Origin of the sequence: Streptomyces nidicola (assembly GCF_050106155.1) — a bacterium.
Taxonomy (GTDB): Bacteria; Actinomycetota; Actinomycetes; order Streptomycetales; family Streptomycetaceae; genus Streptomyces.
The window spans coordinates 7,143,505-7,200,756 of sequence record NZ_JBNBPI010000001.1 but is presented as its reverse complement, the minus strand read 5'-3'; the positions used below and the strand labels follow the sequence as shown (position 1 = coordinate 7,200,756).

Annotated in this window: 49 protein-coding genes and 1 tRNA gene (2 of these 50 cut by a window edge); 28 read left to right on the top strand and 22 right to left on the bottom strand. The window is 71.3% G+C overall.

The annotated features are described in order from the left end of the window. Positions 1–1,043: the 5' portion of a site-2 protease family protein gene (locus ACOKM3_RS32525; RefSeq protein ID WP_426904827.1), read on the bottom strand. Its footprint begins 631 nt before the window's first position; the window shows 1,043 of its 1,674 coding nt (coding positions 1–1,043); the start codon lies at positions 1,041–1,043; the stop codon falls past the left edge of the window. A gap of 178 nt (positions 1,044–1,221) precedes the next feature. Here ACOKM3_RS32525 and ACOKM3_RS32520 point away from each other — a divergent pair, with 178 nt between their 5' ends. After that, complete coding sequence (locus tag ACOKM3_RS32520) at positions 1,222–2,121, top strand: RecB family exonuclease (protein WP_426904826.1); 900 nt, start codon at positions 1,222–1,224, stop codon at positions 2,119–2,121. Positions 2,122–2,170: 49 nt separating this feature from the next. Next, complete coding sequence (locus ACOKM3_RS32515; RefSeq protein ID WP_266721484.1) at positions 2,171–2,842, top strand: response regulator; 672 nt, start codon at positions 2,171–2,173, stop codon at positions 2,840–2,842. Positions 2,843–2,905: 63 nt separating this feature from the next. Here the strand turns inward: ACOKM3_RS32515 and ACOKM3_RS32510 are convergent, their stop codons facing one another. The 4 genes from ACOKM3_RS32510 to metH form a co-directional block, all read right to left on the bottom strand. Then, on the bottom strand, positions 2,906–4,483 hold the full coding sequence (locus tag ACOKM3_RS32510; RefSeq protein ID WP_426904825.1) for an ABC transporter substrate-binding protein: 1,578 nt from the start codon (positions 4,481–4,483) through the stop codon (positions 2,906–2,908). 70 nt (positions 4,484–4,553) lie between these two features. Continuing rightward, positions 4,554–6,161 (bottom strand): ABC transporter substrate-binding protein, encoded by a 1,608-nt coding sequence (locus ACOKM3_RS32505; RefSeq protein ID WP_426904824.1) that lies wholly within the window; start codon positions 6,159–6,161, stop codon positions 4,554–4,556. Positions 6,162–6,518: 357 nt separating this feature from the next. Then, positions 6,519–7,214 carry an HAD family hydrolase gene (locus tag ACOKM3_RS32500; protein WP_426904823.1) on the bottom strand — a complete coding sequence of 232 codons (696 nt, stop codon included), beginning with the start codon at positions 7,212–7,214 and terminating at the stop codon, positions 6,519–6,521. Positions 7,215–7,313: 99 nt separating this feature from the next. Continuing rightward, complete coding sequence (gene metH / locus ACOKM3_RS32495) at positions 7,314–10,826, bottom strand: methionine synthase (RefSeq protein WP_426904822.1); 3,513 nt, start codon at positions 10,824–10,826, stop codon at positions 7,314–7,316. Between the two features lie 292 nt (positions 10,827–11,118). Between metH and ACOKM3_RS32490 the strand changes: the two genes are divergently transcribed. The 4 genes from ACOKM3_RS32490 (at position 11,119) to ACOKM3_RS32475 (ending at position 16,270) form a co-directional block, all read left to right on the top strand. Continuing rightward, positions 11,119–11,910 (top strand): IclR family transcriptional regulator, encoded by a 792-nt coding sequence (locus tag ACOKM3_RS32490; protein ID WP_426904821.1) that lies wholly within the window; start codon positions 11,119–11,121, stop codon positions 11,908–11,910. A gap of 344 nt (positions 11,911–12,254) precedes the next feature. Further along, positions 12,255–13,049, top strand: a complete 795-nt coding sequence (locus ACOKM3_RS32485; RefSeq protein ID WP_426904820.1) for an MIP/aquaporin family protein — start codon at positions 12,255–12,257, stop codon at positions 13,047–13,049. A gap of 47 nt (positions 13,050–13,096) precedes the next feature. Beyond that, positions 13,097–14,644 carry a glycerol kinase GlpK gene (gene glpK, locus ACOKM3_RS32480; RefSeq protein WP_426904819.1) on the top strand — a complete coding sequence of 516 codons (1,548 nt, stop codon included), beginning with the start codon at positions 13,097–13,099 and terminating at the stop codon, positions 14,642–14,644. Between the two features lie 9 nt (positions 14,645–14,653). After that, complete coding sequence (locus ACOKM3_RS32475; protein WP_426904818.1) at positions 14,654–16,270, top strand: glycerol-3-phosphate dehydrogenase/oxidase; 1,617 nt, start codon at positions 14,654–14,656, stop codon at positions 16,268–16,270. 102 nt (positions 16,271–16,372) lie between these two features. Here ACOKM3_RS32475 and ACOKM3_RS32470 read toward each other — a convergent pair whose 3' ends face one another. The 5 genes from ACOKM3_RS32470 to ACOKM3_RS32450 form a co-directional block, all read right to left on the bottom strand. Continuing rightward, the gene (locus ACOKM3_RS32470) at positions 16,373–16,912 is read right to left on the bottom strand and encodes a MarR family winged helix-turn-helix transcriptional regulator (RefSeq protein WP_426904817.1); all 540 of its coding nucleotides are present in this window, start codon (positions 16,910–16,912) and stop codon (positions 16,373–16,375) included. Positions 16,913–17,013: 101 nt separating this feature from the next. Further along, a complete protein-coding gene (locus ACOKM3_RS32465) occupies positions 17,014–17,622 on the bottom strand; it encodes an SRPBCC family protein (protein ID WP_426904816.1) in 609 nt (202 codons plus the stop codon). Between the two features lie 27 nt (positions 17,623–17,649). Beyond that, positions 17,650–20,004, bottom strand: coding sequence for a xanthine dehydrogenase family protein molybdopterin-binding subunit (locus tag ACOKM3_RS32460; RefSeq protein WP_426904815.1), 2,355 nt, complete (start codon positions 20,002–20,004; stop codon positions 17,650–17,652). A gap of 5 nt (positions 20,005–20,009) precedes the next feature. Continuing rightward, positions 20,010–20,612 (bottom strand): (2Fe-2S)-binding protein, encoded by a 603-nt coding sequence (locus ACOKM3_RS32455; RefSeq protein WP_426904814.1) that lies wholly within the window; start codon positions 20,610–20,612, stop codon positions 20,010–20,012. Beyond that, the gene (locus ACOKM3_RS32450) at positions 20,609–21,469 is read right to left on the bottom strand and encodes an FAD binding domain-containing protein (RefSeq protein WP_426904813.1); all 861 of its coding nucleotides are present in this window, start codon (positions 21,467–21,469) and stop codon (positions 20,609–20,611) included. The genes ACOKM3_RS32455 and ACOKM3_RS32450 overlap by 4 nt, the downstream gene beginning before the upstream one ends. A gap of 226 nt (positions 21,470–21,695) precedes the next feature. Here ACOKM3_RS32450 and ACOKM3_RS32445 point away from each other — a divergent pair, with 226 nt between their 5' ends. Then, positions 21,696–22,784, top strand: coding sequence for a TetR/AcrR family transcriptional regulator (locus ACOKM3_RS32445; protein WP_426904812.1), 1,089 nt, complete (start codon positions 21,696–21,698; stop codon positions 22,782–22,784). An 89-nt stretch (positions 22,785–22,873) separates the two neighbouring features. On the opposite strand, the gene ACOKM3_RS32440 is transcribed toward ACOKM3_RS32445, so the two are convergent. Then, positions 22,874–24,256, bottom strand: a complete 1,383-nt coding sequence (locus ACOKM3_RS32440; protein ID WP_426904811.1) for an MFS transporter — start codon at positions 24,254–24,256, stop codon at positions 22,874–22,876. Between the two features lie 208 nt (positions 24,257–24,464). Here ACOKM3_RS32440 and ACOKM3_RS32435 point away from each other — a divergent pair, with 208 nt between their 5' ends. The 15 genes from ACOKM3_RS32435 (at position 24,465) to ACOKM3_RS32365 (ending at position 39,576) form a co-directional block, all read left to right on the top strand. Continuing rightward, positions 24,465–25,949, top strand: a complete 1,485-nt coding sequence (locus tag ACOKM3_RS32435; RefSeq protein ID WP_426904810.1) for an aldehyde dehydrogenase — start codon at positions 24,465–24,467, stop codon at positions 25,947–25,949. 23 nt (positions 25,950–25,972) lie between these two features. After that, entirely contained in the window at positions 25,973–26,935 is a 963-nt protein-coding gene (locus ACOKM3_RS32430; protein WP_426904809.1) for a VOC family protein, read from the top strand. After that, positions 26,932–27,726: an aspartate dehydrogenase domain-containing protein gene (locus tag ACOKM3_RS32425; RefSeq protein ID WP_426904808.1), complete on the top strand. Its 795-nt coding sequence runs from the start codon at positions 26,932–26,934 to the stop codon at positions 27,724–27,726. Before ACOKM3_RS32430 ends, ACOKM3_RS32425 begins: the two co-directional genes overlap by 4 nt. Beyond that, entirely contained in the window at positions 27,723–28,529 is an 807-nt protein-coding gene (locus ACOKM3_RS32420) for an alpha/beta fold hydrolase (RefSeq protein ID WP_426904807.1), read from the top strand. Before ACOKM3_RS32425 ends, ACOKM3_RS32420 begins: the two co-directional genes overlap by 4 nt. A 22-nt stretch (positions 28,530–28,551) precedes the next feature. Further along, entirely contained in the window at positions 28,552–29,073 is a 522-nt protein-coding gene (locus ACOKM3_RS32415; protein ID WP_426904806.1) for a cupin domain-containing protein, read from the top strand. Further along, a complete protein-coding gene (locus ACOKM3_RS32410) occupies positions 29,066–29,815 on the top strand; it encodes an SDR family oxidoreductase (RefSeq protein WP_426904805.1) in 750 nt (249 codons plus the stop codon). The genes ACOKM3_RS32415 and ACOKM3_RS32410 overlap by 8 nt, the downstream gene beginning before the upstream one ends. Positions 29,816–29,861: 46 nt before the next feature. Continuing rightward, positions 29,862–30,638 carry an SDR family oxidoreductase gene (locus ACOKM3_RS32405; RefSeq protein WP_426904804.1) on the top strand — a complete coding sequence of 259 codons (777 nt, stop codon included), beginning with the start codon at positions 29,862–29,864 and terminating at the stop codon, positions 30,636–30,638. 9 nt (positions 30,639–30,647) lie between these two features. Continuing rightward, entirely contained in the window at positions 30,648–32,276 is a 1,629-nt protein-coding gene (locus ACOKM3_RS32400; RefSeq protein ID WP_426904803.1) for a thiamine pyrophosphate-binding protein, read from the top strand. Positions 32,277–32,297: 21 nt separating this feature from the next. After that, complete coding sequence (locus tag ACOKM3_RS32395; protein ID WP_426904802.1) at positions 32,298–33,239, top strand: PDR/VanB family oxidoreductase; 942 nt, start codon at positions 32,298–32,300, stop codon at positions 33,237–33,239. A gap of 18 nt (positions 33,240–33,257) precedes the next feature. Beyond that, positions 33,258–33,491 (top strand): recombinase-like helix-turn-helix domain-containing protein, encoded by a 234-nt coding sequence (locus ACOKM3_RS32390; RefSeq protein WP_426904801.1) that lies wholly within the window; start codon positions 33,258–33,260, stop codon positions 33,489–33,491. Beyond that, entirely contained in the window at positions 33,488–34,507 is a 1,020-nt protein-coding gene (locus tag ACOKM3_RS32385) for a Rieske 2Fe-2S domain-containing protein (RefSeq protein ID WP_426904800.1), read from the top strand. The genes ACOKM3_RS32390 and ACOKM3_RS32385 overlap by 4 nt, the downstream gene beginning before the upstream one ends. After that, entirely contained in the window at positions 34,504–35,751 is a 1,248-nt protein-coding gene (locus tag ACOKM3_RS32380) for an MFS transporter (protein WP_426904798.1), read from the top strand. The genes ACOKM3_RS32385 and ACOKM3_RS32380 overlap by 4 nt, the downstream gene beginning before the upstream one ends. Positions 35,752–35,892: 141 nt before the next feature. Beyond that, positions 35,893–36,858, top strand: a complete 966-nt coding sequence (locus ACOKM3_RS32375; RefSeq protein ID WP_426904796.1) for a PAC2 family protein — start codon at positions 35,893–35,895, stop codon at positions 36,856–36,858. A gap of 296 nt (positions 36,859–37,154) precedes the next feature. Continuing rightward, positions 37,155–38,897 (top strand): S8 family peptidase, encoded by a 1,743-nt coding sequence (locus ACOKM3_RS32370; protein ID WP_426904794.1) that lies wholly within the window; start codon positions 37,155–37,157, stop codon positions 38,895–38,897. A gap of 40 nt (positions 38,898–38,937) precedes the next feature. After that, entirely contained in the window at positions 38,938–39,576 is a 639-nt protein-coding gene (locus ACOKM3_RS32365; protein ID WP_426904792.1) for a hypothetical protein, read from the top strand. A 78-nt stretch (positions 39,577–39,654) separates the two neighbouring features. Here ACOKM3_RS32365 and mshC read toward each other — a convergent pair whose 3' ends face one another. From mshC to ACOKM3_RS32345, 4 genes are all read right to left on the bottom strand, one after another. Beyond that, complete coding sequence (gene mshC / locus ACOKM3_RS32360; RefSeq protein ID WP_426904790.1) at positions 39,655–40,884, bottom strand: cysteine--1-D-myo-inosityl 2-amino-2-deoxy-alpha-D-glucopyranoside ligase; 1,230 nt, start codon at positions 40,882–40,884, stop codon at positions 39,655–39,657. A gap of 107 nt (positions 40,885–40,991) precedes the next feature. Beyond that, positions 40,992–41,822 (bottom strand): SCO1664 family protein, encoded by an 831-nt coding sequence (locus tag ACOKM3_RS32355; protein WP_426904788.1) that lies wholly within the window; start codon positions 41,820–41,822, stop codon positions 40,992–40,994. Further along, complete coding sequence (locus ACOKM3_RS32350; RefSeq protein ID WP_426904786.1) at positions 41,786–42,376, bottom strand: DUF3090 domain-containing protein; 591 nt, start codon at positions 42,374–42,376, stop codon at positions 41,786–41,788. Before ACOKM3_RS32350 ends, ACOKM3_RS32355 begins: the two co-directional genes overlap by 37 nt. A gap of 98 nt (positions 42,377–42,474) precedes the next feature. Beyond that, positions 42,475–43,161 (bottom strand): histidine phosphatase family protein, encoded by a 687-nt coding sequence (locus ACOKM3_RS32345; protein ID WP_426904784.1) that lies wholly within the window; start codon positions 43,159–43,161, stop codon positions 42,475–42,477. A 62-nt stretch (positions 43,162–43,223) separates the two neighbouring features. Between ACOKM3_RS32345 and corA the strand changes: the two genes are divergently transcribed. Next, complete coding sequence (gene corA / locus ACOKM3_RS32340) at positions 43,224–44,225, top strand: magnesium/cobalt transporter CorA (RefSeq protein ID WP_426904781.1); 1,002 nt, start codon at positions 43,224–43,226, stop codon at positions 44,223–44,225. A 72-nt stretch (positions 44,226–44,297) separates the two neighbouring features. On the opposite strand, the gene ACOKM3_RS32335 is transcribed toward corA, so the two are convergent. Then, complete coding sequence (locus ACOKM3_RS32335) at positions 44,298–45,086, bottom strand: ferritin-like domain-containing protein (RefSeq protein ID WP_426904779.1); 789 nt, start codon at positions 45,084–45,086, stop codon at positions 44,298–44,300. A gap of 238 nt (positions 45,087–45,324) precedes the next feature. After that, complete coding sequence (locus ACOKM3_RS32330) at positions 45,325–46,380, bottom strand: LLM class F420-dependent oxidoreductase (RefSeq protein ID WP_426904777.1); 1,056 nt, start codon at positions 46,378–46,380, stop codon at positions 45,325–45,327. Between the two features lie 144 nt (positions 46,381–46,524). On the opposite strand from ACOKM3_RS32330, the gene ACOKM3_RS32325 reads away from it, so the two are divergent. After that, positions 46,525–47,508 carry an aldo/keto reductase gene (locus ACOKM3_RS32325; protein ID WP_426904775.1) on the top strand — a complete coding sequence of 328 codons (984 nt, stop codon included), beginning with the start codon at positions 46,525–46,527 and terminating at the stop codon, positions 47,506–47,508. Next, on the top strand, positions 47,505–49,940 hold the full coding sequence (locus tag ACOKM3_RS32320; RefSeq protein WP_426904773.1) for a helix-hairpin-helix domain-containing protein: 2,436 nt from the start codon (positions 47,505–47,507) through the stop codon (positions 49,938–49,940). Before ACOKM3_RS32325 ends, ACOKM3_RS32320 begins: the two co-directional genes overlap by 4 nt. A 537-nt stretch (positions 49,941–50,477) precedes the next feature. Here ACOKM3_RS32320 and ACOKM3_RS32315 read toward each other — a convergent pair. Continuing rightward, positions 50,478–51,149, bottom strand: coding sequence for a hypothetical protein (locus tag ACOKM3_RS32315; protein ID WP_426904771.1), 672 nt, complete (start codon positions 51,147–51,149; stop codon positions 50,478–50,480). Positions 51,150–51,196: 47 nt separating this feature from the next. Between ACOKM3_RS32315 and ACOKM3_RS32310 the strand changes: the two genes are divergently transcribed. Next, positions 51,197–51,385 (top strand): DUF5703 family protein, encoded by a 189-nt coding sequence (locus tag ACOKM3_RS32310; protein ID WP_111666225.1) that lies wholly within the window; start codon positions 51,197–51,199, stop codon positions 51,383–51,385. Positions 51,386–51,511: 126 nt separating this feature from the next. Here the strand turns inward: ACOKM3_RS32310 and ACOKM3_RS32305 are convergent, their stop codons facing one another. From ACOKM3_RS32305 to ACOKM3_RS32295, 3 genes are all read right to left on the bottom strand, one after another. Further along, positions 51,512–52,237 (bottom strand): chaplin family protein, encoded by a 726-nt coding sequence (locus tag ACOKM3_RS32305; RefSeq protein WP_426904769.1) that lies wholly within the window; start codon positions 52,235–52,237, stop codon positions 51,512–51,514. A 127-nt stretch (positions 52,238–52,364) separates the two neighbouring features. Then, complete coding sequence (gene chpH / locus ACOKM3_RS32300; protein WP_426904767.1) at positions 52,365–52,598, bottom strand: chaplin ChpH; 234 nt, start codon at positions 52,596–52,598, stop codon at positions 52,365–52,367. Positions 52,599–52,749: 151 nt separating this feature from the next. Beyond that, positions 52,750–54,075, bottom strand: coding sequence for a M20/M25/M40 family metallo-hydrolase (locus ACOKM3_RS32295; protein ID WP_266721412.1), 1,326 nt, complete (start codon positions 54,073–54,075; stop codon positions 52,750–52,752). Positions 54,076–54,271: 196 nt separating this feature from the next. Between ACOKM3_RS32295 and ACOKM3_RS32290 the strand changes: the two genes are divergently transcribed. Beyond that, a tRNA-Leu gene (locus tag ACOKM3_RS32290) sits at positions 54,272–54,356 on the top strand. 80 nt (positions 54,357–54,436) lie between these two features. Beyond that, positions 54,437–56,341, top strand: a complete 1,905-nt coding sequence (locus tag ACOKM3_RS32285) for a serine/threonine protein kinase (RefSeq protein WP_426904765.1) — start codon at positions 54,437–54,439, stop codon at positions 56,339–56,341. Between the two features lie 45 nt (positions 56,342–56,386). Here the strand turns inward: ACOKM3_RS32285 and gnd are convergent, their stop codons facing one another. Beyond that, positions 56,387–57,252, bottom strand: the 3' portion of a protein-coding gene (gnd, locus tag ACOKM3_RS32280) for a phosphogluconate dehydrogenase (NAD(+)-dependent, decarboxylating) (RefSeq protein WP_327664141.1). The gene runs 10 nt beyond the window's last position; only the last 866 of its 876 coding nucleotides appear in the window; its start codon lies off the right edge, out of view; its stop codon occupies positions 56,387–56,389.

Sequence of the window (57,252 nt, the reverse complement as noted above, 5' to 3'; positions counted from 1 at the left end):
AGCTTCCAGACGATGGCGCGGAGCATCCGGCCGCCGTCGAGGGGCAGTCCCGGCAGGAGGTTGAACGCGGCGACGATCAGGTTGGAGATCATCAGGCCCGCGAGGAGCACGCCGGGGACGGTGCCGGGTTCGACGGCGCGCATCGCCGCGTAGAAGACGCCGGAGAGGACGAGGGAGAGCAGGGGGCCCACGAAGGCGAGCATGAATTCGCGGCCGGGGGTCTCGGACTCCTTCTCGATCTCGGAGACGCCGCCGAAGAACTGCAGCTGGATGCGGCGCACCGGGAGCTTGTAGCGCAGCGCGACGACGGTGTGGGCGAGTTCGTGGATGAGTACGGAGGCGTAGAAGGCGACGGCGAAGAAGAGGGAGACGAGGTAGCGGGCGGCGCCGAGTTCGGGCAGTACGCGGTCGAGTTGGCCGCCGAACACCCAGGTGATCAGCGCGGCCACGAGGAACCAGCTGGGGGCGACGTACACGGGGACGCCGAAGGGGCGGCCCATGAGGAGTCCGCCGCGTGGTTCGGGGCGCTTGGTGGGGCCCTTGATGGCGCCCTTGCGCTTGCCGGAGGTGGCGGCGGCGCGCTCGGGGTGGCGGTCGTAGGGGTGCGCGGGCGGCGTGCCCTGCGGTTGGGGCGTGGAGTCCGCGGCCGGGGTGGGGTCGGCCTGCGGGGTGCCCGGAGACTGTGAGGTGTCCGGGGACTGCTGGGTGCCGGGGGTCTGCGAGGTGTCCGGGGACTGCTGGGTGCCGGGGGTCTGCGAGGTGTCAGGAGTCCGCGCAGTGTCAGAGGTCTGCTGCGGCGCCGTGCCGTCCGGTTCCGCGTCGGCCGGCTGCTGCGCTGTTGCGTTCGACGGCTGCTCGGTGGTCGCGTCCCGCGGCTCCGTGCCGGTTCCGCGCTCCCCCTGGTCCTGCGGCGTTTCGGGTTCTCCCGGTTCCTGGGCCCCACGGGTTGCGCGGGCTTCGGTCGCGTCCGGCTCGACCGCGGCCGGAGGTCGGGGCGACGTCGCCTCCCCGGTGCCGGACTGCGGCTGGCCGCTCTCGTCCACGGTGATCCCTCGGTCCCCTCGTTCGAAGCGTTTCCCGCCGCCCGGCGGGACGTTCTGGCGTCGATGGTATGCGGACAGTGTCGGCGGGCCCCCGTCGACTCCCCCGCGCCACGCTACGCAAGACGCGGCCAGTGTGCAGGTGCCTGACTGTCAGTGCGGGCCCGTATCGTCGTACGGCATGGAGACCAGCACGGATCAGGCCCCCGCACGGCCCGCGGCCGCCCCGCCGGGGTCGCTCTCGCCGTCGCGCGCGAGCGATTTCATGCAGTGCCCGCTGCTGTACCGGTTCCGGGTGATCGACAAGCTGCCGGAGAAGCCGAGCGAGGCGGCGACGCGGGGCACGCTGGTCCATGCCGTCCTGGAGCGGCTCTTCGACGCGCCCGCGGAGGAGCGGACGGCGCCGCGGGCCGCGGCGCTGATCCCCGGCCAGTGGGAGCGCCTTCGGGAGTCGAAGCCGGAGCTGGCCGAGCTGTTCGCCGATGCCGGTGAGGGCGAGGAGGCCGCGGGCGAGCGGATGGCGCGCTGGCTCGGCGACGTGGAGCGCCTCGTGGAGCGGTGGTTCACGCTGGAGGATCCGACGCGGCTGGAGCCCGTGGAGCGGGAGCTGTTCGTGCAGGCCGAGCTGGAGTCGGGCCTGAAGCTGCGCGGGATCATCGACCGGGTGGACGTGGCGCCGACGGGCGAGGTGCGCATCGTCGACTACAAGACGGGCAAGGCGCCGCGCCCCCAGTACGCGGAGGGCGCGCTGTTCCAGATGAAGTTCTACGCACTGGTGGTGTGGCGCCTGAAGGGGGTCGTGCCGCGCCGCCTTCAGCTGGTGTATCTGGGCAGTGGGGACGTGGTGACGTACGACCCGGTGCCCGCGGATCTGGAGCGGGTGGAGCGCAAGCTGCTCGCGTTGTGGGAGGCGATCCAGCAGGCGACGGAGACGGGCGAGTGGCGGCCGCGGCCGACGAAGTTGTGCGGCTGGTGCGACCACCAGGCGGTGTGCCCGGAGTTCGGCGGCACTCCCCCGCCGTACCCGCTGCAGATCGTCTCGGCGCCCCGGGCCGGGGTGGAGGACCTCCCGCAGGCATAGCAGGGCAGAATGGGCCGCCGGGTCTATCGAAGGATCAAAGGAGAGTTTCGTGGCCATCCGCGTCCTACTGGTCGACGACCAGCCGCTGCTGCGTACGGGCTTTCGCATGATCCTGGAGGCCGAGCAGGACATCGCGGTGGTCGGCGAGGCCGGGGACGGTCTGCAGGCGCTCGACCAGGTGCGTGCCCTGCAGCCCGATGTGGTCCTGATGGACATCCGGATGCCGCGGATGGACGGTGTGGAGGCGACCCGGCAGATCTCGGGCCCCGGCAAGGACGGTCCGGCGAAGGTTCTGGTGCTGACCACGTTCGATCTCGACGAGTACGTGGTGGAGGCGTTGAAGGCGGGCGCGAGCGGCTTCCTGCTGAAGGACGCGCCCGCGGGCGAGCTGGTGCAGGCGATCCGGGTGGTGGCGGCCGGCGAGGCGATGCTGGCGCCGAGCATCACGCGCCGGCTGCTTGACAAGTACGCGGACCATCTCCCGTCCGGGGACGAGCCGGTCCCGGACACGCTGCACACGCTCACGGAGCGGGAGGTGGAGGTGTTGAAGCTGGTCGCGCGAGGCCTGTCGAACGCCGAGATCGCCGCCGACCTGTTCGTGAGCGAGACGACGGTGAAGACGCACGTCGGCCATGTGCTGACGAAGCTGGGCCTGCGCGACCGGGTGCAGGCGGCGGTGTACGCGTACGAGAGCGGTCTGGTCCGCCCGGGCGCGCAGTAGGCGGTAACGGCGAAGGCGGCGGTCACCAGCTCGGTGGCCGCCGCCTTCGTGTGCGTACGGGGCTCAGCCCTTGCTGATCTCCCAGAACCGGAAGACGGTCGAGGCGTCGAGGCAGTTCTCCAGGCCGTACACGTCGGACTTGGCGACGGCGTACTGCTTGGCCTGCCAGACCGGCAGGATGGGCAGCTCGTCGGCGACGATGTTCTGAAGCTGCTCGTAGCGCGGGGCCGCCGCGGAGCGGTCGCTCTGGGCGCCGGTCTCCGGGATGATCCGGTCGCTGATGGTGCTGTTGTCGTAGCGGTTGTCGAGGACGTTGCCCTTGCCGAAGAACGGCTGGGTGAAGTTGTCCGGGTCCGGGTAGTCGGGCACCCAGCCCTTGACGTAGACGCCGTACTTGCCGGACTTGATGTCCCGCTCGTACTGGGCGAATTCGACGGACTTCACGTCGGCGTCGAACAGGCCGCTCGCGTTGAGCTGCTTGGCGATGGTCTTCAACTCGGCGTCGGTGGCGGGGCCGTAGCGCGCGGGCGTGGACCAGAGCGTGAGCTTGACCTTGCCGCTGATGCCGTCGGCGCGCAGCGCGGCCGCCGCCCTGCTCTTCGAGGGGTGGGCCCCGTACTTGTCGAAGAAGGCCGTGTTGTGGCCGGTGATGCCCGCCGGAATGATCGAGTACAGCGACGTGGCGGTCTGGTCGTACACGTCGTCGATGAGGGCGTCGCGGTCGATGAGGTAGGCCATCGCCTTGCGGACGCCGATCTTCCCGGCGACCGGGTCGTCCATGTTGAAGACGAGGTGCTGGACCTCGGCGCTCGTGCCCTCGATGACGTCCAGGTTCTTGCTGCCGGAGTTCTGGATGTCGGCGACGTCCTTGGCGGCGAGGCCGCGGTAGGCGAGGTCGAGCTTCCCGGCGGTCAGGGACTTCTTCAGGCCCGCCTGGTCACCGTGGAAGAACTTCATGGTGACGCCCTGGTTCTTGACCTTGGCGGTGCCCTCGTACTTGGCGTTGACCGAGAAGTCGGCCTGCTTCTTGCCGAAGGAGTCGAGCTTGTAGGGGCCCGAGCCGACGGCCTTGCCGTCGTTACGCAGCTTGTCCGCGGGGTACGCCGTGTGGTCGACGATCGAGCCGGCGCCCGAGGCGATCTTGCTGGGGAAGGTCGCGTCGGCGGACTTGAGCTTGAAGGTGACGGTCCTGGCGTCCGGGGTCTCGACCTTGTCCAGCATCGGGAACATGATCGCGGGGCCGGCCTCGTCGTTGATCCGCATCATGCGGTCGAAGGAGAACTTGACGTCCTTCGACGTGAGCGCGTGACCGTTGCTGAACTTCAGCCCCGAGCGCAGCGTGCACGTGTAGACCTTGGTCGCGCTGTCGCTGAAGTGGCACTCCTTGGCGGCTTCCGGCTGCGGCTCGGTGCCTCCGTTGGGGAAGCTGAGCAGCGACTGGAAGACGTTGTTGAACAGCAGCCACGAACCGGGGTCGTAGCCGGAGGCCGGGTCGGTGGCCTGGATGTCGTCGGACATTCCCATGACCACGGCGTTGCCGTCGTCGCCGGAGTCGCTCTCGTCAGAGCCACAGCCGGTCAGGAGTGCCGCGGCGAGTCCCGCGCCGAGGGGCATGACCAGCCACTGGTTGCGCATTCTCACGTACGTGCCTTGTCGTCGGTCGAGCGGACGGGCTGGGGCCGGCCCGCGAGTGGACCGGCCCCGGGTGGGCTCAGCCGCTGACGCCGCGGCCGAGCTCCCACAGCTGAAGGATCGAGGAGGCGGACAGCGCCCACTCCACCCCGGTGATGTCGTCGCGGGCGGCGACGTACTGCTTGCCCTGCCACAGCGGGAGGACGGGCACGTCGTCGGCGACGAGGTTCTGGATCTGCTGGATGGGCTTGGAGGCGGTGAGCCGGTCGGCCTCGCGGCGCTCGGCCGGGATCAGGTCACCGCGGATGCTGCTGTTGGTGTACGGGGACGCCAGGAAGTTGTCCTTGTCGAGGAACGGCGCGAGGAAGTTGTCGGCGTCCGGGAAGTCGGGGAACCAGCCGAGGCCGTAGACGTCGTACTTCCCCTTGAGCTGGGCGTCGCGGTAGGTGTCCCAGACGTCGCCCTTGATGTCGACGTGGAACAGGCCGCTGGCGTTCAGCTGCTTCTGAAGGACCTCGAACTCCTTCTTCGTGGCGGGCCCGTAGTGGTCGCTCGTGTAGTGCAGCGTGAGCTTGACCGGGGTGCTGATGCCGGCCTGCTGGAGGATCGCCGCGGCCTTGGACTTGCTCGGGTTGCCGTACTTGTTGAAGAACGAGTTCTGGTGGCCGGTGATGCCGCTGGGCACGAGCGAGTACAGCGGCTCGGCGCCGTTGCCGTACACGTCGGAGGCGATCTCGCCGCGGTCCACGAGCTGCGCCATGGCCTGCCGGACGGCCTTGTCGCGGACGGTGCTCGCCTTGGTGTCGAAGCCGAGGTAGCGGATCTCCATGCCGGGCATCTCGACCAGGTTGACGTTCTTCGGCGCGCTGTCCGAATACTTCTTGATCTGCTCCGGCGACATGGTGCGCGTCATCACGTCGATGTCGCCCTTCTCCAGCGCCTTGCCCATGGCGTCGGCGCTGGTGAAGGAGTCCAGCTCCACCTTGTCGTTCTTCGGCTTCAACTGACCCTTGTAGTTGGGGTTCTTGGTGAAGACGGTCTTGACGACGGCGTCGTTCTTGACGGTGGCCTTCAGGGTGTACGGGCCGGAGCCGTTCACCTTGAACCCGTTCCGCAGCTTGTTCTTCGGGTACTCGTCGGGGTCGACGATGCCGGCGGAGGGTGTGGCCAGCTTGTACGGGAACGTGGCGTCCGGGGACTTGAGGTGGAAGATGACCTCGCGGTCGCCCTGCGTCTCGATGGTGTCGATCGAGGAGAGCAGACCGAAGGAGCCGCTGTCGCTCTTGATGTTCCTGACGCGGTCGATGGAGTACTTCACGTCGGCCGCGGTGATCGGCTTGCCGTCGGCGAACTTGAGGTCCTTGCGCAGCTTGCAGGCGTAGCGCTCGCTGCCGCTGTCGGAGAATATGCAGCTCTGTGCGGCCTCGGGCACGGGCTCGCCGCTGCCGCTGCGCGGCATCGCCATGAGCGTCTGCACGGTCTGGCGCAGTACGTTCCAGGATCCGGTGTCGTAGGCGTACGCCGGGTCGAACGGCGCGGGGACCTTCCCGGAGGCGATGAACCGGTCCGTGGTGCCCACCTTGATCGCATCGCCGCCCGCGTCCCCGCTGTCGGACCCGCCGCACGCGGCGAGCACGGGGGCCAGCAGACCGATGATGGCCGGCAGCACCAAAGTCTTGCGGTTCATGCTCGAAGTTCTCCAGAGCTGTTGAACCCGCCGGCCCGGCGTCAGGGGTGGGACGCGTGGGCGACGGGAGGGTACGGCGATGTTCTCGCGACGACATTAATGGGCGTGCCGCCGCGGTTCGCGGGCGCGGGACCGGACCTTTCATCACGCTGTGGAATCAGGCGTGGACGCACCGAAAACACCTCAGGAGGAAGGTTCGTCGCATGGGGTGGCCAATCGGGACACAAGGGCACCCCTCGCCGCACGGAACGCGGTCGCGCAGCATGCACCCGGCAGGCTGTCGACCCCCGGACGAGTGGGAAAGGTCACACCCGTAACGAGCCTGTCGTACGCACCGATTCAGCCACCCCGCGGACTTCAGGACGTCATGAGTCCCTGCAGGAAAGGCACGTTGACGTGTTCCAGGGAGCGGACGACGGTGCGCCGAGGCGCGGGCTCGATCGGCGACACGGACGGCACGGCGACGACCTGACAGCCCGCCGCCTCGGCCGAGGTGACGCCGGTGGCGGTGTCCTCGATGACGGCGCAGCGGGCGGGGTCGGCGCCGAGGCCGCTGGCTGCGAGGAGGTAAGGGTCGGGGTGCGGCTTGGTCCGTGAGACCTCGTCACCGGCGACGGTGAGGCGGAAGTTGGCCGGTCCGAGCGAGTCCAGGACGCGGTCGATGATGCGCCGGTGGGAGGCGGAGACGAGGGCCGCGGGCACGTCGTGCGCGGCGAGTTCGGCGAGGAGTCTCGCGGCCCCCGGCATCAGCGGCAGGGAGCTGCTGATGCGCTTCTCGAAGCCGTCGTTGAGCAGCACGGTCAGCTCGGGCAGGGTGATGTCCGCACCGGTGGCCTCGATGAGGAAGCCGGCGCTGCGGGTCATGGGCCCGCCGACGACGACATGGCGCCAGGCCTCGTTCAGGGTGTGGCCGAGTTCGGCGAAGACGGCCACCTCGGCGTCCCACCAGAATCCCTCGGTGTCGACGAGTGTTCCGTCCATGTCGAGGAGCACGGCCTGAAGCGTGGAGCCTTCGGCCGTTCGGGTACCGAGTGCGGGGACCGTACTGGTCATCCGTACACCTCCATGAGGGACGAAGAGGCCGGTTGCCCCTTTCGAACCGCAAGGGGCAACCGGCCTGCGCTGGACCGACCAGTGTACGACTGGTTCTGATTACCGCGCGTTGAAGTACTTCGCCTCAGGGTGGTGGATGACGATCGCGTCGGTGGACTGCTCGGGGTGGAGCTGGAACTCCTCGCTGAGCTGGACGCCGATCCGCTCCGGCTCCAGGAGGTCGGCGATCTTCGCGCGGTCCTCCAGGTTCGGGCAGGCGCCGTAGCCGAGGGAGAAGCGGGCGCCCCGGTACTTCAGGGCGAACATGTCCTCCATCTCGGCCGGGTCCTCGCCTGCGAAGCCCAGCTCGGCCCGGGTCCTCGCGTGCCAGTACTCGGCGAGGGCCTCCGCCAACTGCACGGACAGGCCGTGCAGTTCGAGGTAGTCGCGGTAGGAGTCGGACGCGAACAGCTTGGCCGTCTCCTCGCCGATCCGCGAGCCGACGGTGACGACCTGGAGGCCGACCACGTCCGTCTCGCCGGACTCCTCCGGGCGGAAGAAGTCCGCGAGGCACAGGCGGCGGCCGCGGCGCTGGCGCGGGAAGGTGAACCGGGTCCGCTCGTTGCCCGCGTCGTCCAGGATGATCAGGTCGTCGCCCTTGGACACGCACGGGAAGTAGCCGTGCACGACGGCCGCTTCGAGCATGTTGTCCGTGTGCAGCTTGTCGAGCCAGCCGCGCAGGCGCGGCCTGCCCTCGGTCTCCACGAGCTCCTCGTACGAGGGTCCGTCGCCGGTGCGCGCCTGGCGCAGGCCCCACTGGCCCTTGAAGAGGGCGCCCTCGTCGAGCCAGGACGCGTACTCCTTGAGCTGGATGCCCTTGATGACGCGGGTTCCCCAGAACGGCGGCTCGGGGACCCGGTTGTCGACGGCGACGTCGGAGCGCACGGGGCCCTCGTCGGGCGTCTCCTCGACCACCACGTCGCGCTTCGGGACGCGGCGCTGCTTCAGCTCCGGCAGGGTCGCGCCGGGCACGCCGCGCTTGACCGCGATGAGCGCGTCCATCAGGCGCAGGCCCTCGAACGCGTCGCGGGCGTAGCGGACTTCGCCCTCGTAGATCTCGTGCAGGTCCTGCTCGACGTACGCGCGGGTGAGGGCGGCGCCGCCGAGGATCACCGGGAAGTCGGCGGCCAGCTTGCGCTGGTTGAGCTCCTCCAGGTTCTCCTTCATGATCACGGTCGACTTGACCAGGAGGCCCGACATGCCGATGACGTCGGCCCGGTGCTCGGCGGCCGCGTCGAGGATCGCGGAGACGGGCTGCTTGATGCCCAGGTTCACCACGTTGTAGCCGTTGTTGGTGAGGATGATGTCGACGAGGTTCTTGCCGATGTCGTGGACGTCGCCGCGGACGGTGGCGAGGACGATGGTGCCCTTGCCCTCCTCGCCCTCGGCCTTCTCCATGTGCGGCTCCAGGTAGGCCACCGCGTTCTTCATGACCTCGGCGGACTGGAGCACGAACGGCAGCTGCATCTGGCCGGATCCGAACAGTTCACCGACGACCTTCATGCCCTCCAGGAGCGTGTCGTTGACGATGTCCAGGGCGGGCCGGGTCTCGAGAGCGGCGTCGAGGTCGGCCTCCAGGCCGTTCTTCTCGCCGTCGATGATGCGCCGCTGGAGACGCTCGTCCAGCGGCAGGGCCGCCAGCTCCTCGGCCTTGCCGGCCTTCAGCGACTTCGCGGTGGCGCCCTCGAACAGCGCCATCAGCTTCTGCAGCGGGTCGTAGCCCTCGGCGCGCCGGTCGTAGATCAGGTCGAGCGCGGTCTGCACCTGCTCCTCGTCGAACCGGGCGATCGGCAGGATCTTGGAGGCGTGCACGATCGCCGAGTCCAGGCCCGCCTTCACGCACTCGTCGAGGAAGACCGAGTTGAGGACGATACGGGCGGCCGGGTTGAGGCCGAACGAGATGTTCGACAGGCCCAGCGTCGTCTGTACGTCCGGGTGGCGGCGCTTGAGTTCACGGATCGCCTCGATGGTGGCGATGCCGTCCTTGCGGGACTCCTCCTGACCGGTGCAGATCGTGAACGTCAGGCAGTCGATGAGGATGTCGGACTCGAGGATGCCCCAGTTGCCGGTGAGGTCGTCGATCAGCCGTTCGGCGATCTGGACCTTGTGCTCGGGGGTGCGGGCCTGGCCCTCCTCGTCGATGGTCAGCGCGATCAGCGCGGCGCCGTGCTCCTGGGCCAGCTTGGTGACCTTCGCGAAGCGGGACTCGGGGCCGTCCCCGTCCTCGTAGTTCACGGAGTTGATGACCGCGCGGCCGCCGAGCTTCTCCAACCCGGCCCGGATCACCGGGACTTCGGTGGAGTCCAGCACGATCGGCAGCGTCGAGGCGGTGGCGAAGCGTCCGGCCAGCTCCTGCATGTCGGCGACGCCGTCGCGGCCCACGTAGTCGACGCACAGGTCGAGCATGTGCGCGCCCTCGCGGATCTGGTCGCGGGCCATCTCCACGCAGTCGTCCCAGCGGGCCTCCAGCATGGCCTCGCGGAACTTCTTCGAGCCGTTGGCGTTGGTGCGCTCACCGATCGCCATGTACGCGGTGTCCTGGCGGAACGGCACCGTCTGGTAGAGCGAGGCGGCGCCCGGCTCGGGCTGCGGGGAACGGGGCGTCGGCTCGGTGCCGCGGACACGCTCGACGACCTGGCGCAGGTGCTCGGGCGTCGAGCCGCAGCAGCCGCCGATCAGCTGGAGGCCGAAGTCGCGGACGAACGTCTCGTGGGCGTCGGCCATCTCCGGCGGCGTCAGCGGGAAGTGCGCGCCGTCGCTGGTGAGGACGGGCAGGCCGGCGTTGGGCATGCACATCAGCGGCGTCTTCGAGTGGCGGGCGAGATAGCGCAGGTGCTCGCTCATCTCGGCGGGGCCGGTGGAGCAGTTGAGGCCGATGAGGTCGATGCCGAGCGGCTCCAGGGCGGTGAGCGCGGCGCCGATCTCCGAGCCGAGCAGCATCACGCCGGTCGTCTCGAAGGCGAGCGAGCACACCAGCGGGACCGAGACACCGAGCGCGTCCATCGCCCGGCGGGCGCCGATGAGGCTGGACTTGGTCTGCAGCAGGTCCTGCGTGGTCTCGACGATCAGCGCGTCGGCGCCGCCCGCGAGCAGGCCCTCGGCGTTCTGCTGGTAGCCGTCGCGGATCGTGGCGTAGTCGATGTGGCCGAGCGAGGGCAGCTTGGTGCCGGGGCCGATGGAGCCGAGCACCCAGCGCTGCCGGCCGTCCTTGGCGGCGAACTCGTCGGCGACCTCGCGGGCGAGGCGGGCGCCGGACTCGGACAGCTCGTGGATGCGGTGGGCGATGTCGTACTCGGTGGCGGCCGTGTGGTTCGCGCCGAAGGTGTTCGTCTCGACGCAGTCCACGCCGACGGCGTAGTACTCCTCGTGCACGGAGCGCACGATGTCGGGCCGGGTCAGGTTGAGGATCTCGTTGCAGCCCTCGAGGTTCTCGAAGTCCTCGAGGGTCGGGTCCTGCGCCTGCAGCATGGTGCCCATCGCTCCGTCGGCCACCACGACGCGGGTGGCGAGGGCTTCTCGGAGGGCGTCCACACGGGCGCGGGGATCGGATGCGGGCGTTGGCAACGAGGCCATGAAAGTTCTCCCAGAGGTGCGACGGCTGTCGGCTTTGCGGCTCCACTCCCTGAAGGCGCACCCGGTCAGGGTAACGGGGACGATGGTCCCGTCGTGGTGACGTCCACAAGCCGGAACGCCGTCCGCGTGTCGTGGCCGGAAGCATCCGGTGGAAATATTGGCGCACGCCGCGCTCGCCCGAGGTCGGCAACGACCGATACTGTTCAGCATTGCCGAACGTTGCTTGGCGACTCCAGCCAGCAACCTGTCAGCGACCTGCAAGCGGGACGAACCGAGGGAGGAAGGGACTGCGATGGCACGCAACATCCAGTCGCTCGAACGGGCCGCGGCCATGCTCCGGTTGCTCGCGGGCGGCGAGCGGCGGCTCGGCCTCTCGGACATCGCCGCCGCGCTCGGCCTCGCCAAGGGCACGGCCCACGGCATCCTGCGCACCCTGCAGGCCGAGGGCTTCGTGGAGCAGGACTCCGCCTCGGGGCGCTATCAGCTGGGCGCCGAACTGCTGCGCCTGGGCAACAGCTATCTGGACGTGCACGAGCTGCGGGCGCGCGCCCTGGTGTGGACGGACGATCTGGCCCGCTCCAGCGGCGAGGCGGTCTACCTCGGCGTGCTGCACCAGCAGGGCGTGCTGATCGTGCACCACGTCTTCCGGCCCGACGACAGCCGGCAGGTCCTGGAGGTGGGCGCGATGCACCCGCTGCACTCCACGGCCCTGGGCAAGGTGCTCTCCGCGTACGACCCGGTGGCGCACAGCGAGGCCCTGGAGGCCGAGCGCAAGGACTTCACGGCGCGCACGGTGTGCGATTCCGCCGACCTGGAGGCGGTGTTCGATCTCACCCGTGCGCGCGGGTACGCCGCCGACATCGAGGAGACCTGGGAGGGCGTGGCCTCGGTCGCGGCCCCGATCCACGACCGGCACCGGATGCCGGTGGGCGCGGTGGGCATCACCGGTGCGGTGGAGCGCGTCTGCAAGGACCCCGAGGCCGATGGCGGCGCCGGGTCGGGCGGGCTGCGTCCCGAACTGATCGCGGCCGTACGCGACTGCGCCCGCGCCGTCTCCCGCGATCTGGGCGCCAGCCGCTTCTGAGGTTCCGGGGCGGGCCGAGCGGGGCTCAAGGTGCAGGCCGCACCGATCCGAGTGACCATCGTTGAACGCCCTACCGGCCGGTCGCCCCACAACGGCGGGCCGATAACCGCAGGCGATCAATAACGATCGCGCAATCGATAAAAGATCCCTTGACGAGCCGGGAACCGCAGAGCGAGACTCGCGTCCATCGGTCGGCATTGTCGAACACCTACCGGCAATACGCGTTAGAGTGTGAACAGGCCAGACCGGACCCGACCCTCGCCTGAGGGCTCGGACCACCGGAAAGGGACCCGGGAGGTTCGTTACTCGGGTTTTCCCCTGGACGAAGGACAAAGGAGTCGCGGGTGTCCAGCCACGACATCTTCCTCGGCGAGACCATCGGTACCGCCATCTTGGTTCTGCTGGGCGGTGGCGTGTGCGCCGCCGTCACTTTCAAGCGCTCGAAGGCCTTCGAGGCCGGCTGGGTCGCCATCGCGTTCGGCTGGGGCTTCGCGGTTCTCACCGGTGCCTACATGGTGGGCGGCGTCTCCGGCGCCCACCTCAACCCCGCCGTCACTGTCGGCCTCGCCATCGAGGGCGGCACCAAGTGGAGCGACGTACCGCTCTACCTGGTCTCCCAGCTCTTCGGCGCCATGATCGGCGCGGTGCTGGTCTGGCTCGCCTACTACGGGCAGTTCCACGCCCACCTCACCGACCGCGAGGTTCTCGCCGCGCACAACGGCACGGACGGCGACGAGGGCATGGTCGACCCGAAGGCCGCCCCCGAGGCCGGGCCCGTGCTCGGCGTGTTCTCCACCGGTCCGGAGATCCGGAACCTGGCGCAGAACCTCATGACGGAGATCATCGCCACGGTCGTGCTCGTCCTGGCGATCCTCACGCAGGGCCTCAACGACGACGGCAACGGCCTGGGTGTCCTCGGCGCCCTCATCACCGCGCTCGTCGTGGTGAGCATCGGTCTCTCCCTCGGTGGTCCGACCGGCTACGCCATCAACCCCGTCCGTGACCTCGGCCCGCGCATCGTGCACGCGCTCCTCCCGCTGCCCAACAAGGGTGGCTCGGACTGGTCGTACGCCTGGGTGCCGGTGGTCGGCCCGCTCATCGGCGGTGCCCTCGCCGGCTTCATCTACAAGCTGTTCTGAGCGACGCCGCCGAGACCGACCACCCCACGCACCACGAGGAGCACACCGTGACCGACGCACACACCACCGGCCCCTTCATCGCGGCGATCGACCAGGGCACCACGTCCAGCCGCTGCATCGTGTTCGACAAGGACGGCCGGATCGTCTCCGTCGACCAGAAGGAGCACGAGCAGATCTTCCCGAAGCCGGGCTGGGTCGAGCACGACGCGAACGAGATCTGGGCGAACGTCCAGGAGGTCGTCGCCGGAGCCGTCACCAAGGCCGGCATCACCCGCGACGACATCAAGGCCATCGGCATCACCAACCAGCGCGAGACGACGCTGCTCTGGGACAAGAACACCGGTGAGCCCGTCCACAACGCCATCGTCTGGCAGGACACCCGCACCGACGCCCTGTGCAAGGAGCTCGGGCGCAACGTCGGCCAGGACCGCTTCCGCCGCGAGACCGGCCTGCCGCTCGCGTCGTACTTCGCCGGTCCGAAGGCCCGCTGGCTGCTCGACAACGTCGAGGGCCTGCGCGAGCGCGCCGAGCGCGGCGACATCCTCTTCGGCACCATGGACACCTGGGTCATCTGGAACCTGACGGGTGGTGTCAACGGCGGCAAGCACTACACCGACGTCACCAACGCCTCCCGCACGATGCTGATGAACCTGCACGAGATGCAGTGGGACGAGCGCATCTGCTCCTCCATCGGCGTCCCGATGTCGATGCTCCCGGAGATCCACTCCTCCGCCGAGGTCTACGGCGAGGTCACCGGCGGCAAGCTGGGCGACCTGCTCGGCGGCATCCCGGTCGCCTCGGCGCTCGGCGACCAGCAGGCGGCCCTGTTCGGCCAGACCTGTTTCGCCGAGGGCGAGGCCAAGTCCACGTACGGCACCGGCACCTTCATGCTGATGAACACCGCGGACAAGGCCATCAACTCGTACTCCGGCCTTCTGACCACGGTCGGCTACCAGATCGGCGACCAGAAGCCGGTCTACGCGCTCGAGGGCTCGATCGCCGTCACGGGCTCCCTGGTGCAGTGGATGCGCGACCAGATGGGCCTGATCAAGTCGGCCGCCGAGATCGAGACCCTGGCGTCCTCGGTCGAGGACAACGGTGGCGCGTACTTCGTGCCCGCCTTCTCCGGCCTGTTCGCCCCGTACTGGCGCTCCGACGCGCGCGGTGTCATCGCGGGTCTGACCCGCTATGTCACCAAGGCGCACCTCGCGCGCGCCGTCCTCGAGGCCACCGCCTGGCAGACCCGCGAGATCACCGACGCCATGACGAAGGACTCCGGCGTCGAGCTGACCGCGCTCAAGGTCGACGGCGGCATGACCTCCAACAACCTGCTGATGCAGACCCTCTCGGACTTCCTGGACGCGCCGGTGGTGCGCCCAATGGTCGCCGAGACGACCTGCCTCGGCGCCGCTTACGCCGCCGGTCTCGCCGTCGGCTTCTGGTCCAACACCGACGAGCTCCGCGCCAACTGGCGCCGGGCCGCCGAGTGGACCCCCCGCATGGACGCGGCCACCCGCGACCGTGAGTACAAGAGCTGGCTCAAGGCCGTGGAGCGGTCCATGGGCTGGCTCGAAGACAGCTCTGTCGAGGAGTAACACCCCACCATGAGTACCCAGTCCACCCTGCAGACCGTGCCTGCCCTCGGAACGCACCCGGTCGCCGGTTCCAACCCGAGCCGCGCCGAGACCCGCGAGCAGCTTTCCAAGGCGACGTACGACCTCCTGGTCATCGGCGGCGGCATCCTGGGCATCTCCACTGCCTGGCATGCGGCGCAGTCCGGTCTCAGGGTGGCCCTGGTCGACGCCGGCGACTTCGCCGGCGCCACATCCTCCGCGTCTTCCAAGCTGCTCCACGGCGGTCTGCGCTACCTGCAGACCGGTGCGGTCAAGCTGGTCGCGGAGAACCACTTCGAGCGGCGTGCGGTGTCCCGCAATGTGGCCCCGCACCTCGCCAACCCCCTGACCTTCTACCTGCCCGTCTACAAGGGCGGCCCGCACGGCGCGGCCAAGCTGGGCGCGGGTGTCTTCGCGTACTCCGCGCTGTCCGCGTTCGGGGACGGTGTGGGGCACCTGCTGAGCCCGTCGAAGGCGCAGCAGGACGTTCCCGAGCTGCGTACGGAGAACCTGAAGGCCGTTGCCGTGTACGGCGACGACCAGATGAACGACGCGCGGATGGCGCTGATGACGGTCCGCGCGGCCGTCGACGCCGGCGCCGTGGTCCTGAACCACTCCGAGGTCACCGGGCTGCGCTTCACGAACGGCCGGGTCACCGGCGCCGAGCTCAAGGACCGCACGAGCGGTGACGAGTTCGGGGTCAACGCCCGTCTGGTGCTGAACGCGACGGGCCCCTGGGTCGACCACCTGCGCAAGATGGAGGACCCGAACTCGGCGCCGTCCATCCGCCTGTCCAAGGGTGCGCACCTGGTCCTCAAGCGGACCTCGCCGTGGAAGGCCGCGCTCGCGACGCCCATCGACAAGTACCGCATCACCTTCGCCCTCCCCTGGGAGGACATGCTGCTGCTCGGTACGACCGACGAGGAGTACGAGGGTGACCCGGCGGATGTCTCGGTCACCGAGAAGGACGTCGACCAGATCCTCGACGAGGCCGCCTTCTCGGTGCGCGACCAGCAGCTGAAGCGGGACCTGATCACGTACTCCTTCGCCGGCCTGCGCGTGCTGCCGGGCGGTCCCGGCGACACGTCGAAGGCCAAGCGCGAGACGGTCGTCACCGAGGGCAAGGGCGGCATGCTGTCCGTCGCGGGCGGCAAGTGGACGACGTTCCGGCACATCGGACGCACGGTCATGCAGAAGCTGGAGGCGCTGCCGGGCCACCCGCTCGGTGACGACTTCGAGCGGATCAGCGACCTGCCGAAGAAGCTGCCGCTGCCGGGTGTCGCCAACCCGCGCGCCGTCGCGCACCGGCTCCTCGTGGACAGCCCGGCGCCGGGTCCGCGGATGGGGGCCGACACCGCCAAGCACCTGGCGACGCACTACGGTTCGCTGTCCTTCGACATCGCGCGGCTCGCCAACGAGAACCCGGAGCTGGCGGAGCGGGTGCACCCGGACGCGCCGGAGATCTGGGCGCAGGTCGTGTACGCGCGTGACCACGAGTGGGCCGAGACGCAGGACGATGTGCTGCGCCGTCGTACGACGCTGACGATTCGTGGGCTGGCCACGGACGACGTGCGGTCCAAGGTGCAGGATCTGCTCGACAAGAAGTAGTCCCGGCCGGACGGACGGGGCGGCTCCCACGGGGGGTGCCGCCCCTTTCGCCTGTACGGTGCCGGGGTTGCGGACGCGGGGCTCTGCCCCGGACCCCGCGCCTCAATCGCCGGCGGGGCTTGAAGGGTCGTCCGCGTCGAGGATCGAGTGCTCCAACTTGCCGAGGAGGCGGGCGAGTTGGCGGCGTTCGGCTGGGGTGATGGCGGCGAGCATGCGTTCCTCGTTGGCGAGGTGGTCCGTGAAGACCTCGTCGACCTTGGCGAGGCCCTCGTCGGTGAGGCGGGAGTAGACGACGCGGCGGTCCTCGGCGTCCCGCTCGCGCACTATCAGGCCGTCCTTCTCCAGGCGGTCCATCCGCAGGGTGACCCCGGCGGACGAGACGAGACCCGAGTCGGCGAGCTGCCCGGCGGTGAGCCGGTAGGGCTTGCCTGCCCGGCGCAGCGCGGTCAGCACGTCGAAGCCGGCGACGGACAGGCCGTGCTGCTCGATCGAGGCGTTGAGCTTGGTGTTGTAGCGCAGGAACGAGCGGTGCAGCCGGGCCAGCACCTCCAGCGGTCCTGTGTCGAGCTCGGGCCGCTCACGCGCCCAGTCCGCCACGATCTGTGTCACGGCGTCGTGCCGCTTCGCCTTCCGCTCGGCCATCCCCGTCCCCTCGCACGTCTCACGGGCGGGCGCCAATTGTTACGCCCCTGAAAATTCTACCCCTGAAGCGATCACGGTAGGGGCGGACGGCGCCCCGGCCGTCAGCGGGCCGCGCGGCGGCGCCTGCCGATCACGCCGACCAGTATCACCGCCGCGAGTGCGGCTGCGGCCGGAACGGCGGCCTTCTTCAGGAGTACGGGGAGGGCGGCTGCGCCGAGGTCGACGGCCTCCGGTTCGGCGGGGGTCGCCGGAGCGGCGGACTCCACCTGCGGGCCGGACATCAACTCCGCGAGCCGGTCGGCGAATTGGCCGACGATGCGGTCGCCGACCTCGGTCATGATGCCGCGCCCGAACTGGGCCGGCCTGCCGGTGATGTCGAGGTCGGTGCGGACCCGGACGCGGGTGCCGGCGGGGTCGGCGACGAGTTCGGCGGTGACGGCCGCGGAGGCGGTGCCCGCGCCGCGGGTCTCGCTGCCGCTGAGGTCGAGCCGCATGGTGCGGGCGGCATCGTCGCGGGTCACGGCGCCCTCGCCCCGGTAACTCATCTGCACCGCGCCGACCTTGACCTTCACGCGGCCGGTGAAGGTGTCCCCGTCGAGGGTGTCGAGGACGGCGCCGGGCATACAGGGGGCCACGCGGCCGAGGTCATGGAAGAGCTTCCAGGCGTCGTCGGGCGCGGCCGGGACGGTGAAGGTGTGGTCGAGTTGCATGGCGGGGTTCTTTCTTCAGGTCGTGGGTCAGTGGGTGGCGGCGGGGGCGGCGCGCAGCAGGTCGCGGATGCGGCTGGGTGAGAGCGGGCCCCGGCGGACGACGACGCCGAAGGGGCGCAGCGCGTCCTCGACGGCGTTCGCGAGGACGGCCTGCGGGGCGATGGCGCCGCCCTCGCCGAGGCCCTTCACCCCGAGGTCGTTCATGGGGCTCGGCGAGTGGATCTCGTCCATGTCGAGGTCGGGGATCTCGGAGGAGGTGGGGACGAGGTAGTCCATGTATGTGCCGGTGCGGGGCTGGCCGTCGGGGCCGTAGATCATCTCCTCGTACAGGGCGCCGCCGATGCCCTGGGCGATGCCTCCGGTGACCTGGCCCTCGGCGATCAGCGGGTTGACGATGACGCCCGCGTCGTGGACGACGACGTACTGGAGGATCTCCAACTCGCCGGTGTGTTGGTCGACTTCGACGACCGCGGCGTGCGCTCCGCTGGCGACGGCGAAGCCGGGCGGCCGGAAGTGGACGGTCTCGCTGAGTTCCGTGCCGTGCCGGCCGTCGGTCGGTTCGGGGGTGCCGGGGAGCGGGGCGCGGCCCGCGAGTTCGGCGAGGGTGAGGGTGGGTCCGCCGGGCGTCTTGGTGGTGAACAGGCCGTCGGTGAGGGTGAGTTCGGCGAGCGGGACGTCGAGTCGGCGGGCGGCGAGGTCGAGGGCCTTCTCGCGTACGAGTTTCCCCGCCCGGTGGGTCGCGTTGCCCGCGTTGACGAGGGCGCGGCTGGCGATGGTGCCGACGCCGAAGGGGGTCGCGGAGGTGTCTCCGCCCACCACGTCGATGATGTCGAGCGGGACGCCGAGTGCGTCTGCGGCGATCTGCGCCATGGAGGTGCGGTGGCCCTGCCCCTGCGAGGGCGCACCGATGGCGAGTTTGACGCGGCCGCTGGGGGCGATGTCGATGCGCGCCGTCTCGAAGGGGCCGAGCCCGGTGGCCTCGATGTACATGGCGTAGCCGACGCCGATGTGCTTGCCGTCGCGCGGTTCGGCCGTGGGTACGGAGACCTTCGCGCGGGCGCGGCGCAACAGCTCCGGGAAGTCGCCGGAGTCGTACGACTGGGGGTTGCCGGAGCGGTCGACGAGGCCGGTCGTGTACGGCATGTCGTCGGGACCGATCAGGTTGCGGGCCCGCAACTCGGTGGGGTCGAGCCCGAGTTGTGCGGCGAGCCGGTCCATGGCCCGCTCCATCGCGAACACCGTCTCGGGGCGTCCCGCGCCCCGGTAGGGCGTGGCGAAGGCGGTGTTGGTGAGGACACCGAGGACGTCGATGTCGACGTTCGGGATCCGGTAGGGGCCGAGGAGGTGGCACAGCGAGTTGTACGGGACGACCAGGCCGGTCATGTTGTACGCGCCGAAGTTGACGGTGATGCGGTCGCGTACGGCGAGGAGGCGGCCGTCGGCGTCGGCGGCGAGTTCGATGCGGTGGATCTGCTCGCGGGCGTGCGAGGCGGCGGTGAGGTTCTCGTTCCGGTCCTCGCGCCAGACGACGGGGCGGCGCAACGTGACTGCCGCGTAAGGGATCAGCATTTCCTCTACGTAGAGGATGCCCTTCTGGCCGAAGCCGCCGCCGACGTCGGTGGCGATGACGCGGACGGATTCGGCGTCGAGGCCGAGGGTGGTGGCGATGGACTCGCGGACGCGGTGCGGGGTCTGGGTGCTGGACCAGACGGTGAGGTCACCGCTGTAGGGGTCGACGCGGGCGGCGACGGCGCGGGTCTCGATGGGCGAGGCGACGTAGCGGTGGGCCCGGAACTCCTCGCTGATGACGGTGTGCGCGGCGGTGAACGCGGCGTCGGGGTCGCCCACTTGGGCCGCGACGGCCACCGCCGTGTTGTCCGGCAGGTCCTCGTGGAGCAGCGGGGCACCGTCCGCGAGGGCGCGGTCCGGGTCGACGAGGACGGGCAGCGGCGCGTAGCGGACGTCGACGCGTTCGAGGGCGTCCTCGGCGAGGTAGCGGCTGTCGGCGAAGACGATGGCGACGGGCTCGCCGACGTAGCGGACCTTGTCGGTGGCGAGCAGCGGCATCGGGGTCACGGCGACGCGTGGGTCGAGGAGTTCGGCGAGTCGGGGCGGGGTGCGCAGTTCCTCCTTGTTCAGGAGCGGCGCGAGGTGGGCGACGTCGGCGCCGGTCCACACGGCGAGGACGCCCGGGGCATCGAGCGCGGCGGTCACGTCGACCGACTCGATGCGGGCGTGGGCGTGCGGGCTGCGCAGGACGGCGGCCTCGGCGGCGCCGGGCAGCTCGATGTCGTCGACGTAGCGGCCGTTGCCGCGCAGCAGGCGGTCGTCCTCGACGCGGGGCACGGGGCGGCCGATCCAGGGGGCGGGCGTGGTGGACATGCGGGTCACTCCCCTCGCCGTGAGTCGGTGGCGGTGGCGGTGGCGGTGGCGGTGTCACTTTCGGCCTCGTACGTTTCGTCGAGGGCCCGGCTCAGTGCGCGCCGGATGTTGCGGTAGCCGGTGCAGCGGCACAGGTGGCCGCTGAGCGCGTCGGCGACCTCGGTGTCGTCCGGCCGCTCGCCCCGTTCGGTCAGGGCCGTCGCCGTCATGAGGAAGCCGGGGGTGCAGAACCCGCACTGCATGCCGTGGCACGCGTGGAAGGCCTCCTGCACCGGGGTGAGCGGCGCGTCCTGCCGGGCCAGGCCCTCGACGGTGCGCAGTTCGGCGCCTTCGCACTGCACGGCGAGCGTGAGGCAGGAGCGGACGGGTGTGCCGTCGACGAGGACGGTGCAGGCGCCGCACACGCCGTGCTCGCAGCCGACGTGCGTGCCGGTGAGCCGGAGCCGGTCGCGCAGGAAGTCGCTGAGCAGCAGCCGGGATTCGACCTGGGCGGTGACGGGTTCGCCGTTCACGGTGAGGCGGACCTCGTGCCAGCCGGAGGGTTCCGCGAGCGGCGGTGTCCGTACGGCCTTGGAGGTGGCGGCGGCCGTGGGTGTCGTGGCGGTCATCGGGTGCGCTCCCATGCGGTGGTGCAGGCGCGGGCGAGGAGGTGGGCGGCTGCCTCGCGGCGGTACGCGGCCGTGGCGTGGACGTCGTCGGACGGGTCGAGGTGTGCGAGCGCGGCCTCGCGTGCGGCGTCGAGGGCGGCCGGTCCCGCGTCGGTGCCGGTCAGCGCCGCTTCGACGGCGGGGACGCGGACCGGGGTGGGGCCGACGCCGCAGAAGACGACGCGGGCGGCGCTCACGGCGGGGCCCGAGCGTTCGAGAAGGACGGCGACGCCGACCGTCGCGAAGTCGCCGTGCCGGCGGGCGAGTTCCTCGAAGGCCCAGCCGCCGCGGCGGGCCGGGAACACGACCTCGGTGAGGAGTTCGTCCGGTTCCACGGCGGTCTGGAAGGTGGCGACGAAGAACTCCTCGGCCGCGACGGTGCGCTCCCCCGCCGGCCCCGCGATGACGAATCGGGCGTCCAACGCCACGGCGGCGGTGGGAAGTTCGGCGGCCGGGTCGTGGTGCACGAGGCTGCCGCAGACGGTGCCGCGGGCCCGGATCTGCGGGTGCCCGATGTGGCCGATCGCGGCGGCGAGCAGCGGCCATCCTTCGCGGAGCCGCGGGTCGGCGGCCGCGGTGGACTGGCGGACGGCGGCGCCGATGCGCAGCACGCCCGACGCGTCGACGGAGAGGCCACCGAGGCCGGGGATGCGGGTGATGTCGACGAGGAGGCCGGGACGGGCGAGCCGCATGCTCAGCATCGGGATCAGCGACTGGCCGCCGGCCACCACCTTGGGCTCGCGGTCCTCGTCGGCGAGCAGCGCGAGCGCCTCCGGGACGGAGCGCGGGGCGCTGTAGTCGAAGGGTGTGGGTTTCAAGCCGTCTGCCACCAGGCCTCTCGGATCGGGAGAGCGGGTACGGGTGCACCCCAGGTCATGCGCCTCAGGTCATGCACCTAAGGCCATGTACCTAAGGCCTGAAATGATTGACACTGAAGTACCGTCTTGGCAAGAGGTTCGCTCAAACCAGTATTCTCAAGGGGTAGGAGTTTTGAACGGCCGTACATAAGTCGGGATGCGTCCCCGGCTCGACTACTGTTGCGCCGTGGACGCACAGCAGGAGAGGCGGCGCGGCCGCCCGCACGACCCCGAGGGGAACCGGAGGGCCGTGCTCGAAGCGGCCCGGCGGCTGTTCGCCGCCCACGGGTACCAGGGCGTCGCCATCCGGGCGATCGCCGCCGAGGCCGGCGTGACGCCCGGCCTCGTCATGGCGTACTTCGGGTCCAAGGACGGGCTCTTCCGCGCCGTCGTCGGTGAGGGGACCGGTGTCACGGCTCGCGTACTCGAAGAGGCGGGCAACGATCCGGCCGGCCTGCCGGGGGCCCTCGCCCACTCCTATCTCGACCGCTGGGACCGCCTCTCGGCCGAGGACCCGCTGGCCGCGCTGATCCGCTCGGCGCTGGGCCACCAGCCGAGCGCCGAGCAGTTGAGCGAGCTGCTGGAACGCCTGGTGACCGTCCCGCTCACCGAGGTGCTCGGGGACTCGACGCAGGCGCGGGCCCGGATCGGGCTGATCCGCAGCATCCTGTTCGGCGTCATCATGGAGCGCTACCTGTTCGCCCACGAACCGGCCCGCTCCGTGCCGACCCCGGACCTGGAGCCACTGCTCACCGAGGTCCTCGCGGCAGCGGTCGGTCCGGCCGCACGAGACACGGCCGGGCCGCCGCCCCGCGAGCACTCCCCCGCCACCGAGGCGGACACCCGTGTCTTCGCCGCCCTGTCCGAGTGCGCCGCCCGCTACCGCGCCCTGATCGGCCGCGTGGTCAAGCGGCACGGCATCTCCCTCGCCGCCTACGAGCTGCTCGCCGAACTGCGCCGCTCCCCGGCCCCGCACCGCCGCACCATGGGCGAACTGGCGGCGGCCGGGGCGCTCACGGCCGGCGGGGTGACCCAGCACGCGGACCGGCTGGAGCGGGCGGGGCTCATCGAGCGGGAGCGCGACGACCGGGACCGGCGCATCGTGCGGCTACGGCTGAGCGGGGCGGGGCGGGAGCTGGTCGACCGGGTCACGGAGGAACGTACGGCGGGCGAACGGGAGTTGCTCGACGGACTCGGGGTGGCCGAGCGGCGCCAACTCCGGGCCCTGCTGGGGACGTTGGGGAGGGCTCTCGCGGACCCGCAGGACCCCGCGTGACAGCGGGCCCTCACGCGTGACAGCGGGTGCCCGCGCGACGGGGACGCCGGAGCCACCTGCCACCGACGCCGCGACACCCCCGCCCTCCGTCAGGAGTTGAGCTCCTCCAGCGTCTTCCCCTTCGTCTCCACCGCGAACAGGGCGATCACCGCGCCCACCATCGCCACGGCCGCCAACTGTGCGAAGACCAGGCCGAGTCCGCCGCCGGAACCGATGATCGCGCCGACCGTGATCGGGCCGAGGATGACGCCGAGCCGGTTCCACAGGCCACCGAAGGCCGCGCCGGTGGCCCGGTTCCGCGTCGGGTACAGCTCGGGCGAGTAGAGATAGAGGCCCGCGTTGATCGCGTAGACGAAGAACGTCGTGCAGGACGCGAACAGGGCGACCTGGATCCCCGAGGTGACCCCGACCAGGGCCAGGATCCCGAGGGTGAGCGCCGTGCCGCCGAGCGCGGCGACCAGGGCCGGGCGCCGCCCGATCCGGTCGATGAGGAGCGCGACGACGAAGGTGCCGACCAGTCCGGTGATGTTGCTGAGCAGCGTGTAGACCAGCGCTGTCGTCAGGTCGAGGCCGAAGTTCTTGGTGTAGAGCGAGGGCAGCCACGTCGAGATGCCGTGGTTGACGTAGTACGCGACGAACCAAAGGCCGGAAAGGACGGCCGTGCGCCGCAGGTAGCGGCCGGTGAACAGGTCCCGCAGCCGGCCGCGCCCTGTCTCCGCCACGGGCGCGGGACCCGGCTCCGGCAGCGGTTCGCCGACGGCCCGCTCGACCTCGCCCTCGATCCGGGCGATGACCTGCTCGGCCTCCTCAAGGCGCCCCTGCGAGAGCAGCCACCGCGGCGACTCGGCGACCTGCTTGGGCAGCGCCACGGCGATCAGGACGGGCAGCGCGCCGAGCACGAACATCGCGCGCCAGCCCAGGTTCGGCACGACCCACACCGCGACGAGGCTGGCCGCCGCGAGTCCGGCCGGGAAGATCATCTCGTAGAGCAGGACGAAGCGGCCGCGCTTGTCGGAGCGGGAGATCTCGTTGATGTACGTGGCCGCGACCGGGACGACGCCGCCGATGCCGAGCCCCTGGACGAACCGGAAGAGCGAGAACAGCTCGATCCCGTTGGCCATGGCGACGGCGAGGCTGGCGAGGCCGGTGATCGCGACGCCCAGGGCCACCGTGCGCACCCGGCCGATCCGGTCCCCGAGCCACCCGGCGACCAGCGCGCCGAGCAGCATGCCGACGGAACCCGTGGTGACCGCGAAGGTCGCCTGCCCCGTGCTCAGGTGCCAGTCCTTGATGAGGACGGGCAGTGCGGAGGCGGCGAGGAGCTGGTCGAAGGCCTCGAAGAACGTCACGGCGCCGATCAGGAAGCGCACCTTGACGTGCCAGCGGGAGTGCGGCAGCCGTTCGAGTCTGGCCGCGATCGAGCCGAGGCCCTGTTTACCGGATTCTCCGGCCTTACCGGCCACAGTCGTCATGGAGGGGTCCTTCCGCGAGCACGCGAACACGAGGGGATTGCGGCGACAGTAGAAGCCAACTCCTTAGCGGTCAATGGTTAGGCGCTTAGGTACCTGAAGACCGGTCGAACCGCGAACCTTTCGACCCGGGGGTCTTGCGGAGAATTATTTAAGCGCTTAGCTTTCTAGGACTTCAGCAAGTCAACTCCCGTACGCCGGAGGCTCCGCCGTGTCCCACCACCCCACCGAAATCCTCGTCGCGGGCCAGTGGCGACGCGGCGGCGGCGCTCCGCTGGACACCGTGAACCCCGCCACCGGCCAGGTACTCGCCACGCTGCACACCGCGTCCGCCGAGGACGTCGACGAGGCCGCGCGGGCTGCCGCAGCGGCCGCGGCGGACCCGGCCTGGCGCGAGCTTCTCCCCCACCAGCGGGCCCGGCTGCTGTACCGGATCGCGGAGCTGACCGAGGAGGCCGCCGACGAGCTGGCCGCGACGCAGACCGCCGACACCGGCAAGACCCTCACCGAGACGAAGGCGCTCGCGCTCAGCGCGGCGGGCACCTTCCGGTACCTGGCCGCCACCCTGGAGACCGCCGAGGAGGCGATCACGCCCTCGCGCGGCCCGTACGTCACGATGAGCGTGCACGAGCCGATCGGCGTGGTCGGGGCGATCAACCCGTGGAACTCGCCGGTCGCGAGCGACGCACAGAAGATCGCGCCCGCCCTGGCCGCCGGGAACGCGGTGCTGCTCAAGCCGGCCGCCTGGACCCCGCTGGTGTCCCTGCGGCTCGGGCGGATCATCACCCGCGCACTGAGTGAACTCGGCCTGCCCACCGCCCTGTTGTCCGTGCTTCCGGGCAGCGGCCGGGTCGTCGGCGACGCCGTCGTCAAGCACCCGCTCGTCGGCCGGATCGGGTTCACGGGCGGCACGGAGACCGGCCGTTCCATCGCCGAGACCGCCGCCCGCAAGCTGATCCCCGCCTCCCTCGAACTGGGCGGCAAGTCGCCGACGATCGTGCGGGCCGACGCGGACGTCGAACAGGCCCTGGCGGGCGTGATGTTCGGGATCTTCTCGTCCAGCGGGCAGTCCTGCATCGCGGGTTCGCGGCTGTTCGTCCACGCGTCGCTGTACGAGTCGTTCGTCGCGGAACTCGTGGATCGCGTACGGAAGTTGCGGGTCGGGCCCGGCACCGACCCCGACACCCAGGTCGGTCCGCTCGTGCACACCAAGCACCGCGACTCGGTCGCCGCGTACGTCGACCTCGCCCGCTCCGAGGGCGCCGAGGTGCTGTGCGGCGGCGCCGCGCCCGAGGACCCCGCGTACGAGAACGGCGCGTACTACCTGCCCACGGTGCTCACCGGCCTCCCGAACGACTCCCGCACCTGCCAGGAGGAGATCTTCGGCCCGGTCCTGGTGGCCCTCCCCTACGAAGACGAGGACGACCTGGTCGAGCAGGCCAACGACTCCGTGTACGGGCTGGCCTGCGGGATCTGGACCCGCGACCACCGCGCCGCCTGGAACCTGGCCCGCCGGATCGACGCGGGCACCGTGTGGATCAACACGTACAAGCAGTTCAGCGCGTCCACCCCGTTCAGCGGGATGAAGGACAGCGGCCTCGGCACGGAGAAGGGACGTGACGCCATCCGCGCCTACCAACGCCAGAAGTCCCTGTACTGGGGCACGTCCGAAGCCCCGCTCCCCTGGGCCAACTGACCATCCCCACAACGGAGTTCCGTATGCCCCACCCCACTCAGCCCCCGATCGCCCGGCTGCGCGCCCTGCGCTCCGTCGAACTGCTCACCCCCTCCTTCGCCGAGGCCACCGACTTCTACGAAGAGGCCTGGGGCCTGGAGGTCGTCGAGTCCGAGCACAGCGCGAGCTGGCTGCGCGGCACCGGCGAGCAGCACCACGCCCTCCAGCTCACCCGCTCCGACCGCACCGGCCTCGGCCGCCTCGTGTTCGCCGTCGCCACCCCCGCCGAGATCGACGAGGCGGCGCGCCGCCTGGAGGCCCGCGGCATCGTGCCGCTCGCGGGCCCCGGGCCGCTCGACCAGGTAGGCGGCGGCTACGGCCTCCGGTTCCACGACCACGAGGGCCGGCTCGTCGAGCTGTCCGCCGATACGTGGGCGGTCGCGCCGCGCGGGCAGGACACGGCCGTGCCGGTCGGCGTCACGCACGCGGTCCTCAACACCCCCGACATCGACGCGGCCGTCGCCTTCTACTGCGACGTCCTCGGCCTGCGCGTGTCCGACTGGTCCGAGCATCAGATGGCGTTCCTGCGCTGCAATGCCGACCACCACTGCATCGCGTTCAACCAGGCCGAGTGGGTGTCCCTCAACCACGTGGCGTACGAGATGAGTTCGGTCGACCACTTCATGCGCGGGCTCGGCCGGCTCCGCCACCACGGGATCGTCCCGAAGTGGGGTCCCGGGCGGCACGGGCCCGGCAACAACACCTTCTCCTACTTCACCGACCCGACCGGGCTCGTCTGCGAGTACACGTCCGAGGTCGCCCAGATCGTCGAGGACCGGTGGATCGCCAAGGTGTGGCGGCGGGTACCGGAGCTGTCCGATCTGTGGGGTACGGCGGGGGCGCCGTCGAAGGAGATCCGCTGTCATATGGCCGGTTCGCCGGAGTCACCGGTCGCGCTGGCCGGTTCGCCGGAGTCACCGGTCGTTCCCGAAGGAGCACTGAAATGAGCACGCTCAAGATCGGACTCGTCGGCTGGGGCGCCATCGGCCGCGTCGTCGGCACGGCGCTCGCCCAAGGCGACGTCCAGGGCGCCGAGTTGACGTGCATCGTCGACAACCGGCCGCTCGGCGAGGCGGCGCCCGCGCCGCAGGTGACCTTCGACGAGGCCATCGACCTCTGCGACCTGATCGTCGAGGCGGCAGGTCAGGGCGTCGTACGGGAGTGGGGCGAGCGCGTCCTCACCTCCGGCACCGATCTGCTCGTGGCCTCGACCGGGGCCCTCACCGACGACGAGCCGGCCAAGCGGCTGCTCGCCGCCGGGCCCGGCCGGGTGTACTTCACGGGTGGCGCGGTCGGCGGCCTCGATCTGCTCCAGGCCGTGCGGGCCCTGGGGCCGATCGAGGACGTCCGGCTGACCACCACGAAGCTGCCGTCCACCCTCGAACAGCCGTGGATGGGCGAGGAGTTGCTGGGCCGCATGCGCGCGGCGACCGGACCCGTCACCGTCATGTCCGGCACGGCGCGCGACGTGCCGGTGAAGTTCCCCAAGTCGACGAACGTGGCCGCCTCGGTCGCCCTCGCCGTCGGCGACCTGGACGCTGTGCGGGTCGAGGTCGTCGCCGATCCGGGGGCCACGCGCACCCGGCACGTCATCGAGGCGTCCGGTGAGCACGGCGCGTACCGCTTCGAGGTCGCGCACCGGCCCGACCCGGGCAACCCGGCGACCAGCCAGGTCGTGCCGTACGCCGTGCTGCGGTCGGTGGCCGCGCTGGCCGGGCGCTCGGGGCAGATCCTGTGACGGCCACCCACACCGCCGCCCACCCGGCCGTCCACCCGGCCGTCCACGTGGAAGAGGCGGGCAGCGAAGGCCCGCTGCTGCTGTGCCTGCACGGCATCGGCTCCTCGTCGGCCGCGTTCGCCCCGCAGCTCGAAGGGCTCGCCCCGCACGCCCGGGTCATCGCCTGGGACGCGCCCGGATACGCCAAGTCCGCTGACCCGGAAGACCCGTTGGACCTCGACGGCTTCGCGGACGCCGCGGCCGACGTGATCCGCTCGTACGGCACGTCGGCGCACGTCCTCGGTGTCTCGTGGGGCGGTGTCATCGCGCTGCGGCTCGCCATCCGCCACCCGGACCTCGTGGACTCGCTGATCGTCGCCGACTCCAGCGCGGGCTCCGGCACCGACGAGGCGAAGGCCGCCGGGATGCGGGCGCGCGCCGCGGAGCTGGCGGAGGCCGGGCCGCGCGCGTTCGCCGAGAAGCGCGGGCCGCGCCTCGTCTCGGACCTCGCGCCCACCGCGCTCGTCGAGCGGGTCGTCGACACCATGGCCGCCTCCGTGCGGCTGCCCGGCTACGGGTACGCCGCCGAGGCCATGGCCGGCGCCGACCTGCGCCCCGAACTGTCCGCCGTCACCGCGCCCACGCTCGTGATCTGCGGCGACCGCGACGAGGTCACCGGCGTCGAGGCCTCCCAGGTCATCGCCGGCGGCCTGCACAAGACGGCCTACGTGATCGTCAAGGACGCCGGTCACCTCGCCAACCAGGAACAGCCCGAGCGGTTCAACGCCTGGGTCCTGTCCCACCTGCACATCGTCACCCGCTGACGCACCTCGAAAGGCTCACACCATGCCTCTGACCACCACCGAGTACGACAACGGCGGCGACCTCGGCAAGTACACCGACTCGCTGATCGCCACGAAGGAGTCCCGCGTCGCCGACTTCGACACGCTCTCCTTCCAGGAGAAGGCGGGCAAGCAGTACCGCCGCGGCCAGATCCGCTACGTCGGCTCCGGCGCCACCGGCAACCACGAGGGCGACAGCCGCATCCTCCCGTCCGGCGGCTTCACCTTCTCCAACATGCTGCTTCCGCCCGGCGCCGAGGGCCCGGCGCACACCCACCACGACGTGGAGGAGGCCTTCTTCGTCCTGGAGGGCGAGGTGCGCGTCGGCGTGCACCGCGGCCCGGACGAGGTCGAGTACCGCACCCTCGGCTACCGCGACATGATCGTGGTGCCCGCCGGTGTGACCCGCTCGCTGAAGAACGAGGGCGACACCGACGCCCTGTTCTGCGTGGTCATCGGCACGCAGAAGCCGCAGGTGCCCTCGTACCCCGAGTACTCGCCGATGCACGGCGTCACCCGTGACTGACTCGCGTGACGCGCGCACGGTCGTCGTGACCGGGGCGGGCCGTGGCCTGGGACTGGCCATGGCCCGCCGGGCCGGCGCGGACGGCTTCCGGGTCGTCCTCGCCGAGCTCGACCCCGAGCGCGGCGCCCGCGCGGCCGAGGAACTGCGGGCCGAGGGGCACGACGCGCACTTCGCGCGCTGCGACGTGGCGGACCCGACGTCCGTCGATGAACTGGCCTCGTTCGTGCGCGACTTGGGCGGGCTCTACGGCCTCGTCAACAACGCGGCCCTCGCCAACGGCGTCGGCGGCAAGGAGTTCCAGGACATCGACATCGAGGCCTGGGACCGCCTGATGACGGTGAACGCGCGCGGCCCCTGGCTGGTGTCCAAGGCGCTGCACCCGCTGTTCGGCCCGACCGGACGCATCGTCAACCTCGCCTCGGACGCGGCCCTTTACGGCTCCCCGCGGCTCGCGCACTACATCACGTCGAAGGGCGCGGTCATCGCCCTCACCCGCGCGATGGCCCGGGAACTCGGCGAGCGCGGCATCACCGTGAACGCGCTGGCGCCGGGCCTCACCGAGTGCGAGGCGACCGAGACGGTCCCGGAGGAGCGGCACGGTCTGTACGCCGCGAACCGGGCGATCTCCCGGCCGCAGCAGCCCGACGACCTCACCGGGCTCGCCTCCTTCCTCCTCTCCGAGGAGTCCCGCTATCTGACCGGACAGGTGATCGCCGTCAACGGCGGATTCACCATGAACTGACCCAACTTCCCTACTGCACCCAACTTCCCTACTGGAGAACTGAGTTATGGATCTGGGCCTCGCCGACCGGACCTATGTGGTCACCGGAGGCAGCTCGGGCGTCGGCCTGGCCACGGTCCGCGCCCTCCTCGACGAAGGCGCGAACGTCGCCACCTGCGGGCGCGACGCCGACCGCCTGAAGAAGCTGGGCACGCACGAGCGGCTCTTCACCGCCACCTGCGACGTGCGCGACGCCGACGCCGTACGCGACTTCGTGGCGGCGTCAGCGAACGCCTTCGGCGGGCGGCTCGACGGACTCGTCAACAACGCGGGCCAGTCCCGCATGAAGCGCCTCGACGACACGACCGAGGACGACTGGCGCGACGAGCTGGAGCTGAAGTTCGCGGGCGTGCTGAATCCGCTCCAGGCGGCGCGGAAGTATCTGCGCGCGTCCGGCGCGGCCTCCGTCGTCAACGTCAACGCCGTGCTCGCCAAGCAGCCCGAGCCGCGGCTGATCACGACGAGCGCCGCCCGCGCCGGCATCCTCAACCTCTCCAAGTCCCTCTCCCAGGAGCTGGCTTCGGACGGCGTCCGGGTCAACTCGGTCTGCCTGGGCCTCATCGACACCGGGCAGTGGACGCGCCGGCACGCCGCCGCGGACTCCGGGATGAGTTACGAGGACTGGCAGGCGGAGCTGGCCGCCGACCGCGGCGTCTCGCTCGGCCGGCTCGGCCGGGCCGAGGAGGTCGCGTACGCGATCGTCGCACTGCTCTCGCCGCGCGCCTCGTACATCACCGGGACCGCCATCGACGTCTGCGGCGGCGTCGGCCGCGGCATTCTCTGAGGAGTTCGCATGCAGTACACCACCGGCGGTGACCTCCTCGTCGCCGTCCTGAAGGAACTCGGCGTCGACACCGTCTTCGGCATCGTGTCCGTGCACAACCTGCCGCTGGTCGAGGCCGTCGACCGCGAGCTGCGCTTCGTACCGGTGCGGCACGAGGCGAGCGCCGTGAACGCCGCCGACGCGTACGGCCGTGCCCGCGGGGGCATCGGCTGCGCGCTCACCTCGACCGGCACGGGCGCGGGCAACGCGGCCGGTTCGCTGATCGAGGCGCTCGCCTCCGGCACGTCCGTGCTGCACGTCACCGGCCAGGTCGAGGCCGAATTCCTGGGCAGCGGCCGCGGGTTCATCCACGAGACGAAGAACCAGCTCGGCATGCTCGACGCGGTCTCGGCGTACGCGGCCACCGTCCGCTCCGCCGAGGAGGCGGGCACCGTCCTGCGCGCCGCCGCCCGCGCCGCGCTCGCCACCCCGGGCGGCCCGGCGAGCGTGGAGTGGCCGATCGACCTGCAGTACGCGGCGCAGACGGACGCTCCCGTGACGGTGGAGCCGACGGCCACCTCGGCCTCCGAAGCCGAACTCGCTTCTGCCGCAGCCCTGTTGGCCGCCGCCGAGCGCCCCCTGATCTGGGCCGGCGGCGGCGCCGCCCGCGCCGGCGCCGAGCTCACCGCGCTCGTCGAGGCGACCGGCGCCGGCCTGCTCACCTCCAACTCCGGGCGCGGCGCGGTGCCCGAGGACCACCCGCAGGTCATCGGCAACTTCGCCACCACCCCCGCCGGGCGCGCCCTGCTCGCCGACGCGGACGTGCTGCTGACCATCGGCACGCACTTCCGGTCCAACGAGACCGCCGACTACGGGCTCCGACTCCCCGACGCCGACCGGCACATCCAGATCGACGCCGACGCCGCCGCCCTCGGCCGCGTCTACCCGGCCGCGCACACCCTGCACGCCGACGCCGCCGACGCCCTGGCCGCCCTGCTCCCCCACGCCCGCGCCGCCGAGCCCTCGTGGACCCAGCGGATCAAGGACGTACGTACCGAGGTCCGCGCCACGCTCCACGACAACATCGGCCCCCAGGCCGCGATCTGCGACGCGCTGCGCGCCGTGCTGCCGCGCGACGCCGTCGTCGCCCGTGACGTCACGATCCCGTCCAGCAGCTGGGGCAACCGGCTCCTGGAGATGTACGACCCGCGCTCCAACGTCTTCCCGCGCGGCGGCGGCATCGGGCAGGGACTCGGCATGGGCATCGGCGCCGCGCTCGCCGACCCCGAGCGGCCCACCGTCGTCATCGCGGGCGACGGCGGCCTCGCCGTGCACCTCGGCGAGCTGCTCACCGTCGCCCAGGAGCGCCCCCGCCTGACCGTCCTGGTCTTCAACGACGGCGGATACGGCGTGCTGCGCAACATGCAGGACCGCTACAGCGAGCGCCGCTCCGGCGTCGACCTCGCCACCCCGGACTTCGAACTCCTCGCCCGCGCCTGCGGGTTGCCGTATCTGCGGATCGCCGACGCCGAGCACGCTCGGCCGGTGATCGAGCAGGCCGTCGGCGCCGAGGGGCCGACGCTCGTCGAGGTGGACCTCGCCTCGCTCGGCCCGATGAAGAACCCGTTCACCCCGCCCGTGAAGATCCCCGGCGCGTAACCGGCACGTAAGGAGGCCACCATGACCGAAGAGCGTCGCCTTGACCTGCTGGTCCGGCGGATGACCTGGGAGGCCGACGGCGTCCTGTCCGTCGAGCTGACCCACCCTGACGGCAAGCCGCTGCCCGCCTGGGAGCCAGGCGCACACCTCGACGTGCACGTCGGCGGGCAGGTGCGCCAGTACAGCCTGTGCGGCGACCCGTCCGACTGCGGCACGTACCGCATCGGCGTGCTCAACGAGCCGTCCTCGCGCGGCGGTTCGCGCCACGTGCACACCAAGCTGCGCCCCGGCCAGCAGGTCACCGTGTCCGAGCCACGCAACCACTTCGCCCTGGAGGACGCCCCCGCGTACGTGTTCATCGCCGGCGGCATCGGTGTCACGCCGATCCTCGCGATGGCCCGGGAGGCGGCCCGGCGCGGCGCCGACTGGCGCATGGTGTACGGCGGCCGGGGGCGCGCCTCGATGGCGTTCACCGAGGAACTGGACGCTCTGGGCGGTGACTTGACCCTCGTACCGCAGGACGAGCAGGGGCACATCGACCTCGACGCGACGCTCGCCGGGCTGCCCGAAGGGGCCCTCGTCTACTCCTGCGGGCCCGAGCCGCTGCTCGCCGCCGTCGAGGAGCGCTGCCCGGGTGACCGGCTGCGCCTCGAAAGGTTCGCCGCGCCCGTCGTGGAACGGTCCGCGGACGACGGCGAGTTCGAGGTCGAGTGCCGCACGTCGGGAAGGACCCTCACCGTCGGCGCCGACACCTCGATCCTGGAGGCCGCCGAGACCGCGGGCATCGACGTCACCAGCTCGTGCCGCGACGGCATCTGCGGCTCCTGCGAGACCCGCGTCATCGAAGGCGCCCCCGAACACCGCGACTTCCTCCTGTCGGAAGCCGAGCACGCCGCGAGCGCCTCGATGATGATCTGCGTCTCGCGCTGCGCCGCCGGCTCCCGACTCGTACTGGACCTCTGACTCTTCTTGGAGACGTACATGAGCACGGACACAACGGCCTGGCCCTACCTGGAGATCCACCAGTCCCGCACCCACGAGCCGAGCCCCTACGAGTACAAGCTGGCGGCCACGCTCGAAGAGGTCTTCACCAAGGTCGGCCACGAACTCGCCGACGTCGTGAGCGGGTTGAACGCCCGTCAGGTCCACGCCCCCGACGGGCAGCCGTGGACCGAGGAATCCTTCCGCGCCGAGATGCACCGACTGGGAGCGTGACCGCAGTGACCGCCAAGACCCTCACCGCCGACCACATCTACGCGACCGGCCTGCGCAACCAGTGGCACCCGGTCGTCCCCTCCTCCTTCGTCGCGCCCGGCGCGATGCGCAAGGTCACCGTCCTCGGCGAGCAGTGGCTGCTGTTCCGCCGCTCCGACGGCACCCTGAGCATGCTCGCCGACCGCTGTCCGCACCGCGGCGCCCCGCTCTCGCTCGGGAAACACCTGGGCGACCGGGTGGCCTGCTGGTACCACGGCGTCGAGATCGAGACCGACGGCACCGTCTCCTCCGTGCCCGGCCTGCCCGGTTGCAACCTGGAGGGCAAGAAGCTCGTCAGGTCGCTTCCCGTCCGCGAGGTGTCCGGCGCCGTCCTCGCCTACTTCGGCGACGAACAGCACCCGGAACCGGTCGAGTTGACGCTCCCCGAGCCGCTCACCGACCCCGACACCGACGCGATCCTCTGCTACGCGGAGTGGAACGTGCCTTGGCGCTACGGCGTCGAGAACCTGCTCGACCCGATGCACGGCCAGTTCCTGCACCACGACTCCCACACCATGTTCGACGGTGACACCACGGCGAAGTTCCGCATCCGGGAGACGGCCCGCGGCTACTTCTTCGAGAAGACCGACCAGCGGGGTGTGAACTTCGACTGGGTCGAGCTGTGCCGTACGGGCGTGGACTGGGTCGACCTGTCGATCCCCTACCCGCCGTCCGCGGGCCCCGGCGGCCCGTTCGGCATCGTCGGCATGGTCCGCCCGGTCGACGAGGGGCGCTGCGCCGTCTTCTTCTGGCGCTACCGCAAGGTCCAGGGCTGGCAGCGCGACACCTGGCGCTTCCTCTACAAGACGCTCATCGAGAAGCGGCACTGGGAGGTCCTGGAGCAGGACCGCGAGATGCTGGAGGCCATGCCGGCCGACGCCGACCAGCAGGAGAACCTCTACCAGCACGACCTCGGCGTCGTCCGCCTGCGCCGCATGTACCGCGGCGAGGCCGAGAAGCAGACCGCGGGCGCATGAGCACACGGGCCCGCTGGGCGGGCGTCCTGAGCCTGCTGGTCATCGTGCTGATCAGCTACGTGGACCGGGTGAACGTCTCCGTCCTCATCACGGACAAGGCGTTCACCGACCACTTCGGCATCACCGGCGACCCGACGGCGCAGGGCGCCCTGTCGACCGTGTTCCTCGTCGGGTACGGCATCGCGGCGTTCGTCCTCACCCCGTTCTACGAGACGTCGCTCGGGGTGCGCCGCGGCCTCGTCGTCAGCGTCGCCCTGTGGTCGCTGATGACGCTGCTCTCCCCGTACGCGCTCGGCGCGCTGACGCTGACCGCGTTGCGCGCCCTGCTCGGCGCCGCCGAGGGCCCGCTGTTCTCGCTCAAGACGATGTACGTGCGCGAGCACTTCGCGCCGCACGAAGCGGGTCGCCCCAACGCGGTCAGCTCAATGGGGGTGTCGCTGGGCACGGCCGCGGGCCTGCCCCTGATCACGTACCTCGTCTACCGCTTCGACTGGCACACCTCGTTCCTCGCCCTCGCGGCGCTGAACGCGGTGATCGGCCTGCCGCTGATCCTGCTGTTCGTACGCGGCCGCGGCGTACGCGGTGCCGAGCGGCCGGGCTTCGGGGCCACGCTGAAGGGCGCGCTGCGCATGCCGCGCCTGGCGCCCATCCTGGTCATCGAGATCGCCACGCTCGCGTATCTGTGGGGGTCGAGCGCCTGGCTGCCCTCGTATCTGCTGCACGAGCGGCACTTCTCCCTCTCCGCGATGGGCATCGTCTCCGCCCTGCCGTTCCTGACGTCACTGGTGTCCGGGTTCCTCGGCGGGCTTCTGCTCGACCGGCTGCCGCGGCGGCTGCTCGCCCTGCCGTTCGTGGTGGGCTCGACCGGCACCGCCGTGTGCGTGCTGCTCGTCGCGGGCGCGGACAGCGACGGGGCCGCGGCCACCGGGCTGATTCTGGCCGGCGCCTTCTGGGGCCTGCAGGGTCCGGCCATCCCCACCCTCGTCCAGCACTGCGCGCCCGCGCACTTCGTCGGCAGCGCCTACGGGGTCGTGAACGGGGTCGGCAACCTCGTCTCGGCGTTCATGCCCACCCTCATGGGCGTGGCCATCGCGGCGAGCGGCGGTCACGGCTTCGGCGCCGGATTCACCCTGCTCGCCGGGGCCCAGGCGCTGACCCTGGTGTGCGGGGCATGGCTGCTGGTCAGGCCGATCCGCGAGGCACCGGCCGCCGAACCCGACACCGCACGGCTCGCGCGGACCTGACGACTGCCCCACGGTGGAGTGGACCACTCCACCGTGGGGCAGTGTTGGGGGCAGTCCGCGCCCACAAGGGGGCTGCGGAGGGCCCCCGCCGACGCCGTAAGGTGGGCAGGTACGCGAGGGCACGTCGGAAGGAGGCACTGGGTGATCGAGCTCGAGGGGGTTCCCGAGCTGGTCGACCCGGTCATGGTGGCCGCGTTCGAGGGCTGGAACGATGCCGGCGACGCCGCCTCCACCGCGGTCGCGCATCTCGACAAGGAGTGGAAGGGCGAGGTGTTCGCGGCGCTGGACGCCGAGGACTACTACGACTTCCAGGTCAACCGCCCGACCGTGTTCGTCGACGGCGGCGTGCGAAAGATCACATGGCCGACGACGCGGCTCTCGGTGATCCGTATCGGCGGGGACAAGCCGCGCGACCTGGTCCTGGTCCGGGGCATCGAGCCGTCCATGCGCTGGCGCTCGTTCTGCAACGAGCTGCTCGGCTTCGCGCACGAGCTGGGCGTCGAACTCGTCGTCGTCCTCGGCGCGCTGCTCGGCGACACCCCGCACACCAGGCCCGTACCGGTCAGCGGAGTCACGTCGGACGCGGATCTGGCCACGCGGATGAACCTGGAGGAGACCAAGTACGAGGGTCCGACGGGCATCGTCGGCATCCTCCAGGAGGCCTGCACGCACGCGGGCGTCCCCGCGGTCTCCCTGTGGGCGGCCGTTCCGCACTACGTGTCGCAGCCGCCGAACCCGAAGGCGACACTGGCCCTCCTCAACCGTCTCGAGGACCTGATCGACCTGAGCATCCCGCTGGGCGACCTGGCCGAGGACGCGCGGGCCTGGCAGTTGGGCGTGGACCAGCTGGCGGCCGAGGACAGCGAGGTCGCCGAGTACGTGCAGTCCCTGGAGGAGGCCCGCGACACCGCGGAGCTGCCCGAGGCCTCCGGCGAGGCCATCGCCCGCGAGTTCGAGCGCTACTTGCAGCGCCGCGATCCGGACGCCGGTCCTGGCGGTCACGCGACGGACGGCGGCGACGGCTCCTCGCACCTGCGGGACAACCCGAGCGGCCGGACCAGGCCGCCGAAGCCGCCGCGCCCGGAGAGCGACGACGGCGACGAGTAGCCGCAGCAGCACGAAGTGACCGGAGGGCGGGGCGCCGAGCGCCCCGCCCTACGTCGTGTCCGCACCCACGCCCACGCCCCGAGTCTGGCCGGTTTGCGCCGTGACAGCTGTTTCCGGCCGAATTGATGGCAGTTGCAGGGGGTTCCCCATTCAACTTGTTCTCAAACGCAGTTGGCCGCGATGAGGGGTGGACGGGCGGGCATCGGCGTAGCAGGGTGAGCCCCGACGAGCCGCAAGGAAACACACGGCACAAGCAGACCCGTACGACCTGATGTGGCGAGGGGAGCTGTGGACCGATGACCGACCAGCACGCAAACCCGGCGCAGGGGCCGGGAGCGGCCGGGCCGGGACCGGACGGATCCGGTTTCACGTATCGCGGGGCGGAAGAAGAACTGATCGTGGTGGCGCGCCCCGAGGCCCGCCTGCGCGTCCAGGCCGACGGCGTACGCTCCGCGGCGGGCGCCGACGTATCGGCGCTGAACATGTTCCTCGGGGACGAACAGCTCGCTCTTGAACCGCTGTTCGGCGGCGAGGAGCGGGTACAGGGAGCCGGCGAGGCACCCGCGGCCGATGTACCGGACCTGGCGCTGTTCTACCGGGTGCGCGGCGGGGCCGAGCGGGCGCAGGAGCTGCGGTCGCGGATCGCGGCGCTCCCGGAGATCGACACGGCGTACGTCAAGCCCGGCGCGGTGCCGGCGGCGCGCGCGTCGTCACCGGAGAACTTCGAGGAGGAGCGGCGGCAGAAGGAGAAGACGGCCGCGACGCCCGACTACACCGGCCGCCAGGGCTACTTGGGCCCCGCGCCCGCCGGTATCGACGCCCAGTGGGCGTGGCGGCGGCTCGGCGGCAGCGGCGAGGGCGTCACCGTCATCGACGTGGAGGGCGCCTGGCAGTTGGGGCACGAGGACCTGTCGGCGAAGCTCGCGGGCATCGTGGTCGGCACGCCGATCTCGGACGTGGCCTGGCGCAATCACGGCACCGCGGTCCTCGGCGTGATCGGCGGCGACCGCAATGACCGCGGCATCACCGGCATCGTGCCGGAGGCCGTGACGGCGGCCGCGTCCTTCCAGGGCGTGGGCACGGCGGCGGCGATCCACGCGGCGGCCGACCGGCTGAGCGCCGGCGACGTCATCCTCATCGAACTGCACCGCCCCGGGCCGCGGTTCGACTTCGAGCCCCGCGACGACCAGCGCGGCTACATCGCCCTGGAGTGGTGGCCCGACGACTTCGCGGCCATCAAGTACGCGACGGCCAAGGGCGTCCTGGTCGTGGGCGCTGCGGGCAACGGGGCGGAGTCCCTCGACGACGCCGTGTACGAGCGGCGGCCCGACGAGTTCCCGACGTGGTGGCACAACCCGTTCAACCCGTCGAACCGCTCCTCGGACGCGGTCCTCGTCGGCGCGGGCGCCCCGCCACCCGGCACCCACGGCCGCGACCACGGCCCGGACCGCTCGCGCCTCTCGTTCTCCAACTACGGCGCCCGCGTGGACGCCCAGGGCTGGGGCCGCGAGGTCACCACCACCGGCGGCTCCTGGAACAAGCCCGGCGATCTGCAGGGCGGCACCGAGGAGATCGCCTGGTACACGGACACCTTCTCAGGCACCTCGTCCGCCTCCCCGGTGGTCGTCGGCGCGCTGACCGCCCTCCAGGGAATGCTCAAGGCAGGCGGTCAGCGCCCGATGACGTCGCGGCGGGCGCGCGAAGTACTCCGGGCGACCGGCTCACCCCAGCAGGACGCCCCCGGCCGGCCCGCATCGCAGCGGATCGGCAACCGGCCCGACATCAAGGGAGCGGTCACCAACCTGCTTCCCTCGACGGTCGGTTCGGGCCAGGCCGAGCGGTACTGGGACGAACTGATCCCGTATCCGCCCGAACTCCCGCCCCGGCTTCGCCTGTTCGTGGCGGGCTCCTGGCGCAATCTGAACAACCCGTCCCCCGAGACCCGCCAGGCGGTGCACACCGCCTTCGCGGGGGGACGGCCCGACGTACGTGTGTGGTTCTCGGACGACGAGGTCGTCGGCCTGGTCGTCACGGGCTGAGAGGCAACGCAACCAACCATTGATGGAAGGTGGCACCCGCATGAGCATCACCCCCCAAATGGGCCAGCAGAGTCAGCAGTTCCCGAGCACCTCGCCCTACCAGCAACAGCACGGCATGGGCCAGCAGTCGTACGGTCAGCAGCAGCCGGGCATGAGCGGTCAGGGCCAGGGTGGTCAGGGCCAGGAGCAGCTCGTCCAGCAACTCCAGCAGCAGCTCCAGCAGCTCGGCCAGCAGCAGCCGTACCAGCACCTGCTCCAGCAGCTCGGCGGGCAGCAGCAACAGCAGCCCTTCGGCCAGCAGATGCAGGGCCAGCAGCAGTACGGGCAACAGCAGTACGGCCAGCAGCAGGACCAGCAGGCACAGCAGATCGAGCAGCAGGTGCAACAGCAGCTGCAGCAGGTCCAGCAGGCCGCGCACCAGCAGGCCCAGCAGCAGATCGAGCAGCAGGCACTCGCCTCCGGCGTGGCGAACGGCTACATCGACATCGTGCAGCCGCTCCCGGGCCAGCCGAGCCAGATCTTCCTGCGCATCAACAACCAGTTCCGCGTCCTCAACAACCCGACCCAGCAGGCCCACGACGAGGTCCAGGAGGCCTTCGCGTTCGGCCACCAGGTCGTCGGCATCTGGGACACGGGCTCGCCGCTCGTCCTGCGCAGCGTGCGCGTCCAGCGCATCTGACGGGAAGGTGAAAGGCACACACGAAAAGGGGCGCCTCCCCGTGCGGGGAGGCGCCCTCTTGGTTGCTGTCGGGTGGGACTACAGCGCCACGCCCAGCAGGGCGTCCACGGCACGCGATACGACGCCGGGGGCGCCCTCGTCCGTACCGCCACCGGCCGACTGGGCCTCGGCCCAGCGGTCGACGGCGATCAGCGCGGTGGGGGCGTCCAGGTCGTCGGCGAGCGCCTCGCGGATCTCGTCGACGAGCGCCTCGGCGGACGGGCCGTCGGGGCGGGAGACGGCCGCGCGCCAGCGGTCGAGGCGGGCCACGGCGTCGGCGAGCACCTGGTCCGTCCACTCCCAGTCGGAGCGGTAGTGGTGGGCGAGGAGCGCGAGCCGGATGGCGGCGGGGTCGACACCGTCGCGGCGCAGCGCGGAGACGAACACCAGGTTGCCCTTGGACTTGGACATCTTCTCGCCGTCGAGCCCGACCATTCCGGCGTGCACGTACGCCTTGGCCATCGGGAACTCGCCGGTCAGCGCCTGGGCGTGCGAGGCACCCATCTCGTGGTGCGGGAAGGCCAGGTCGGAGCCGCCGCCCTGGACGTCGAAGCCCATGCCGAGGTGGTCGAGGGCGATGGCGACACACTCGATGTGCCAGCCGGGGCGCCCCTGGCCGAGCGAGCCGCCGTCCCAGCTGGGCTCGCCGTCCCGGGCGGCCATCCACAGCATCGGGTCGAGCGGGTTCTTCTTGCCCGGACGGTCCGGGTCGCCCCCGCGCTCGGCGGAGAGCAGCCGCATCGCGGCGGCGTCGAGGTTCGAGACGGACCCGAAGTGCGGGTCGGCCTCGACGGAGAAGTAGGTGTCGCCCTCGAGCTCGTAGGCGGCACCGGAGTCACGCAGTCGTTCGACGAGCGGCACGATGCCGGGTATCGCCTCGACGGCGCCTATGTAGTGCTGCGGCGGCAGCATCCGCAGGGCGGTCATGTCCTCACGGAAGAGGGCGGTCTCGCGCTCGGCGAGGCCCTCCCACTCGATGCCGTCACGCACGGCCCGCTCCAGCAGAGGATCGTCGACGTCCGTCACGTTCTGGACGTAGTGAACCTGCCGCTTGGTGTCGAGCCACACGCGCTGCACGAGGTCGAACGCGTTGTAGGTCGCCGCGTGACCCATGTGGGTCGCGTCGTACGGCGTGATGCCGCAGACGTAGATACGGGCGACGGGACCGGGGTCAAGGGTGACGAGCCCACCGGTCGCGGTGTCGTGGATCCGGAGGTCGCGGCCCTTGCCGGGCAGGGCGGGGACCTCAGAAGCGGGCCAGGCATGCATGCATCGAGCGTAACCGGACGCTGCTTCCACATACGAACCGGACCAGGCGTAATGGCCGAACTCGCCCTCTTGCGTGATCTTGCCGGGCGCGCTAGGAACGGCGGTTTTCAGACGGGCGGCCAGGGAATCGCGGGCCAGTCCCCGCCCGGCTCCCGGTGCCTGCCGGTCTTGAGGAGGTCCGCGACCCGCTCCCGTACGGCTTCGAGCTCGGCCGGCGTGATCAGCTCGCCGAGCCGCTCAGCGAGCCGCTCGCCGGCCCCCAGGGACGCCCGCAGCGCCTCCAGCGCCACGGTCGCCTCCTCGGTCAGCGGCTCCCCCGCCCAGCCCCACAGCAGCGTGCGCAGCTTGTCCTCGGCGTTGAACGTCACACCGTGGTCGATGCCGAACAGGCGCCCCTCGGCGTCGACGAGCAGATGCCCGCCCTTGCGGTCACCGTTGTTGATCACGGCGTCGAGCACCGAGAGCCGGCGCAGACGGGCGTCGTCGGCGTGCACCAGCAGCGCCGTGCGCCCCTCGCCGACCTCGGCGAACCCGATGGCCTTCCAGCCCTCCCCCGGCTCCTCACCGTCGACGAGGGCGAGCAGCCCGTCGCCCTCCGCCACCTCTTCCGGGGTGTCGATCCACAGCTGGACCATGCCCTCGCCGTACGGCCCGTCGCGCAGCACGGTCGGCGGCACGAGGCCCCAGCCGAGCGCCTCGGAGACCTCGTACGCGGCGACCTCGCGCCGCGCCAGGTTCCCGTCGGGGAAGTCCCAGAGCGGGCGCTCGCCACGTACCGGCTTGTACACGCAGGTGGCCCCGCGGCCCTCGTGGGTGACGGTGCACACCAGCACCGCGTTCGACGCCTCGCGGATCTGTCCCTCGACGTTCAGCTCACCGAAGGTGAGCAGGTCCCGGTCGCTCACGCGTCGCGCCGGTATCCGTTCTGGCGCGGACATACGTGTCCCTCCGGGTCGAGCGGCAGGCTGCACAGCGGGCACGGCGGGCGCCCCGCGTTCACGACGTCCAGGGCCCGCTTCGCGAAGGCGCGGGCCTGGTTCCCTGTGAGGCGGACGCGGAGCATCGGCGGGCCGTTCTCCTCATCCTGAAGAAGCTGCTCCTCGGCCTCCGCCAGGTCCTCCTCGGACTCGGCGTCCAGCTCGACGAGGGCCTGCGCCTCGACGATCATGCGCTGCTCGTCGCCGTCCCACGCGAGTGCCATGGTGCCGACGCGGAACTCCTCCTCCACGGGCGCCTCAAGGGGCGCGGTGTCGGAGATCTCGCTGGGGGCCACGGCGGGCACCGGGGCGTTGCCCCCGCTGCGCCGCACGACCTCGTCGAGCAGTTCGTCCATGCGCTCGGCGAGCGCGGCCACCTGCGTCTTCTCCAGAGCCACGCTGGTGACCCGGGGTCCTGCCGTGGCCTGCAGAAAGAAGGTGCGGCGCCCGGGGAGCCCGACCGTACCGGCCACGAACCGCTCCGGAGGGTCGTAGAGGAACACCTGACGGGACACGTCCTGTCTCCATGGGATCGGGATCGACTAACTGGGACCGGTCAGGGGCGACCGGGCCGACTGTGCTGACGGCTGCTTCACCCTACTGCGGCCGACGATCACGGTGCGCCCGCGCCGCCCCCGACCGGTGCGTCAGGCTCCCGCGGCTCCTCGCGCGGCGCCAGGGACGCGAAGTCCCCGGTGTCTCCGAGGCGTACGAGAAAGGGGCGAAGCCGTGTGTAACGGATCGCTGTGATGGAACACGGCTCTACGGAGATCCGCTGAAAGAGGTCCAGATGCAGCCCGATGGCGTCCGCGACAAGGGACTTGATGATGTCGCCGTGCGAACACATCACATAGGCGGCGTCCTCGCCGTGCTCGCGCTCCACGCGCGCGTTCCATTCACGTACCGCCTCGGCGGCCCGGTGCTGCATCTGCCGCATCGACTCCCCGCCGGGGAACGCGGCGGCCGTCGGGTGCTGCTGCACGACCTGCATCAGCGGCTCGTCGCTCAACTCGGCGAGCTTGCGGCCGGACCAGTCCCCGTAGTCGCACTCGCCGATGCGGTCGTCGGTGCGCAGGGTCAGCTCCGGCCGCGCGGCGAGCAGCGGCGCGACGGTCTCCCGGCAACGCTGCAACGGGCTGGCGACGATCTCGGAGAGGGGCAGGTCCGCGAGCCGCTCGGGCAGCCGCGCGGCCTGCGCGGCGCCGCGCTCGTCGAGCGCCACCCCGGGCGTCCACCCGGCGAGCACTCCCGCGGTATTGGCGGTGGAACGTCCGTGCCGGACGAGGATCAGCGTGGGCATGTGCCCCACCCTAGGCACACGACGACGTGCGACGGTGCCGGGTACTGGGAAGAATTCACTTCGTGATCGTCGACTGCGCCATCTACCGGGACGGGCGTCGTACGGAGCGGCCCGCCGACTTCTCCGACGCCCTCGACGAGGCGCGCGCGACGGGCGACGCGTTCGTGTGGATCGGGCTGCACGAGGCGAGCGAGGAAGAGTTCGACCGGGTCAGCCAGGAGTTCGGCCTGCACCCGCTGGCCGTGGAGGACGCCCTGAAGGCGCACCAACGGCCCAAGCTGGAGGTCTACGACGACTCCCTGTTCGTGGTCCTCAAGCCGGTCGTGTACGAGCCGAAGAGCGACAAGGTGTCCACGGGCGAGCTGATGCTGTTCCTGGGCGACTCGTTCGTGGTGACCGTGCGGCACGGCGAGGGCGCGCCTCTGAAGGCCGTACGTCAGCGTCTGGAGGCCGAGCCGGAGTTCCTCAAGCAGGGGCCGACGGCGGTCCTGTACTCGGTCGCGGACGCCACGGTGGACCACTACCTGGAGGTCGCGGCCGAGTTGCAGACCGACCTGGAGGAGCTGGAGACGGAGGTCTTCTCCCCGCAGGGCGGCGGCTCCCGTGACACCGCCGAGCGGATCTACACGTTCAAGCGCCAGATCCTCGAATTCCGGCGCGCGACCGGGCCGTTGAGCATGCCGCTGGAGCGGCTCGCCGGCCTCGGCCCGTGGGGGCTCGCCGCGGTGCCGTTCGTGCACGAGGAGGCGCGGCCGTTCTTCCGCGACGTGAACGACCACCTGACGCGGGTCAACGAGTCCGTGGACGGCCTGGACCGCCTCGTGTCGGACATCCTGTCCGCGCACCTGGCGCAGATGAGCGTGCGGCAGAACGACGACATGCGGAAGATCTCGGCGTGGGCGGCGATGGCAGCGGTGCCGACGATGATCGCGGGCATCTACGGCATGAACTTCGACCACATGCCGGAGCTCCACTGGGTGTGGGCGTATCCCGCGGTGATCGCCCTGATGGCCCTCCTGGAACTTCTCCTGTTCCGCCTGTTCAAGCGCCGCGGGTGGCTGTAGGCCAATTAAGCCCCGCCGGCGATTGAGGCGCGGGGTCCGGGGCAGAGCCCCGCGACCGCAACGCCGTGCGACTCAGGCGAACTCGACCGCGCTGGTCGCCGGCCCACCCAGAGCATCCCGCCGCTCCGGCATCTTCAGCGACACCATCCGCCGCCACCCGCCGAGCCGCTCGTACGCATACATCGCATGGATCCCCGCAGCGAGCACCGCGGCCTTCGGCTTGGACCAGCCCAGGACGCGGCCCATGTGGTCCATGACGGCGAGGCTCACGTCCCGGTAGATCGCGATCTCCGCGTGGGCGCACTCGCGCAGGATGCGCTGGATGGTGCGGCCGTGCCCCGCGTACGCGAAACGCAGCAACTCCTCGTGGCAGTACGCGAGATGGTTGTCCTCGTCGTTGGAGATCATCTTGACGGCGCGGCCGAGGTCGGGGTCGTCGCCGAAGTGCTTGCGCAGCATCACCATCTGCTCGGAGGCCCGCTGCTCGGTGACGCGGCTGTGCGCCAGGTACGTGACGATGTCCCGCACGGAGAGCCGCTCGTCGCGCCGCAGCCGTTCGTGCGCGAGCCCGATCCCGTGCTTCTCCAGAAGCATCGTGTAGTCGGCCTCGGCGGGCACGGGCCCCGGCTCCAGACCGCGCTTCTTCATGAGGGCGTTGAAGATCCGCCCGTGCTTGTCCTCGTCCGCACCGTGCCGCGCGATCTTGGGAGCGAGGCCGCGCTCGCTCTCGGGGACCAGCGCGGCGATCCGCCCGTTCTCCCAGCCGCCCTGGGATTCACCGCTCGCCGCGATGGAGCAGAACAACCGGAACGACTCGTCGTTGTCGATGATTTCCTGGAACAGACTTTTGGCCGACAGCATCTGCAACCTCCATCTCGCCGCACCGGGCTCCGCGGTACTGCAAAGTCCGAGTCAAATGCGGGACATGGGGCAGGGCAACAGCTATGCGGGTCAACTCGTCCGAACGGAGGACACGGGGCGCGGGACGAGCCGTAACCAGGCCCCTCGTGGCGCGTTGTGCAAGGTGTCGGCCGTGGCGGGGAAGACACCCCGAGCCCCCACCACGGCCGCAGAAGAACTTTCTGAACCCTTTAACCCTCTACGCCAGCCCGGCGCGCTCCATCGCCTCCGTGCCCGCGCGCAGCGAGGCGAGGCGGTCGTCGAGCGTGAGCCCGGCCGGGTTGATGGTCAGCGTGGTGACACCGGCCTCGGCGTAGGCCCGCATCCGGTCGGCGATCCGGTCCACGGAGCCCAGCAGCGTGGTGGAGTCGATGAGCTGCTGCGGGATCGCCGCGGCCGCGCCCTCCTTGTCGCCGGCCAGGTACTTGTCCTGGATCTCGGCGGCCTCCTTCTCGTACCCCATGCGCTGCGCGAGCTGGTTGTAGAAGTTCTGCTTACGGCTTCCCATGCCACCCACGTAGAGCGCGGTGTACGGCCGGAACATGTCGGCGAGCGCGCCCACGTTCTTGTCCTCGCCGAGGGCGAGCGGAACCGTCGGGCAGACGTCGAAGCCCTCCATGGTCTTGCCGGCCTTCTCGCGGCCCGTCCGGATGTGCTGGAGCGCCGTCTCCTCCAGGTGCTCGGCGGCCGGGAAGATCAGCAGGGCGCCGTCGGCGATCTCGCCGGTCTGCTCCAGGTTCTTCGGGCCGATCGCGGCGATGTAGAGCGGAATCTGCTCGCGCTCCGGGTGCACGATCAGCTTCAGCGGCTTCCCGGGCCCGTCCGGCAGCGGGAGCGTCCAGTGCGCACCGTCGTGGGAGACCCGCTCGCGGCTCATGGCCTTGCGGATGATCTCGACGTACTCGCGGGTGCGCGCCAGCGGCTTGTCGAACTTGACCCCGTACCAGCCCTCGGAGACCTGCGGCCCGGAGACGCCCAGGCCGAGCCGGAAGCGGCCCCCGGACAGCGAGTCGAGGGTCGCGGCCGTCATCGCCGTCATCGTGGGCTGGCGGGCCGGGATCTGGAAGATGGCCGAGCCGACGTCGATCCGCTCCGTCTGCGCGGCGACGTACGCGAGGACGGTGGCGGCGTCGGAACCGTAGGCCTCGGCGGCCCAGCACACCGAGTATCCGAGCTTGTCGGCCTCCTTCGCGACGGCCAGGTTGTCCGCGTCCATCCCCGCGCCCCAGTAGCCGAGGTTGATGCCGAGCTTCATTGACCACATCCCCTTAACGCCGTGCCGAATCCGGTGAATTACCCATGGGTAAGGTGCCTCGCCCGGCACCCTAACCCGGCGACCCCGGCGACAGATATCCACAGGGGCCCCGTTCCTGACCTTCGGCCAGTAACCTCAGCGCCCATGGAGCAGAGGCATCTCGGCCGCACCGGCCTGCGTGTGTCCCGGATCGGGCTCGGCACCCTCACGTGGGGCCGGGACACCGACGAGCACGACGCCGCCGACCTGTTGAAGGCCTTCTGGGAAGCGGGCGGCACGCTCGTCGACACGGCCGACGTGTACGGGGACGGGGAGTCGGAGTACCTGCTCGGGCGGCTCATCGAGGGCCTGGTCCCGCGGCGCGATCTGGTCATCTCCACCAAGGCGGGCAGCGTGCCCGATCCCGACCGGCGCTTCGACGGCTCGCGCGGGCATCTGCTCTCCGCGCTCGACGCCTCGCTCGCCCGGCTCGGCACGGAGTACGTCGACCTGTGGCAGGTGCACGCGTACGACCCCGGGACCCCGCTCGACGAGACACTCCAGGCCCTCGACATCGCGGTCAGCAGCGGGCGTGCGCGCTACGCGGGCGTCTCGAACTTCTGCGGCTGGCAGCTGGCCAAGGCCGGTACGTGGCAGCTCTCCGTGCCCGGCGCCCGCACGCGTCTCGCCAGTACGCAGATGGAGTACTCGCTGCTGCAGCGGGGCGTGGAGCGCGAGGTGCTGCCGGCGGCGCTGGATCTCGGTATAGGCCTGCTGCCCTCGTCACCGCTGGGCCGCGGGGTGCTGACCGGCAAGTACCGCTCCGGCACGCCGACCGACTCGCGGGGCGGCTCGGACCACATGGCGCCGTTCGTCGAGCCGTACCTCGACGAGGCGGCCGGACACATCGTGGACGCGGTGGCCACGGCGGCGGACGGGCTCGCCGTGACACCGCTGCAGGTGGCCCTCGCGTGGGTCAGGGACCGGCCGGGAGTGGCGGCGCCGATCGTCGGCGCGCGCAACGCGCAGCAGCTCACGGAGGCATTGTCAGTGGAGGCCCTTAGTCTTCCTGACGAGATCTGCCAGGCGCTCGACGATGTGTCGGCGCCCGTGCACCGCTATCCCGATCAGGACTGGAGCACGTTGTGAGTACGGAGTCCGCTGCCGCGGAGAACGAGTCAGGGGCCCGCCCCGACACGGATCCGGCTGCCGCCGCGAGCGCGGAGGCGGAGCCGGTGTCGGCGGACGGCGCCGGGGCTGCCGCCTCCGAGGCGGGGGCCGGGACGGGTGACGCGGAAGCCCGCGGCCCCGAGGCCGGGTCGGCCGGGACGGATGGCGCGGAGGACCGCGAGCCCGAAGCCGCGACGGCCGGGGCCGACGACGCCGAGGCCTTGGAAGGCCCGGCCGACGGCGCGGAGGAAAGCGCCGAAGGGGCGGAGGCCTCCGACGCGGGGGCGGGGCCGGACGAGGACGACGCGGAGGCCGCTTCGGAGGATGGTGCCGCGGACGACGCCGAAGCCGCTTCGGAGGGTGGTGGCGAGAAGGGCACCGAGGTGTCCGAGGCCGAGGCCGAGTTGGCGGCGCAGCGGGAGTTCCGGGAGCGGATCGCGGAGCGGAAGGCCGCCAAGGAAGGGCCGATCGACGCCGGGACGAAGCTGAGCGGGACCGCCGCTGACCTGCTGGCCGCCGTACGCGCGGTGGAGAGCGGCGAGAAGCCGGTCGCCGCCCCCGTGCTCGCGCGGCCCGAGCCCGAGCCGCGGCGGGACGCCCCGGCCGCCTCCCCCGCCGAACCCGTGCGCAGGCCGCAGGCCGCCGCGCAGGCGGGCCCCGACCCGGACGCCGTCGACTCGGTGCGGGCCGTGCTCGTCGAGGGCGGGGCCCCCGAATCGCTGGCCGGCGCGGCCGCCGCGGCCCTGGGCGAGGGCGCGGGCGACGAACTGCGCGCGGATCCGTGGCAGTTGCTGCGAGTGAGCGGGGTGCGCCCCGAGCAGGCCGACGGGTTCGCGCGGGAACTGCTCGGCGCGGAGTGCGGTCCCGACGACGAGCGGCGGGGCCGCGCCGTCACCGTATGGCTGCTCGAGCAGGCCGCGAACGCCGGGCACACGGCCCTCGACCTTCCGGTGCTCGCCGAGGCGCTCGGCAAGCAAGGGGTGCCCGATGCGGAGGAAGCCGTGCAGAGCGCCGTCGCGGAGGGCGACGCGCTGATCTTCCACGACCCGCTGGAGGACGCGCCGGCCCCCGCACCCACCTCCGAGGAGGACGGCGAGGCGGAAGAAGCGGAGCGGCCGGTACGCGTCCTGGTCGGCCTCGAGCGATACGCGCTCGCCGAGGAGAGCCTCGCCGACGGGCTCGCCCGGCTGCTCAACGCCGCGCCCAAGGACGAGGGTTCGGCCACCGCAGGACTGGAGGAGGCCGCCGCGGCCGAGCGCGGCACGACGGCCGAGCTGATCCGGGCGATCGCCGCGCACCGCCTCGTCCTGCACACCGGCGGCGAGGCGGCCCGCTCGGAGCCGGTCGCCGCGGCGGCCGCCGCGGGCAAGCTGGGCCTGCGGGTGTGCGTCGCCGCGCACGGTGCGGACGGCCGGCGCCGGGCCGCCGAACTCCTCGGGCCGGACGCGCCCGAGACGGCCACCGCGACCGTCGCGGGTCTGCTCGCGCGGGCGGAGGGCCCCGGGCTCGACCGGGACGGGGCGTTCGCCCTCGACGTCCTGGTCGTCCTGGACGCGCCGCAGTTGGACGTGGGCGACGCGGCGATGCTCGTGGAGCTGCTCGCCGACGGGACGTGCCTGGTGCTCAGCGGAGACCCGGGGACGCTGTGGTCGGCGGGGCCCGGCCGGGTCTTCGCGGACGTCGCGGCGGCGGAGATCTGCCCGCGCATCGCGTCCCGCACACCGGACTTCGGGCCGATCGGCGAGCTGGTCTCCGGTATCGGCATCGGTGAGCTGAACCAGGTGGAGGCGCCCGGCAAGGAGGTAGTGATCGTTCCGGTGCGGGACCCGGCCGAGGCGATCCACCGCACCGTGCAGCTCGTCGCGGACTCGGTGCCGCGGGCGATCGGGGTGCCGGCCGAGCAGACGCAGGTGATCACGCCGGGGCACGGGGGCGCCGCGGGGACGCGGGCGTTGAACGTGGCGCTGAAGGAGCGGCTCAACCCGGGGCCCGGGCGGTTCGGCGGCTTCGATCCCGGTGACCGGGCGGTGTACGTGACCGGGCGCGGGCGGATCCGGCCCGGCGTGGTCGTCGGGGCCGACGCGGAGGGCCTGCGGCTCGAATGCGACGGCGCCCCCGTCCTCGTACCGAAGGAGCAGGTGGAGCAAGGGGCGGTGCGGCACGGGTGGGCCGTGACCGGGCACCAGGCCGTGGGGATCCGGTGGCCCGCGGCCGTGGTGGTGCTGCCCGGCGATGCGACGCAGGCGCTCAGTCGTCCCTGGGTCTATACGGCCTTCGGTCGCGGTGAGCGGCACCTCTCGGTGGTCCACGGCGTGGACGCGGCCCTGCCGCGTGCGGTGGCCGAGATCCCGGCGAAGCCGCGCACGACTCGCTTGCGCAACCTGGTCCGCGCCCAGGTCCCCGGGACGTAGCCGCGGCACGGGGCTTCTGAGCCTGCGCCGGAGCGAGCCCCACCGTCCACGTTGCGCGGCACCGGGGGCCGCCTTGCCCACCCTGCCGCCCGATGGGGTCTTCCCTGCTCGGAGCTTGTCGAAGAGCTTGGGGAAGGCAGATTGCCCAAGGCGCGTGCGGTCGACCGCAGCGGCGGGGGAGCCGGGGTGGGCGTTGCCCAAGGCGGGCGGCGTCGACCGCGACGGGTGGGGAGCCGTGGCCGGCGGCGGATCGCCCGAGGCGGCGACGGCGCCCCGTGAGGCCGACGCCCCCGGAGGGGGCGGGTGGTGGGAGGTGGGCGGGGCAAATCAAGCCCCGCGCTGGGACGAGACTCGCGGGTTCCGGGGCAGAGCCCCGATCCTTCAAGCCCCGCCGGCGTTTGAGGCGCGGGGTCCGGGGCGGAGCCCCGATCCTTCCAGCCCCGCCGGCGTTTGAGGCGCGGGGTCCGGGGCGGAGCCCCGTGGCGTGAGGAGACGGTCCACCCGGGGAACGCCCCGGGTGACCCGCGGCAGCGAACGTCAGCGGTCCGGGTCCTCCAACGGCTCGTCCACCCCGGAGGGCTCGTCGGCATCGAACTCGTCGTCGTCGAAGACCGCGCTGACGTCGAAGCGGCACACGACCCGCTGCGGGTCGACCTGCTCGAAGGGGGCCTCCAGCCACTCACCGGGTTCCGCGGGGTCGTCCGATGCCGTGACCCAGAGCGTGGAGTCGCCCTCCTCCAGGCCGAACTCCTTGTGCCGGGAGGCGATTTCGTCGGGCTCGAACTCGCCGAAGAGGACGCCGAGCGCGGCATGCACACTGCTGCCCGCCCCGTTCGGCGCCTCCGCGTCCGGCTCCGCCTCCAGGTCGGCGACCCGCCCGGCCTGCGAGAGCAGCCGCTGCGGCTCCACCACGGCGTAGTCGCGTCGGATCAGCACGCTCAGCGCGTTCGGCTCCTCGGGCCCCGCGTACGGCGGCAGCGAGTCCTCGCTGCCGGGGATCTCGAAGGGGGTGACCTCGTCGTAGCGGTCGTAGAGGAGCTCGTCGTACTCCTCGGCCGCGGCGGCGAGTTCGTTGAACGCTTCGTAGACGGCCGGATCGTCTTCTCCCGACCGGCGCTCGACCGCCGCCAAGTGGACGTCGAGCGCAGCCTTGACCGCCTCGGCGGCGGCGCGTACCTCGGCAGCGGTGGGCTGCGCAGCATCAGACATAGTGCAGACGCTATCCGTACCGGGCCGCTGCCCGCACAATAGATGCGATGCCGGAATACGAATTTGTCGACGTGTACGTACCGCGCGGGGTCTCCCGCAAGGATGCGACACGTCTGCTGACGGACCATGCCGAGTACGGACACTGGGAGTTGGACCGATTGAGCCTGCGCCGCGACGGCAGTCGCCGCGTGCGCCTGCGCCGACGGATCATCCGCCAGGTGCGGGCCACATGGTGACCTGAGGGCAAGGCGGGCCCTCGGGCCCGCCTGGAGACCCGAGCAGGAAACGAAAACGGAGCGGGCCCCGTCCGTGCGGGGCCCGCTCCGTTTTCGTCCTGCCTGATGTCGCGCCGCCGCGCTATGTCACGCCGCCGCGTTCGCCCGCCGGTACAGCAGCGCGCCCGCGAGCAGCGCACCCCCGGCGAGCGGGACGGCCGCGCCGATCGGCACCGAGCTGCCGGTCTCCGCGAGCTCGCCGGTCGCCGCCCTCGGGCTGCCCGTCTGCCCGAGCTGGGACTCGCCCTTGGGCATGTCGACGGTCTGCGTGCCCGGAACGTTGGGAGAGTCCGAGCCGGTGCCCGTGCCCGGGTCCCCGGCGCGCGAGGGCGGGGTGTTCGAGTCCGCCGGGGGCGTGCTGGTGCCGCTGCCCCCGCCGTCGTCGGAGCAGCCGTTGCCCGTCGTCCCGTTGCCGACCGAGCCGGCGCCGACGGAGTTCCCGCACGCGTTGACCGGCACGTGAACCGGGACCGACACGTGGTTGCCGGAGCCGACACCGGGCGAGTCGCTGGTGTGCCCTCCGGACTGGGCGCCGCCGTCCGAGGACTGGCCGCCTGCCTTGTCGCCGCCGCCCGAGCTGTCGCAGCCGTTGCCCGACGCCGGGTTGAGCAGTCCGACGACGTTGACCGTGTTGCCGCAGGCGTTCACCGGAACGTCCACGGGCGCTTCCACGGAGTTGCCGGACAAGACGCCCGGCGAGTCCGAGGAGCTTCCGTTCGCACTCGAGTCCGCGTGCGCGTAGCCACCGGTGACGGCGAGCACGCCGGACGCGGCCGCCACGGTGATCAGGCCCTTCCGCATGACCTGTCGCATAGGTTTCCCTGCCTTGCCTTATTAAGTCTTGCCCTGGAACCGTGTCCAACCCGTCGGCCCCGGAGTGCATGGCTCGCACTCCGGGGCCGTGGGCTCAAACCCTCAAGGGGTGAGGCACAACAACGTGTCAGTCGTTGGCGCAGGTGTTACCGAAGGCAGGGTTCAGCAGCCCGATCACAGAGACCGTGTTGCCGCACACGTTCACCGGCACGTGGACCGGGACCTGGATGACGTTGCCCGAAACGACGCCGGGGGACTGCGTGGCAGCACCCTGAGCGCCGGAGTCGGCGACGGCCATGCCCGCACCCGCGAGAACCAGACCACCAGTGGCTGCCGCAGCGGCGACGACCTTCTTGAGCATTATTCCTCCTAGTTGGCAATGCAGTCCCAGCCGCGGACTGCACTCCCTGTAACGAGGAAGAACTGATCGGGCTACGAGCGTACGGCGCCTTTCACTCTTTCCGGTCCATTGCGCACGTGCGAACGATTTCCGACCCTGTGCCGGGTTGACGTCAGGACGCGTCGATGAAGCGGTCCAGGACCCGCACGCCGAACTTGAGGCCGTCCACCGGCACCCGCTCGTCGACGCCGTGGAACATGCCGGCGAAGTCCAGCTCGGGCGGCAGCTGCAGCGGCGCGAAGCCGAAGTTGCGGATGCCGAGCTCCACGAAGGACTTGGCGTCGGTGCCCCCGGAGAGCATGTACGGGATGGCCTTGCCGATCGGGTCCTCGGCCTCGATCGAGGTCTTCATGGCCTCGACGAGCGCCCCATCGAAGGTGGTCTCGACGGCCTTGTCCGCGTGCACGTCCGAACGCTTGACCTTCGGGCCGAGGATCCGGTCGAGATCGGCGAGGAACTCGTCCTCGTGTCCCGGCAGGAACCGGCCGTCGACATTGGCGGTGGCCTCGCCGGGGATCACATTGACCTTGTAACCGGCGTTCAGCTGCGTGGGGTTCGCGGTGTTGGAGAGCGTGGCGCCGATCAGCTTGGCGATGCCGCCGAGCTTGGCGATGGTCTCCTCCATGTCCTCCGGGTCGAGCTCGGTGCCGAGGGCGTCGCCGAGCTCGTCGAGGAAGTGCCGGAGCGTCTTGGTGACACGGACCGGGAACTTGTGGCGGCCGAGGCGCGCGACGGCCTCGGACAGCTCGGTGATCGCGTTGTCCCGGTGGATCATGGAGCCGTGCCCGGCGGTGCCGGCCACGGACAGCTTCATCCAGTGCATGCCCTTCTCGGCGGTCTGGACGAGGTAGAGCCTGCGCTGCTCGTTCACCGTGAAGGAGAAGCCGCCGACCTCGCTGATCGCCTCGGTGACGCCCTCGAAGAGGTCCGGGTGGTTGCGCACCAGGTGACGGGCACCGAAGACGCCGCCGGCCTCCTCGTCGGCGAGGAAGGCGAGGACGATGTCGCGCGGGGGCTTGCGGCCGGTGCGCAGCCGGTCGCGGACGACCGCGAGGGTCATCGCGTCCATGTCCTTCATGTCGACGGCGCCGCGGCCCCAGACACAGCCGTCGGCGATCTCGCCGGAGAACGGGTGGTGGGTCCAGTCCGCCGCGTTCGCCGGGACGACGTCGGTGTGGCCGTGGATGAGGAGGGCGGGCCGCGAGGGGTCCTCGCCCTCGATCCGGGCGACGGTGGAGGCGCGGCCGGGGTGGGACTCGAAGATCTTCGGTTCGAGGCCGACCTCGGCGAGCTTCTCCGCCGTCCACTCGGCGGCCTTGCGCTCGCCCGGGCCCGAGTGGTCGCCGTAGTTGCTGGTGTCGATCTGGATCAGTTCGCGGCAGAGGTCGACGACCTCGTCCTGCCCGGAGACCGCCCTGCCCGTGCTCGGCTCGCTCACGCTGGTTCCTCTCTTGCCGTGGATATCCCTCATCCTCTCTCCCCCGGCCCCCGGACCCAAGGCCGGGCGGCTCTCGTCACGTGCCGTTCACAGGCGGGGCCACCGGGCCGGGGGGCTGATCGAGGCACTCCGAATCCCTGGTAATGTTCTCTGTGTCGCCGCGGGAAACGCCCCGCACACAGGCGGCAGACACCTTGTCCGGGTGGCGGAATGGCAGACGCGCTAGCTTGAGGTGCTAGTGCCCTTTATCGGGCGTGGGGGTTCAAGTCCCCCCTCGGACACAGAGAAAGACCCCAGATGACTCTGGGGTCTTTTGCGTTGCCCGGCACCCACCGAGGGGTGCGTTGCGTCACGTGATGCAATGGACCTTCGACGCAACCTGGGGGTGGAGCGGGACGTGTGGGCGAACAGGGAGCCCGGCAACGGCGGTTTCCGTCCGCTGGACGACAAGGATCCGCGGACGGTCGGCGGATACCGTCTGGTCGCGGGACTCGGCTCCGGTGGCATGGGGCGCGTCTATCTGTCGCACACGCCGGGCGGCCGGGCCGTCGCGGTCAAGGTGATCAGACCCGAGCTGGCCGAGGATCCCGAGTTCCGCCGCAGATTCCGTACCGAGGTCGCCGCGGCGAGCATGGTGCACGGGCTCTACACGGCGCCGGTCGTCGACAGTGACACGGAGAGCCCGGTGCCGTGGTGCGCGACCGCGTACGTGCCCGGGCCCTCGCTCGCGGAGGCGGTGCGCGAGCACGGGCCGCTGCCGGTGGACACCGTGCTGCGGATGACGGCCGGGATCGCGGAGGCGCTCCAGGCGGTGCACGACGCGGGGATCGTGCACCGAGACCTGAAGCCGTCGAACGTGCTGCTGGCCTCCGACGGGCCCCGCGTCATCGACTTCGGTGTGGCCCGGGCTGCGGACGCGACGTCCGTGACGCGCAGCGGGGCGGCCGTGGGCACGGTCGCGTACATGGCTCCGGAGCAGGTGCTCGGCGGCTCGGCGAGCGGCTCGGCGGATGTGTTCGCGCTCGGCCAGACCGCGGTGTTCGCCGCCACCGGGAGCACCGCGTACGGGGAGGGCGAGCCGCACGCGGTGCTGTACCGGGTCGTGCACGAGGAGCCGGATCTGTCCAAGGTCCCGGACGCCCTGCGGGAGTTGATATCCCGCTGTCTCAGCAAGAGCGCCGAGGACCGGCCGACGGTGACCGAGGTCATCGAGTCGGTCCAGGTGATCCGTGAGTCGCTGCCCGGTGGTCCGGGGCCCGCGACGGACGCCTGGCTTCCCGGTGAGCTCGCCGAGGGGATCGCGGCGCGTGCCGAGGGGGCGCGGGTGACCGGGGCGGAGCCGACGGGGCACGCGACGCCGCCGCGCGGTGCCACGGATCCCGACGAGACGCCCGGGAGCGCCGCCCCGGCCGGTGAGTTCGGACCGCCGGTCGCGTTCTCCCAGGAACCGCCCGCCGGTTCTGGGCAGCAGAGCCATCCGGCGACGGCCCCCGACAGCCCATCGCCCGCCGCCCCCGTCGCGCCCCTCGGCGCCGAGACCGCCGCCGTGAGTACCGAGCCCCGGCGCAGACGTTCCCGTGCCTGGCTGATGGCGGCCGCCGGGGTCGTGCTGGTGGCGTGCGGCGCGGCCGCCGCGCTGTATTTCGTACCCGGCGGCCGGGAGGCCGACGGAGCGGCGGGCCCTGCGGCCTCCAGCCGTCCCGAGGCGGCGCGCTCCGCGTCGAAGTCGGCGTCCGCGTCGAAGTCCGCCTCCCCGAGCCCCTCGAAGTCCCCGAAGGCGTCCAAGTCGGGCGCGGCGCCCGCCCCTTCGGGCTCGGCCGCGGACCCCACGTCCGCTCCCCCGACGGACCCCACGAGCGGGCCCCCGACCTCGGCGCCCCCGCTCCCGTCGACTTATCCCGGCATCGTCATGACGGACGGCCAGGACCTGTTCCTCTCGGACGAGCCGGTGCGGGCCAAGGCGGACGACGGGCGGCCGACCGAGGATCTGACCTACGACGTCTACGAGAACGGCGCCAAGCTGTCGCCGGGCACCGGTTCGGGGAGTTCGCTGGCGCTGCTCCCCGCCGGACAGCCGGCCACCCTGGACGCGTGCCGCGAGGCGCAGGCCTCGCAGGACTTCTACTGGGTGTACGACCTGCCGGTGGGGCAACGGATGTGCGTGGTCAGCGGTGCGGGGAACGTGGGGCTCCTGACGCTCCAGGGCAAGACCGAGGGCAAGAACGTGACCCTCGACGTGAAGGTCTGGCGGCTCACGCACGGGTAGGCCCGCCGGACCTCGGGGGTCCGGCGGGCCTGGGGTGCGCGGGTGTTACTTGGACTCGACGGCGTGGCCGCCGAACTGGTTGCGCAGCGCCGCGATCATCTTCATCTGCGGCGAGTCCTCCTGGCGGGAGGAGAAGCGCGCGAAGAGCGACGCGGTGATCGCCGGCAGCGGCACGGAGTTGTCGATGGCCGCCTCGACGGTCCAGCGACCCTCGCCGGAGTCGGCGGCGAAGCCGCGCAGCTTGTCGAGGTGGGTGTCCTCGTCCAGCGCGTTGACCGCGAGGTCGAGCAGCCAGGAGCGGATGACCGTGCCCTCCTGCCAGGAGCGGAAGACCTCGCGGACGTTGTCCACGGAGTCGACCTTCTCCAGGAGCTCCCAGCCCTCGGCGTAGGCCTGCATCATGGCGTACTCGATGCCGTTGTGGACCATCTTGGAGAAGTGGCCGGCGCCGACCTTGCCCGCGTGGACGTAGCCGAAGTCACCCTCGGGCTTGAGGGCGTCGAAGACCGGCTTGACCTTGGCGACGTTCTCCTCGGAGCCGCCGACCATGAGCGCGTAGCCGTTCTCCAGGCCCCAGACGCCGCCGGAGACACCGGCGTCGACGAAGCCGATGCCCTTGATGCCGAGCTCCGCCGCGTGCTTCTCGTCGTCCGTCCAGCGGGAGTTGCCGCCGTCGACGACGATGTCGCCCTCGGAGAGCAGTTCCTTGAGCTCGTCGACCGTGGACTGGGTCGCGGCGCCCGCCGGGACCATCACCCACACCACGCGCGGGCCCTCGAGCTTCTCGACGAGCTCCTGGAGGGAGGCGACGTCGGAGACCTCGGGGTTGCGGTCGTAGCCGATGACGGTGTGGCCCGCGCGGCGGATGCGCTCGCGCATGTTGCCGCCCATCTTGCCGAGACCGATGAGAC

Excerpts from the sequence above, each read along its gene's own strand:
- ACOKM3_RS32520 (WP_426904826.1), top strand. The coding sequence starts at position 1,222 with ATGGAGACCAGCACGGATCAGGCCCCCGCACGGCCCGCGGCCGCCCCG.
- ACOKM3_RS32505 (WP_426904824.1), bottom strand. The coding sequence starts at position 6,161 with ATGAACCGCAAGACTTTGGTGCTGCCGGCCATCATCGGTCTGCTGGCC.
- ACOKM3_RS32500 (WP_426904823.1), bottom strand. The coding sequence starts at position 7,214 with ATGACCAGTACGGTCCCCGCACTCGGTACCCGAACGGCCGAAGGCTCC.
- metH (WP_426904822.1), bottom strand. The coding sequence starts at position 10,826 with ATGGCCTCGTTGCCAACGCCCGCATCCGATCCCCGCGCCCGTGTGGAC.
- ACOKM3_RS32490 (WP_426904821.1), top strand. The coding sequence starts at position 11,119 with ATGGCACGCAACATCCAGTCGCTCGAACGGGCCGCGGCCATGCTCCGG.
- ACOKM3_RS32475 (WP_426904818.1), top strand. The coding sequence starts at position 14,654 with ATGAGTACCCAGTCCACCCTGCAGACCGTGCCTGCCCTCGGAACGCAC.
- ACOKM3_RS32470 (WP_426904817.1), bottom strand. The coding sequence starts at position 16,912 with ATGGCCGAGCGGAAGGCGAAGCGGCACGACGCCGTGACACAGATCGTG.
- ACOKM3_RS32465 (WP_426904816.1), bottom strand. The coding sequence starts at position 17,622 with ATGCAACTCGACCACACCTTCACCGTCCCGGCCGCGCCCGACGACGCC.
- ACOKM3_RS32460 (WP_426904815.1), bottom strand. The coding sequence starts at position 20,004 with ATGTCCACCACGCCCGCCCCCTGGATCGGCCGCCCCGTGCCCCGCGTC.
- ACOKM3_RS32455 (WP_426904814.1), bottom strand. The coding sequence starts at position 20,612 with ATGACCGCCACGACACCCACGGCCGCCGCCACCTCCAAGGCCGTACGG.
- ACOKM3_RS32440 (WP_426904811.1), bottom strand. The coding sequence starts at position 24,256 with ATGACGACTGTGGCCGGTAAGGCCGGAGAATCCGGTAAACAGGGCCTC.
- ACOKM3_RS32430 (WP_426904809.1), top strand. The coding sequence starts at position 25,973 with ATGCCCCACCCCACTCAGCCCCCGATCGCCCGGCTGCGCGCCCTGCGC.
- ACOKM3_RS32425 (WP_426904808.1), top strand. The coding sequence starts at position 26,932 with ATGAGCACGCTCAAGATCGGACTCGTCGGCTGGGGCGCCATCGGCCGC.
- ACOKM3_RS32415 (WP_426904806.1), top strand. The coding sequence starts at position 28,552 with ATGCCTCTGACCACCACCGAGTACGACAACGGCGGCGACCTCGGCAAG.
- ACOKM3_RS32405 (WP_426904804.1), top strand. The coding sequence starts at position 29,862 with ATGGATCTGGGCCTCGCCGACCGGACCTATGTGGTCACCGGAGGCAGC.
- ACOKM3_RS32400 (WP_426904803.1), top strand. The coding sequence starts at position 30,648 with ATGCAGTACACCACCGGCGGTGACCTCCTCGTCGCCGTCCTGAAGGAA.
- ACOKM3_RS32395 (WP_426904802.1), top strand. The coding sequence starts at position 32,298 with ATGACCGAAGAGCGTCGCCTTGACCTGCTGGTCCGGCGGATGACCTGG.
- ACOKM3_RS32390 (WP_426904801.1), top strand. The coding sequence starts at position 33,258 with ATGAGCACGGACACAACGGCCTGGCCCTACCTGGAGATCCACCAGTCC.
- ACOKM3_RS32380 (WP_426904798.1), top strand. The coding sequence starts at position 34,504 with ATGAGCACACGGGCCCGCTGGGCGGGCGTCCTGAGCCTGCTGGTCATC.
- ACOKM3_RS32370 (WP_426904794.1), top strand. The coding sequence starts at position 37,155 with ATGACCGACCAGCACGCAAACCCGGCGCAGGGGCCGGGAGCGGCCGGG.
- ACOKM3_RS32365 (WP_426904792.1), top strand. The coding sequence starts at position 38,938 with ATGAGCATCACCCCCCAAATGGGCCAGCAGAGTCAGCAGTTCCCGAGC.
- mshC (WP_426904790.1), bottom strand. The coding sequence starts at position 40,884 with ATGCATGCCTGGCCCGCTTCTGAGGTCCCCGCCCTGCCCGGCAAGGGC.
- ACOKM3_RS32355 (WP_426904788.1), bottom strand. The coding sequence starts at position 41,822 with ATGTCCGCGCCAGAACGGATACCGGCGCGACGCGTGAGCGACCGGGAC.
- ACOKM3_RS32345 (WP_426904784.1), bottom strand. The coding sequence starts at position 43,161 with ATGCCCACGCTGATCCTCGTCCGGCACGGACGTTCCACCGCCAATACC.
- ACOKM3_RS32335 (WP_426904779.1), bottom strand. The coding sequence starts at position 45,086 with ATGCTGTCGGCCAAAAGTCTGTTCCAGGAAATCATCGACAACGACGAG.
- ACOKM3_RS32330 (WP_426904777.1), bottom strand. The coding sequence starts at position 46,380 with ATGAAGCTCGGCATCAACCTCGGCTACTGGGGCGCGGGGATGGACGCG.
- ACOKM3_RS32325 (WP_426904775.1), top strand. The coding sequence starts at position 46,525 with ATGGAGCAGAGGCATCTCGGCCGCACCGGCCTGCGTGTGTCCCGGATC.
- ACOKM3_RS32315 (WP_426904771.1), bottom strand. The coding sequence starts at position 51,149 with ATGTCTGATGCTGCGCAGCCCACCGCTGCCGAGGTACGCGCCGCCGCC.
- ACOKM3_RS32310 (WP_111666225.1), top strand. The coding sequence starts at position 51,197 with ATGCCGGAATACGAATTTGTCGACGTGTACGTACCGCGCGGGGTCTCC.
- ACOKM3_RS32305 (WP_426904769.1), bottom strand. The coding sequence starts at position 52,237 with ATGCGACAGGTCATGCGGAAGGGCCTGATCACCGTGGCGGCCGCGTCC.
- chpH (WP_426904767.1), bottom strand. The coding sequence starts at position 52,598 with ATGCTCAAGAAGGTCGTCGCCGCTGCGGCAGCCACTGGTGGTCTGGTT.
- ACOKM3_RS32285 (WP_426904765.1), top strand. The coding sequence starts at position 54,437 with ATGGACCTTCGACGCAACCTGGGGGTGGAGCGGGACGTGTGGGCGAAC.